Source organism: Lysobacter sp. CA196, assembly GCF_052078695.1.
In the GTDB taxonomy this organism is placed as follows: Bacteria; Pseudomonadota; Gammaproteobacteria; order Xanthomonadales; family Xanthomonadaceae; genus Lysobacter.
The window spans coordinates 56528-114198 of the sequence record NZ_JBQJIN010000005.1 but is presented as its reverse complement, the minus strand read 5'-3'; the positions used below and the strand labels follow the sequence as shown (position 1 = coordinate 114198).

The 57671-nt window shown below is 68.5% G+C and carries 47 protein-coding genes (2 of these 47 running past the window's edge); 22 read left to right on the top strand and 25 right to left on the bottom strand.

The genetic code is table 11. The features are described 5' to 3' along the window. Positions 1-222 carry the start of an RNA polymerase sigma factor RpoH gene (gene rpoH, locus ACTOWK_RS06900; RefSeq protein WP_441329442.1) on the bottom strand. The gene continues 657 nt to the left of window position 1, outside the view, so 222 of the gene's 879 nt are visible here — the first part of the coding sequence; the start codon lies at positions 220-222; its stop codon lies off the left edge, out of view. Between the two features lie 676 nt (positions 223-898). Beyond that, a complete protein-coding gene (locus ACTOWK_RS06895) occupies positions 899-3847 on the bottom strand; it encodes a winged helix-turn-helix domain-containing protein (protein ID WP_441329441.1) in 2949 nt (982 codons plus the stop codon). 334 nt (positions 3848-4181) lie between these two features. Between ACTOWK_RS06895 and ACTOWK_RS06890 the strand changes: the two genes are divergently transcribed. The 3 genes from ACTOWK_RS06890 to ACTOWK_RS06880 all read left to right on the top strand — a co-directional run bounded on the left by ACTOWK_RS06890 (position 4182) and on the right by ACTOWK_RS06880 (position 10724). Continuing rightward, positions 4182-6947, top strand: a complete 2766-nt coding sequence (locus tag ACTOWK_RS06890) for a M4 family metallopeptidase (RefSeq protein WP_441329440.1) — start codon at positions 4182-4184, stop codon at positions 6945-6947. A 664-nt stretch (positions 6948-7611) separates the two neighbouring features. Further along, positions 7612-9735, top strand: coding sequence for a M66 family metalloprotease (locus ACTOWK_RS06885; protein WP_441329439.1), 2124 nt, complete (start codon positions 7612-7614; stop codon positions 9733-9735). Positions 9736-10271: 536 nt separating this feature from the next. Beyond that, positions 10272-10724: a hypothetical protein gene (locus ACTOWK_RS06880; RefSeq protein WP_441329438.1), complete on the top strand. Its 453-nt coding sequence runs from the start codon at positions 10272-10274 to the stop codon at positions 10722-10724. Here ACTOWK_RS06880 and pdxR read toward each other — a convergent pair. After that, entirely contained in the window at positions 10696-12189 is a 1494-nt protein-coding gene (gene pdxR / locus ACTOWK_RS06875) for a MocR-like pyridoxine biosynthesis transcription factor PdxR (protein ID WP_441329437.1), read from the bottom strand. The two genes, ACTOWK_RS06880 and pdxR, sit on opposite strands and share 29 nt — an antisense overlap. Before the next feature lie 108 nt (positions 12190-12297). On the opposite strand from pdxR, the gene ACTOWK_RS06870 reads away from it, so the two are divergent. From ACTOWK_RS06870 to ACTOWK_RS06860, 3 genes are read left to right on the top strand one after another with little or no spacing between them, the layout of a single operon-like run. Beyond that, positions 12298-13002, top strand: coding sequence for a glutathione binding-like protein (locus tag ACTOWK_RS06870; RefSeq protein ID WP_441329436.1), 705 nt, complete (start codon positions 12298-12300; stop codon positions 13000-13002). A 41-nt stretch (positions 13003-13043) separates the two neighbouring features. Further along, positions 13044-13850, top strand: coding sequence for an MBL fold metallo-hydrolase (locus tag ACTOWK_RS06865; protein WP_441329435.1), 807 nt, complete (start codon positions 13044-13046; stop codon positions 13848-13850). Between the two features lie 35 nt (positions 13851-13885). Beyond that, complete coding sequence (locus ACTOWK_RS06860) at positions 13886-14359, top strand: cupin domain-containing protein (RefSeq protein WP_441329434.1); 474 nt, start codon at positions 13886-13888, stop codon at positions 14357-14359. A 55-nt stretch (positions 14360-14414) separates the two neighbouring features. On the opposite strand, the gene ACTOWK_RS06855 is transcribed toward ACTOWK_RS06860, so the two are convergent. The 3 genes from ACTOWK_RS06855 to ACTOWK_RS06845 all read right to left on the bottom strand — a co-directional run bounded on the left by ACTOWK_RS06855 (position 14415) and on the right by ACTOWK_RS06845 (position 16287). Next, positions 14415-14786, bottom strand: a complete 372-nt coding sequence (locus ACTOWK_RS06855; RefSeq protein ID WP_441329433.1) for an ArsR/SmtB family transcription factor — start codon at positions 14784-14786, stop codon at positions 14415-14417. Positions 14787-14826: 40 nt separating this feature from the next. After that, positions 14827-15282, bottom strand: a complete 456-nt coding sequence (locus ACTOWK_RS06850; protein WP_441329432.1) for an SRPBCC family protein — start codon at positions 15280-15282, stop codon at positions 14827-14829. Positions 15283-15393: 111 nt separating this feature from the next. Beyond that, a complete protein-coding gene (locus ACTOWK_RS06845; protein ID WP_441329431.1) occupies positions 15394-16287 on the bottom strand; it encodes a helix-turn-helix domain-containing protein in 894 nt (297 codons plus the stop codon). A 91-nt stretch (positions 16288-16378) separates the two neighbouring features. Here ACTOWK_RS06845 and ACTOWK_RS06840 point away from each other — a divergent pair, with 91 nt between their 5' ends. After that, a complete protein-coding gene (locus ACTOWK_RS06840) occupies positions 16379-17362 on the top strand; it encodes an alpha/beta fold hydrolase (RefSeq protein WP_441329430.1) in 984 nt (327 codons plus the stop codon). A gap of 131 nt (positions 17363-17493) precedes the next feature. Here the strand turns inward: ACTOWK_RS06840 and ACTOWK_RS06835 are convergent, their stop codons facing one another. Then, positions 17494-17652, bottom strand: coding sequence for a hypothetical protein (locus ACTOWK_RS06835; protein WP_441329429.1), 159 nt, complete (start codon positions 17650-17652; stop codon positions 17494-17496). A 261-nt stretch (positions 17653-17913) separates the two neighbouring features. Here ACTOWK_RS06835 and ACTOWK_RS06830 point away from each other — a divergent pair, with 261 nt between their 5' ends. From ACTOWK_RS06830 to ACTOWK_RS06820, 3 genes are all read left to right on the top strand, one after another. Next, positions 17914-18612: a response regulator gene (locus ACTOWK_RS06830; protein ID WP_057972445.1), complete on the top strand. Its 699-nt coding sequence runs from the start codon at positions 17914-17916 to the stop codon at positions 18610-18612. Then, positions 18613-19989 (top strand): ATP-binding protein, encoded by a 1377-nt coding sequence (locus tag ACTOWK_RS06825; protein ID WP_441329428.1) that lies wholly within the window; start codon positions 18613-18615, stop codon positions 19987-19989. 102 nt (positions 19990-20091) lie between these two features. After that, positions 20092-20535: a hypothetical protein gene (locus ACTOWK_RS06820; RefSeq protein WP_441329427.1), complete on the top strand. Its 444-nt coding sequence runs from the start codon at positions 20092-20094 to the stop codon at positions 20533-20535. 9 nt (positions 20536-20544) lie between these two features. On the opposite strand, the gene ACTOWK_RS06815 is transcribed toward ACTOWK_RS06820, so the two are convergent. Beyond that, entirely contained in the window at positions 20545-21177 is a 633-nt protein-coding gene (locus ACTOWK_RS06815) for a TetR/AcrR family transcriptional regulator (RefSeq protein WP_441329426.1), read from the bottom strand. Here ACTOWK_RS06815 and ACTOWK_RS06810 point away from each other — a divergent pair. From ACTOWK_RS06810 to ACTOWK_RS06795, 4 genes are all read left to right on the top strand, one after another. Beyond that, positions 21176-21547 (top strand): hypothetical protein, encoded by a 372-nt coding sequence (locus ACTOWK_RS06810; protein ID WP_441329425.1) that lies wholly within the window; start codon positions 21176-21178, stop codon positions 21545-21547. The genes ACTOWK_RS06815 and ACTOWK_RS06810 overlap by 2 nt on opposite strands. 461 nt (positions 21548-22008) lie before the next feature. Then, positions 22009-26031 carry an amino acid adenylation domain-containing protein gene (locus ACTOWK_RS06805; RefSeq protein ID WP_441329424.1) on the top strand — a complete coding sequence of 1341 codons (4023 nt, stop codon included), beginning with the start codon at positions 22009-22011 and terminating at the stop codon, positions 26029-26031. Positions 26032-26041: 10 nt separating this feature from the next. Beyond that, a complete protein-coding gene (locus ACTOWK_RS06800; protein WP_441329423.1) occupies positions 26042-27394 on the top strand; it encodes a glycosyltransferase in 1353 nt (450 codons plus the stop codon). A gap of 195 nt (positions 27395-27589) precedes the next feature. Beyond that, a complete protein-coding gene (locus ACTOWK_RS06795) occupies positions 27590-28858 on the top strand; it encodes a patatin-like phospholipase family protein (protein WP_441329422.1) in 1269 nt (422 codons plus the stop codon). Positions 28859-28894: 36 nt separating this feature from the next. Here ACTOWK_RS06795 and ACTOWK_RS06790 read toward each other — a convergent pair whose 3' ends face one another. Both ACTOWK_RS06790 and ACTOWK_RS06785 read right to left on the bottom strand, forming a co-directional pair. Then, a complete protein-coding gene (locus tag ACTOWK_RS06790; protein WP_441329421.1) occupies positions 28895-30568 on the bottom strand; it encodes a phosphoethanolamine transferase in 1674 nt (557 codons plus the stop codon). Then, positions 30565-31350 (bottom strand): phosphatase PAP2 family protein, encoded by a 786-nt coding sequence (locus ACTOWK_RS06785; protein ID WP_441329420.1) that lies wholly within the window; start codon positions 31348-31350, stop codon positions 30565-30567. The genes ACTOWK_RS06790 and ACTOWK_RS06785 overlap by 4 nt, the downstream gene beginning before the upstream one ends. Before the next feature lie 343 nt (positions 31351-31693). Here ACTOWK_RS06785 and ACTOWK_RS06780 point away from each other — a divergent pair, with 343 nt between their 5' ends. Both ACTOWK_RS06780 and ACTOWK_RS06775 read left to right on the top strand, forming a co-directional pair. Beyond that, positions 31694-32401: a response regulator transcription factor gene (locus tag ACTOWK_RS06780; RefSeq protein WP_441329419.1), complete on the top strand. Its 708-nt coding sequence runs from the start codon at positions 31694-31696 to the stop codon at positions 32399-32401. Next, positions 32385-33707, top strand: coding sequence for a sensor histidine kinase (locus tag ACTOWK_RS06775; protein ID WP_441329418.1), 1323 nt, complete (start codon positions 32385-32387; stop codon positions 33705-33707). Before ACTOWK_RS06780 ends, ACTOWK_RS06775 begins: the two co-directional genes overlap by 17 nt. 184 nt (positions 33708-33891) lie before the next feature. Here the strand turns inward: ACTOWK_RS06775 and ACTOWK_RS06770 are convergent, their stop codons facing one another. The 4 genes from ACTOWK_RS06770 to ACTOWK_RS06755 all read right to left on the bottom strand — a co-directional run bounded on the left by ACTOWK_RS06770 (position 33892) and on the right by ACTOWK_RS06755 (position 36891). After that, positions 33892-34797 (bottom strand): EcsC family protein, encoded by a 906-nt coding sequence (locus tag ACTOWK_RS06770; RefSeq protein ID WP_441329417.1) that lies wholly within the window; start codon positions 34795-34797, stop codon positions 33892-33894. A gap of 109 nt (positions 34798-34906) precedes the next feature. Continuing rightward, complete coding sequence (locus tag ACTOWK_RS06765; RefSeq protein ID WP_441329416.1) at positions 34907-35308, bottom strand: DUF3037 domain-containing protein; 402 nt, start codon at positions 35306-35308, stop codon at positions 34907-34909. Further along, entirely contained in the window at positions 35286-36062 is a 777-nt protein-coding gene (locus ACTOWK_RS06760) for a HipA family kinase (protein WP_441329549.1), read from the bottom strand. Before ACTOWK_RS06760 ends, ACTOWK_RS06765 begins: the two co-directional genes overlap by 23 nt. 139 nt (positions 36063-36201) lie before the next feature. Continuing rightward, positions 36202-36891 (bottom strand): FMN-dependent NADH-azoreductase, encoded by a 690-nt coding sequence (locus ACTOWK_RS06755; RefSeq protein WP_441329415.1) that lies wholly within the window; start codon positions 36889-36891, stop codon positions 36202-36204. Between the two features lie 138 nt (positions 36892-37029). Here ACTOWK_RS06755 and gcvA point away from each other — a divergent pair, with 138 nt between their 5' ends. Continuing rightward, positions 37030-37932 (top strand): transcriptional regulator GcvA, encoded by a 903-nt coding sequence (gene gcvA, locus ACTOWK_RS06750; protein ID WP_441329414.1) that lies wholly within the window; start codon positions 37030-37032, stop codon positions 37930-37932. A 37-nt stretch (positions 37933-37969) separates the two neighbouring features. Here the strand turns inward: gcvA and ACTOWK_RS06745 are convergent, their stop codons facing one another. Continuing rightward, complete coding sequence (locus tag ACTOWK_RS06745; protein ID WP_441329413.1) at positions 37970-38377, bottom strand: tautomerase family protein; 408 nt, start codon at positions 38375-38377, stop codon at positions 37970-37972. 146 nt (positions 38378-38523) lie between these two features. Here ACTOWK_RS06745 and ACTOWK_RS06740 point away from each other — a divergent pair, with 146 nt between their 5' ends. Continuing rightward, positions 38524-39387 carry a LysR family transcriptional regulator gene (locus ACTOWK_RS06740; RefSeq protein WP_441329412.1) on the top strand — a complete coding sequence of 288 codons (864 nt, stop codon included), beginning with the start codon at positions 38524-38526 and terminating at the stop codon, positions 39385-39387. Between the two features lie 156 nt (positions 39388-39543). On the opposite strand, the gene ung is transcribed toward ACTOWK_RS06740, so the two are convergent. The 4 genes from ung to ftsE all read right to left on the bottom strand — a co-directional run bounded on the left by ung (position 39544) and on the right by ftsE (position 42965). Next, positions 39544-40248, bottom strand: a complete 705-nt coding sequence (gene ung, locus ACTOWK_RS06735) for a uracil-DNA glycosylase (RefSeq protein WP_441329411.1) — start codon at positions 40246-40248, stop codon at positions 39544-39546. After that, positions 40245-41096 (bottom strand): response regulator, encoded by an 852-nt coding sequence (locus ACTOWK_RS06730; RefSeq protein WP_441329410.1) that lies wholly within the window; start codon positions 41094-41096, stop codon positions 40245-40247. The genes ung and ACTOWK_RS06730 overlap by 4 nt, the downstream gene beginning before the upstream one ends. A gap of 154 nt (positions 41097-41250) precedes the next feature. Then, positions 41251-42282, bottom strand: a complete 1032-nt coding sequence (gene ftsX / locus ACTOWK_RS06725; RefSeq protein ID WP_441329409.1) for a permease-like cell division protein FtsX — start codon at positions 42280-42282, stop codon at positions 41251-41253. Beyond that, a complete protein-coding gene (gene ftsE, locus ACTOWK_RS06720) occupies positions 42279-42965 on the bottom strand; it encodes a cell division ATP-binding protein FtsE (RefSeq protein ID WP_057916266.1) in 687 nt (228 codons plus the stop codon). Before ftsE ends, ftsX begins: the two co-directional genes overlap by 4 nt. Positions 42966-43253: 288 nt before the next feature. Between ftsE and ACTOWK_RS06715 the strand changes: the two genes are divergently transcribed. Beyond that, positions 43254-43688 carry a hypothetical protein gene (locus tag ACTOWK_RS06715; protein WP_441329408.1) on the top strand — a complete coding sequence of 145 codons (435 nt, stop codon included), beginning with the start codon at positions 43254-43256 and terminating at the stop codon, positions 43686-43688. A 101-nt stretch (positions 43689-43789) separates the two neighbouring features. Here ACTOWK_RS06715 and rhlB read toward each other — a convergent pair whose 3' ends face one another. Further along, the gene (gene rhlB, locus ACTOWK_RS06710) at positions 43790-45571 is read right to left on the bottom strand and encodes an ATP-dependent RNA helicase RhlB (RefSeq protein ID WP_441329407.1); all 1782 of its coding nucleotides are present in this window, start codon (positions 45569-45571) and stop codon (positions 43790-43792) included. Between the two features lie 256 nt (positions 45572-45827). Here rhlB and trxA point away from each other — a divergent pair, with 256 nt between their 5' ends. Both trxA and rho read left to right on the top strand, forming a co-directional pair. Beyond that, positions 45828-46160, top strand: a complete 333-nt coding sequence (gene trxA / locus ACTOWK_RS06705; protein ID WP_031373276.1) for a thioredoxin — start codon at positions 45828-45830, stop codon at positions 46158-46160. A gap of 239 nt (positions 46161-46399) precedes the next feature. Then, the gene (gene rho / locus ACTOWK_RS06700; protein WP_441329406.1) at positions 46400-48160 is read left to right on the top strand and encodes a transcription termination factor Rho; all 1761 of its coding nucleotides are present in this window, start codon (positions 46400-46402) and stop codon (positions 48158-48160) included. Between the two features lie 251 nt (positions 48161-48411). Here the strand turns inward: rho and ACTOWK_RS06695 are convergent, their stop codons facing one another. Both ACTOWK_RS06695 and ACTOWK_RS06690 read right to left on the bottom strand, forming a co-directional pair. Beyond that, positions 48412-50211, bottom strand: coding sequence for an XVIPCD domain-containing protein (locus ACTOWK_RS06695; protein ID WP_441329405.1), 1800 nt, complete (start codon positions 50209-50211; stop codon positions 48412-48414). Between the two features lie 251 nt (positions 50212-50462). Then, positions 50463-50603, bottom strand: coding sequence for a hypothetical protein (locus ACTOWK_RS06690; RefSeq protein WP_441329404.1), 141 nt, complete (start codon positions 50601-50603; stop codon positions 50463-50465). Between the two features lie 438 nt (positions 50604-51041). Here ACTOWK_RS06690 and ACTOWK_RS06685 point away from each other — a divergent pair, with 438 nt between their 5' ends. Beyond that, positions 51042-52874, top strand: coding sequence for a monovalent cation:proton antiporter-2 (CPA2) family protein (locus tag ACTOWK_RS06685; RefSeq protein WP_441329403.1), 1833 nt, complete (start codon positions 51042-51044; stop codon positions 52872-52874). Between the two features lie 445 nt (positions 52875-53319). On the opposite strand, the gene ACTOWK_RS06680 is transcribed toward ACTOWK_RS06685, so the two are convergent. The 3 genes from ACTOWK_RS06680 to cydB all read right to left on the bottom strand — a co-directional run. After that, entirely contained in the window at positions 53320-56661 is a 3342-nt protein-coding gene (locus tag ACTOWK_RS06680) for an ankyrin repeat domain-containing protein (RefSeq protein ID WP_441329402.1), read from the bottom strand. Next, complete coding sequence (locus ACTOWK_RS06675; protein ID WP_441329548.1) at positions 56654-56911, bottom strand: YcgL domain-containing protein; 258 nt, start codon at positions 56909-56911, stop codon at positions 56654-56656. Before ACTOWK_RS06675 ends, ACTOWK_RS06680 begins: the two co-directional genes overlap by 8 nt. A 207-nt stretch (positions 56912-57118) precedes the next feature. Further along, positions 57119-57671 carry the 3' portion of a cytochrome d ubiquinol oxidase subunit II gene (gene cydB / locus ACTOWK_RS06670; RefSeq protein ID WP_441329401.1) on the bottom strand. It continues 452 nt past the right edge of the window, so the window shows 553 of its 1005 coding nt (coding positions 453-1005); its start codon lies beyond the right edge, outside the window; it ends in the stop codon at positions 57119-57121.

Sequence of the window (57671 nt, the reverse complement as noted above, 5' to 3'; positions counted from 1 at the left end):
GCGGGCCACGTGGACGACGAAGCGCAGGTGCGAGTGAACGAGTTCACGGGCCGCGTCGAGGTCTTCCTCTTCACGGAAGCGGCGCGCCAGCGCCTGCTCGTTTTCCACGCTGAGCACCGGGATCTGGTGCACGGCGCCGATATACGCGTCCAGCGAACCGAGCGCGCTGGGCACAGGCAGGTTGTTGGCGACTAGAGCAGTGGATTGGGCGATAGAGGTCATGGGGGTCATCTTAGCAGTCGCGATATATGACTGCTAAAGGTGGGGAAAGTTCCACAGTGTTGCGGTACTGGAACGGGCATCCCGGCCTTGACCGGCCGGGCTGGCGGAGCGCCGGCCCGGTGACGGGGCGGCGTGGGCATCAACATACCCTTTGCAATTAATAACTTATTAAAGCGAAGCGCCCGTCAGCCCCATTCAGCCTGGAGCCGGGGCGCCCGAATGGCCGCTCGCGGCGCCGTCCGCCGCCTGAACCGGCGCGGCCAAACGCCACTATCGGCCAGATCCAGGCGCACATTCCATCAGGACCGGGATCCCAGATCACGACATCGGCGCGGGCCGGGGCGGGTCAGGCACGGGACCGAAGCCATTCTGGCCAGCGGCTGGGACGCGAGTTCGTGCCAATCGCAACCATCCGACCGGCCAGCGGATGCCTGTATTCAAGGACGGCGCTGGAGAGCCATCTTCGAATGGGATCACCGAGCCTAGGGCAGCGGTCGGCGCCTGGAGCGCGATTCGGACGGGCAGACGCAACCATGCCCGGCGCTTGAGCGGCAATGGGGAGCCGAAGCCAACGCCACGGCCAGGGCCAGGGCAAGACGATTGGCAGTCCTGCCCTCGCGCCACGCAGGTCGATATGGGCTTGCCGAGCGCCGGGAACCGCACTCTAACCCTGCCCCTAGCCCTCAGGTGCGACCGACGCCGGGACTCGCGATCGGCCGACCGGTTCCAACGCGACGGATTTGAGCCATTCCATCTTCGCGCCGCGCATGCCGGTGCGGGCGATCAATCGTTCGCGTTCGACCGCGCCGCCGACCTCTGCGAGGACATCGAGCGGCAACAGGCTGTGCAACTCCATCTGCGCGACCGCATCCCCCAGCGCGTGGGCCCGTGCGTGCAGCGGCGTCGCCAGGGCGACGGTACGTTCGCGATCGCCATGGCTCCAGGAATCGGCCACCTTGAGCATGTCCAGGCGATGGCTGAGCAGCCATTCGTTCGTGGGCAACATGCCGCGCGCCGCGGCGATGTGCGCGCGGCTGGAAACCCAGTCGCCACGTGCGGCGGCATTCTCGGCCAGGCCGGTTTCGGCGCCGGCGATCAGGGCGGCATAGCCGCTGCGCTGCAGCTTCGGCAGCAATTGCCGATACACGCGGTCCGATTCGTCGATGTCGCCGAGCCGGGTCAGTAGTTCGGTGGCCGTCAAGGTCAGGGCCCAGCGGTCGGAATCGTCTTCGGACTTCGCCAAGGCGGCGCGTGCGGCCGCCAATTGGGTATGGGCGGCGTCGCGGTCGCCCGCCAAGCGCGCGGTGCGGGCCTGCATCAGCAATGTGATATTCGCCCAATTGCTGTGTTTGCTCGTCTTGCACCGTTGCATATCGGTACGGGTGCCTTGAAGGTCGCCCATGGGAAGTCGGACCCACATGCGGGTGCACGCGAGCGTGATCTGCGCTTCGGTGATCCCGCTCTCATCGGGCCGTTGCCCGATCAAACGACGTTCGCTGCTATCCAGCACCGCCAAGGCCTGCGCATAGCGGCCGCGGACCATCGCCAGATCGGCCTCCAGCCGGGCCAGCAACAGAGCGGCATGGCCCTGCAAGCCTGCGCCGCGCAAACGTTCCACGCGGGCGTCGGCCCTGTCGTAACGGGCGAGCATCAGGTCCTGGTTGGTCACCACCATCTGCAGATGATTACGCCAGATCGCCGGAGCGGAGACTTCCGCGACGGCCAATGCCTGCACCAGGTACGCGCGGTACTGGTCTATGTCGCCACCGTCGCGATGCTGTTTGGCGATACGCATCAGTATTTCCAGTTCCAGCTTGCGGTAGCCGCCGGCGCGGGCCTTGGCGAGCAGCGCGTCGAAGCGCTCGCCGCTGCCGGCCGCGGGCGGGCGTGCGGCTTCGGCACGGAAACGGGCGTACAGGGCCGCGGTATGGTCGCCGCCTGCCTCGAACAAGGCGGCCGCTTCCTCGAACTGTGCGGGCGCTGGCTTTTCGTAGGTCGCGTCGTTGATCGTCGCAATGGTCAGCAAAGCCGCGGCTTGTTGCAGCTCCCAGCCAAGGCCGGCGTCTCGACTCAACCGCTGCGCTGCCTGCGCGCTCGACATGGCGCGCGCAGGATCCCCGGCGCTGCGGTAAGCGGACGAAAGCGCCAGCAGGCGCTCGATCCGCGTACCGATCGGCTCGCGCTCCCAATTGGGCGAAGCGAGGGTCTTCATCGCCTGCGCTTCCTCGCCCGAGGTTAGTTGCAGGCTGGCGTGCGTCAGGGCGATGGCGGCGTTGTGCGGGTAGCGCGCGGCCAGCCGGCCGTAGGCTCGGGTGGCTTTGAGCTGCTGCTGTGGCTCCGGATCGATGGCCAGGCGCTGCGCGTCGAGCAGTTCGCGCGCGCGCGCCGGCGCCGGCTGCAACAGCGCATAGGCTGCCTGCATGTTCTCTATCGCGGCCGGGGCCTGCGACAGGAAGGACTGCGCTTTCGCCAGTTGCCATCGGACCAGGCCGAAACGAGGAGCCCGCGCCGCCACGGCACTGGAAATCGCCGCCGTCGCCATCCAGTCGCGTCGCTCGTAGGCATCGATCGCGTCGGCGTAGCGGCGTGCGGTCGCTGCATCCAGGGCGAGAGCCGGCCAGTTCTCGGCGTCCGTGGGCACCAAGCGCGTCATCACCCGGCGCGACAGGGTGTCGACCATCGCCGGCACCTCGGCGTGGGTGCCGCGCACTTCGATGACCGGCCCGCCAGGGGCGCCCTGGAAGCGCGCGCGCAGCACGATCAGTCGGGCGTCGTTGGACACGCTGCTGGCGGAAATGAATACCGACGTCGGGCTGGTGGCACTGGCGTCGGCAGCCAATTCGGCTTCGTTGAGCACGGTCAGTTCGGGCAGGCTGGTCAATTTCCAGGTCAGCCACTGGCGCAACAGTTTGACCGGCCAACGATTGGCGGCGGCGGGGTCTTCCACTTCGATCACCGCGATGATCTGCGCTTGGCTTGTCGCGGCAACCGCCGGCAGCGCGCGCTCGCCCTTGAGCCGCCAACCGATCAAGACGATCGCGGCGAACGCTGCGGCGATGGACGCGCCTATCGCCCAGCCAGCCCAGCGGCGCCGCCGCTCGGAGGACGCGGGCGCGGCGGCGTAAGATGTCGAAGGCGCCAGGCTGCCAACCGCGTCGGCGCGCGAGGGGGCCGCGGTTAGGGCGAAAGTCGTTGCGTCCGGAGCAGTGTCGGGTATTAGCTCTGCAGGCTGCGCCGGGAGCGACGGTGTCGCGGCATCCGTCGTTGCGGCCGCACCCGGCGCGTGCAGGGTCGTCAACGCCTCGACCGGACCAGGCGGCTCGCAGATGTATCCGCCCTTGGACACGGTGCGGATCCAACTCTTGCGGTCGTCGCCCAACGCTTTGCGCAGCACCCAGATGCAGTGCGAGAGGTTGGCCTCCTCGACGACGACATTGGGCCACAGGCTCTCGAACAGCTGCGCGCGGCTGTGCAGCGTATGCGGTTCGGCCAGCAACACCATGAGCAGGTCGAAGACGCGCTGCTGCAGCTCGACATCCGCCCCGTCGATGGTGACGAGCCGGTTGCGCAGGTCGACGACCAGTTCGCCGGTGCGCAGATACCGGGTATCGGTAGGCCAAGGCATCGTCCGCATCTGTCCAGGAACCTCGGCTTCGGCTTGACCGCCAGGCGCGGCTACAGCGTCACATAAGGAATGAGTTTACGGCACGCCTTGCGCGGCCAAGGGCCCGTTCGAGCCACGTTGGGCACCGCATCCCTGGAACTAGGGGCCCGCTCCCGGATAGCAGCGATTCCACACGCAGGCGCACGGTTGCGTCGTTCGGCCGTGTCGCTCGTCGTGTCGCGAGGGGATCCGACTGTCAAGAAACGCCTGCCGCGCCGCGAATCCTTCGCTGCGATGCAACAAATTCGCGTTTGTCACCTGGCCAAAGCGGTCCGCCCGGCCACCGGTCGCGGCGGTGAACGACGGGTTTAGCCCGGAAAACCGTGATCTAAGTCTCATTCGATATTTAGCAGAGAAAAAAAGATCGCCGGTAAAGGCCTGTCATCCGACAGCCATCTATTTGTCTTTCGTCCCGAGGGAATGGGCCCGCCACCAGCGGGAGGACAGCACCGATACGGCCGCGACCGTGGCCGAATACAAAAGACTACGAGGGGATATCGAAGTGAATCGCATTTTGACCAAGGGCGTACTGGCTAGCGCCGCGACGCTCGTACTGTTCGCCGGTAACGCGGCCGCCGCCGAGCGCGTTGACCTCATGAAACTGAATCCCGCTACGCTCAAGCGGGCACAAAGCGCCATGGCCAACGCGGCCGGTACGGCCGGTACGGCCCCGATGACCCACGCCCGCCATGCCCAGATGATCGGGCTGGACAGCGAGTCGCACCTGGTCGCCAAGAGCCGCAGGACCAGCCTGGGCGCCCGCAACAGCCGCTACAAGCAGACCTTCCGCGGCGTCCCGATCTTCGGCGAGAGCGTCGTGGTCAGCGAAGATGCCGCCAGCGGCGAAGTGCGTGCGCTGTACGGCCGCAAGATCACCGGCCTGGCCGGCGAAATCCCCTCGATCAAACCCAAGCTGAGCAAGGCCGAGGCGCTCGCCGCCGGTAAGCGCGCCGCCCTGGGCGGCCGCACCCGCGTGCGGAGCGAAACTGCCGAGCTGAACATCTACGTCGACGACAGCGGCCGCGCCAGCCTGGTCTATCGAGTGCAGTTCTACGCCGACAGCCAGAAGGGCGGCAACCCCACTCTGCCGAACCTGCTGGTCGACGCCAACAACGGCCGCATCCTGAAGCAATGGGAGAACCTGCAGCACGCCAACGGCACCGGCCCGGGCGGCAACGACAAGACCGGCAAGTACGAGTACGGCACCGACTTCGGCTACCTCAACGTGACCCAGTCGGGCTCGAGCTGCACCCTGGAGAACGACCGCGTCAAGACCATCAACCTCAACCACCTGACCGATCTGGATGTCGACCTCAACGGCAAGACGGCGTACAGCTACAGCTGCCCGCGCAATACCGTCAAGCCCATCAATGGCGCGTACGCGCCGATGAACGACGCCCACTACTACGGCAACGTCGTCTTCGACATGTACCAGGCGTACATGGGCGAGGCGCCGATTCCCGGCAAGCTCATGCTGGGCGTGCATTACGCCAACCAGTATGAAAACGCCTCATACGACCGCAGCAACAACAGCATGGTCTTCGGCGACGGCAAGGACTTCTACTATCCGCTGGTCAGCCTGGACGTGATGTCGCACGAGGTCTCGCACGGCTATACCAACCACAACTCGGACCTGCTCTACGACATGTGGGACTCCGGCGCCCTGAACGAAGGGTTCTCGGACATGGCCGGCGAGGCCGCCGAATACTACATGCACGGCACCAACGACTTCATTGTCGGTCACGACATCGTCAAGGGTGAGGGCAAGGGAATTCGGTACATGGACGACCCGAAGAAGGACGGCGGCGTTTCGATCGACCATGTCCTCCAGTTCCACAAGGGTGGCATGAATAACCACCGCAGTTCGGGCGTCTACAACAAGGCGTTCTACCTCCTGGCCACCACGCCGGGCTGGAACACCAAGACCGCGTTCCAGATCTTCGCCCGCGCCAACCGCGACTACTGGACCGAAAACACCTCGTTCAACCAAGGTGCCTCCGGCGCGCTGCGCGCGGCTTGCGACATGGGCCTGAAGGGACAGGACGTGATCAAGGCCTTCAACGTCGTCGGCATCGACGCTGGCCAACTGTGGACGGGCTGCGGTGATTTGGCTGCCGGCAAGCGGGCGCCGGCGGCGAACTTCAGGATCGCTGCGCGTGGTCAGCATGCAGAACTGCAGGATACGTCCACGGACGCGGACGGCACGATAGTTTCGCGCAGCTGGGATTTCGGCGACGGCACTACATCCACCGAGCAGAACCCGACCAAGTACTTCCACAATGGGCCCGGCTTCTACAAGATCACGCTGACCGTGAAGGATAACGACGGCCTGAGCCATACCCGGTACGAGTACATCATCATCGCTGCCAGTCAGCTGACCCACAACGTGCCCTGGACCGATGTGTCCGGTGGACCGACCGGCGAGCAGTTCTTCAGGGTGGCCACCAAGCCCGAAACGAACAGGATCACCATCACCGCTTCCGGCGGTACCGGCGCTCGCGTGCTGTACGTGAAGCGCAACAGCACGACGGTCAGCACCACCAATTACGACTGCAAGTCCAGCAGTACCAGCAAGACCCTGACCGTAACCTGCTACTACCCCTACGATAAGGAAGCGACCGAGTACCGCGTATTGTTGAAAGGCAACTACTCTGGTGTGAAATTGCTCGCCACCTACGAATACCCCATCGGGTACGCCAAGTACTGCGATCAGGCCCAATGCTCGATCCCCGACGCCAGCGGCGGCGACTTCCTGAGTACGATCAACGTCCCCAACGGCAACAACAACGACCCGGGTGGCGCTTATATCAAGTACGGTGCTTGGGCTACGGTGCAATTCGTCCATCCCGCCAGTGGCGATCTGAAGGTCGATCTGATCTCGCCGACGGGCAAGGTGTACAACATCCACAACCGTACCGGCGCCAGCGCCGACAACCTCACCATCCTCAATATGCCGTTGAATCTGGTCGGCGAACCCAAGAACGGCAACTGGTCGCTGCGGGTGAACGACAACAAGCCGGGGGATGCCGGCTGGCTCAAGTATTGGGAGGTCAAGTACTGACCGCGGCACCCGTGTGAGCCATGGGCCCGGCCCCGGTTGATCCGGGGCCGGGCTTTTCATTGTCGACGATCTTGCACGCACGCATGCACCGCCCTGTGCATCCACGGCCTGGCTTCGGACGCAGGCCGCAAGCAGTTGCGCTCGCATTACAGCGAATCGAAAACCAAAGACAGCCGTCAAAAGCCGGCCGGTTGTACCCGAAGAGCATGTTGGCCGGGTGCAGCGACCCACGCTGAAAGTCGTACCAAATCCAAAATTCAAGCCGCAATCGCAGCGGCTAGCGGCACTGAAATTCGGCATGAATCGGATGCCGGAGGCAGACGTTCAAACAGTTGCACTGAGGAATTTCGAGATCGACCACTCCAGGGCGAAGCAGGGACTGGATAGATAACGGGCCGCGCCCGTCCAGCAACGCATTGAGTTCAACGTACTGTCCAAGACAGCGACGAACGCATCGACGAACACGGCTTCGTTGTCTTCCGCATGTTTCATCGCCCGCGCCAGATCGGCATGCCGAAGCGCTGATCGCAAAATTTACCGCCTTGCTTAACCCGTCACAGGAGTTAACGAAATGCATGCACTAATGCGCAGAACGCCGCTCATCGGCCGCACCGAGAATATGCGCGCGGCGCAGTACCGCGCTCTAATGAATTCAGGGGACTTCATGCGTACTCATCACCTCGCTGCCGCCTTGGCAGCTTCGCTGTGTCTTGTTGCCTGCGGTGGTAAGGGCGGCAAGGATTCCGGCATTCCGGGCGTTCCGACCGCTACACCACCGACCACGCCGACACCCACCGTGCCGCCACCGACCACGCCGCCGTCCGCATTCGCGCCACTGGAGATCGCGCAGCTGGAACTCGCGCAGACCCATGTCATGCCCGAAGGCGGCCTGCGCTGGACGCTGACCAACGCCAAGGAAGAGCTGCACGCGATCGGAGGCCGCGAAGCGCTGGCATTGATCAAGCTGGCCAAGGGCGACGCCGTCAATCCGCGGGTCGAAGGCTGGCGCGACGGCGTGCAGCTGGGCACGGCCGCATTGAGCGCCACGCTGCCGCCGACCGAAGCCGCGGGCCCCGCCTATGCGAACGGCGTCTACGCCGCCACGCTGCCCAAGGCCTGGCTCGCACCCGGCCTGAAGCTGCGCGTGCGCGCCGACAACTACAGCGTGGGCGCATTCCGCGAGCCGCTGGTCGGCGCAGACAGCCCGGCGTTGTTGCGCGTGCTGCCGTTCTATCTGTTCGGCGCCACCGACACCAATTCGATTCCGCTCGCCGACACCGCGGTACCCGACGCCGCCACGGTCGACGAGCTTTACGCCAAGTGGCCGGTCGCCAGCCTGGTCGCGCAGAACCATCCGGCCAAGCGCGTGGTCTGGCCGACCGTGGTGATCGGGCCGAAGGACGGCAAACCCGCTTACGTCATCCACAATACCAACGAAGAGCACGCCGGCTTCCAGATCATGAGCACGGTGCTGGGCACGATCGGTGGTCTGCTCCATGCCAACGGCGAAAGCTCCGGACCGGTGCAGTATTACGCGCCGCTGCTGATGTTCGACGCCGCCGGCGTCTACAAGTTTCCTGGCGGCGGCTTGGGCAGCCTCGGCGGCGACATCGGCGTCGGCGACCACACTTACACCGTCGCTTTTGTGCACGAGCAAGGTCACGCGATGGGTCTGCCGCATCAGGGCGAGGCCTACGATCAGGCCAAGTATCCCTATCCGCGCGGCAGCCTCAGTGGTTCGGCATGGGGCTACGACAGCATACGCAAGGAGTTTCAAGCGCCGTTCATGCCCCCGACGTCTGAGAACTATGCCAAATGCCGCACAAACGACAATCGCCTGATCGACGCCCATGATCGCTGTATCAAGCAGGATCCGATGCAGGGCGGCGCCGGTGACGGAGCCAAAAATTATCGTTTCTCGATTTTCTCCGACTACAGCGTAGGCATTATGCAGCGTCACTTCGAGGGCGTTACCCGGGTCGAGAATGGCGCGCGCGTGTACGGCGGTGGCAGCATCATCGCCGATGCGGCCTTCCCTGGCGGCTACAAGCGCTGGGACAGCCTCGACCGCCGCTGGGTCAACGTCGAAGCTACCACCAGTGACTACGGCCTGTACGGCATCGACGACAACCGTCCCACGAAGCGCGACGTCCCGGTGCACGCCATCGTGATCAGCTACAGCTTGGCCGGCACGCCCAACGTGTCGCAGATCTATCCGGTGCTGAGCTTCCGCGGCAATCTGGTGCGCACCATCGATCCCGCCGACGCGGCGCAGCGCGCCAGTATCGCTCCCAACGGAGCCTATAACTGGTACTGCCACGGCAGCGGCTGCGACTACAGCCTGCGCGTGACCTACACCAACGGCAACGTGCGCACCATCCTGCTGCAGGGCGGGTTCCGACCCTGGTTCGACCCGACCACGGCACCGAAGCCGGAAGCGACCGATCCCAACCACGAGAGGAGTTTTCGCACCTGGGTGATCAACGTGCCCGGCGAGGTCGCGATACAGAAGGTCGAACTGCTGGACACGCCGCGCGCCTGGGAAGGCCTGCCGGCCAATCCGGTGGTGCTGGCCGGCCGCCAGGGCATGGGCATGGCGGGCACGAAAGCCGCAGGCGTGGGCGCGGACGCGATCGAAGGCGAATGCGTCGAATTGGCGACGGTCGCCGCGCCGCGTTCGGCGATGCCGGCACCGCGTTGCCCCGGCAACCATCCGGGCGCCGCGAACGTTCCGCAAGCCGGCGCGTTCGATATGCGCGACACCCTGCAGCGCCTGCTGCGGAATTGACTTGGCCGCGTGCCGCGCTGCGGCGCGGCACGCACGCCGGTCGCTCTCGCGTTCGATCCCTGTGGATCGGGCGCGTTCGCCGTGCCCCGTGAACGGCCAGCTTAAGCCCGAGGCCAACCGCAACAGCAGGGAATCGCGCGCATCCGCGAGCCCGCGCCGGGGTCGGCGAGCGCGACGCGAATGCTGCGCCACCCGCCCGGCGCGCAGTCGGTCGGCGACTATGCGATCCGCTCCCGGAACGACCGGCGTCGAGCTTCGGTTACGGCGTCATCGATGCCGACGAAATCGCCGCGGCCTTACGGCGTTTCCGCCGCTCGCCGGAAGAACTCGGCGGCGCCTGTCCCGGGCTCGGGCCGAAGCATCGCAGCGCTTCGATTGGATTGATACGATTCAAGTGTCATCGCGATCGGCGCCGTATCGCACCGGACCGGGCACGCTGCGAATCGTTCAGCGCGAGCAGTTGGCGCTTGACGTCAAGGCCAGAATAATGAGGTTCTGTGTTGAATAGGCCCGAGGCGACGCCTCCCCCGACTGCCGTGATCCGAAGAACGACCCAACAAGACGCCACCGGCTGTGGCCTGGCCTGCGTGGCGATGCTCGGCGGCATCGGCTATGCGCAAGCGCGGATGTTGGCACGCCGGCTCGGCGTCGGCCCGCGCGACCGGGTCGTCGGCCACGGCGGCACGACGCGCACGATCCGCAACGCCTATTTCAGCGATGCCCACCAGTTGCGAGGCATGCTCAAACTGCTCGGCCTGCGTGCGGGAGCGCAACGCCGCCTGAGCCGATGGGACGCGCTCGACCGCAGTGGCATCGCCGGCATCAACTACAACCACCGCGAGGACAGCTGGCACTGGGTGGTTTATCTGCACAGCGATGACGGCGGCTGGGTGCTCGACCCCAACCCGCGGGTGCGCAGCGAACGCAGGACCGATTTCGGCCGGATGAAGCCGCACTGCTTCATTCCGGTGTCTGCGGCGCAGGCCTGACCTGGGCGCCGCCGAGTTCCTCCAGCGATCGGCGGAAACGCTTCAAGGCCGGAACGATCTCGTCGGCATCGATCACGCCATAACCGAAGGTCAGCGCCGGCCGCTCCAGCGCGCTCGTCGCGTAGTCGCCGGTCGATTGCGCGCCCGGCAGATGGCGCAGCATGCGCGTCAGGATCGCCGGTGCCAGCTCGGGGTCGCGGATGCGCGCGGCCAGGTGCAGGCCGGCCTCCGACGGAATCGGCTCCAGCCACGGATGCAGTTCGCGCCGCAGACCGTCGAGCAGGGTGTCGCGGCGCTCACCGTAGATCGTGCGCATGCGCCGCACGTGGCGGGCCAGGTGACCGTCGCGGATGAAGGCCGCGAGCACCGATTGGGTGATCGTGTCGCAGTGCGAATCGGCGCAGTGCTTGACCGTGATCAAGGCATCGCGCGCCCATGCCGGCGCCACCACGAAGCCCTTGCGCAGCGACGGGAACAGGCTCTTGGAGAAGGTGCCGACGTAGAACACCAGGGCGTCGCGATCCAGCGTCTGCAGCGCGTCGAGCGGGCGGCCGCCGAAACGGAATTCGCCGTCGTAGTCGTCTTCGATCACCACCGCATGATGCTGGCGGGCGAACTCGAGCAGCGCCTTGCGCCGGCGCAACGACAAAGCCACGCCGGTCGGCGATTGGTGCGACGGCGTCACGCTGATGACGCGCACGTCCTCGGGCAGGCGGTCGACGCACAGGCCTTCGTCGTCGACCGGCATCGGCACCAGGCGCGCGCCGGCCGCGGCGAAGGCCGCGCGCACCGGCGGATAGCCCGGCTCCTCGACCGCGACCTGGGTCGCGCCCGGCGTCACCAGCAGGCGCGCGAGCAGGTCGAAGGCCTGCTGCGCGCCGGAAGTGACGATGACATCGTCGGCCGCGCAAGCGACCGCGCGCGCGAACGCGACGTGCTGGGCGATCGCCTCGCGCAAGGCCGGGATGCCTTCCGACGGCGGATAGCTGAAACGCGTCCTGGACCACTCGCGCAGGCTCTGCGCGGACAACCGCCGCCAGACCTCGTGCGGGAAATGGCGATGCTCGGGAATACCGAGACGGAAGCACCGCTCCGGCAAGCTGCGCGGCGGCGAGGGCCGCATGAACGGCGTGCGCCACAGCGGGTTGAGGCGCGGGTCCTCCAGCCCCTGTTCCAGCAGCGACGGCGCGCGCCGTTCGCGGCGTCCGGCGATCTCGGCCACTACCGTTTTCGCGCCTTTGCGCGGCAATGCATAGCCTTCGGCGATCAACAGGTCGTAGGCGGTGACGACGGTATTGCGGGCAACGCCGAGCTCGCTGGCCACCTGGCGCGTCGCCGGCAGCGGCGCCCCCGCGGCGAGGCGGCCGTCGAGGATCGCCGAGCGCAGTTGCTGGTGCAGTTCCTGGGTCAGGGTGCCCTGGCCGCGGTCCGGCAGGGCCAGGGGAAACGGAAAAACTGGCCCCATGAAATCTCACCATTTTGGATCATCCAGGGCACCAGAGTACTCCTAAACTGGATCCATGGAAGCGGCACGACGCCGCCGCACCGCCCCTCCCCGACGAGCCTCCTCCCGATGATCGACCTCTACTACAGCCCGACCCCGAACGGCCTGAAGCTGCGCCTGTTCCTGGAAGAGTCCGGCCTGGCGCACCGGATCGTGCCGGTCAGCCTGTCGGCCGGCGAACAGTTCCGTCCCGAGTTCCTGGCGATCTCGCCGAGCAACAAGATCCCCGCCATCGTCGACCACGCCCCACGCGATGGCGGCGAGCCGGTGGCGGTGTTCGAGTCCGGCGCGATCTTGCTCTATCTCGCCGAGAAGACCGGCCTGCTGCTGCCCGAGGACGCCCGCGCCCGCCTCGAAGTCACCCAGTGGCTGTTCTGGCAGATGGCCGGGCTCGGCCCGATGGCCGGCCAGGCCGGGCACTTCCGCGTCTATGCGCCGGAGCCGCTGCCGTATGCGGTCGAGCGCTACACCCAGGAAGTGAAGCGTCTGTACGGCGTGCTCGACCGCCGCCTCGCCGACCGCGCTTATCTCGGCGGCGACCGCTATTCGATCGCCGACATCGCCTGCTACCCGTGGATCGTGCCGCACGCTGGGCTCGGCCAGGACCTCGCCGCGACCCCGCATCTGCAGCACTGGTTCGAGACCATCGCCGCACGTCCGGCCACCCAGCGCGTCTACGCCGGCATCGACGACCCGTACAGCAAGGCACCGGTGCTGTCGGACGAAGCGCGACAAGTCCTGTTCAACCACGGCGCGACGACCACCAAGTCCTGACTCGTCCCGCGTCTGCACCGCCCACCTCCGCGAGGCCCGCCATGTCCCTGCCGATCTGCGAAACCTGCGGCACCCAGTTCGCCCCTCACGCCGGCATGCCGGCGCACTGCCCGATCTGCGAAGACGAGCGCCAATACGTCGGCTGGCAGGGCCAGATCTGGACCACCCACGAAGCGCTGGCGCAACGTTACCGCCTGCGGCTGGAAGACGACGCCGGCGTGCTCGGCATCGGCCTGGCGCCGGCGTTCGCGATCGACCAACGCATGCTGTATCTGCAGACCGACGCCGGCAACATCCTGTGGGAATGCCTGGCGCTGGTCACCGACGAGGCCGTCGCCGAATTGCGCGCGCGCGGCGGCGTCGACCTGATCGCGATCTCGCACCCGCATTTCTACGCCTCGATGGTCGAGTGGAGCCAAGCGCTCGGCGGCGTGCCGATCCTGCTGCACGAGGCGGATCGCGAATGGGTGCAGCGGCCCTGCGAACACATCCGCTACTGGAGCGGCGACGAATACCAGCTCTCCGAAGGCGTGACCCTGATCCGTTGCGGCGGCCACTTCCCCGGCAGCACCGCGCTGCACTGGAAACACGGCCCTCGCGGCGGCGGCGCGTTGTTCCCGGGCGATGCGTTGCAGGTCGTGTTCGACCGCCGCCACGTCACCTTCATGTACAGCTATCCCAACTACATCCCGATGAAGCCGAGCGACGTGCGGGTGATGCGCGAACGCATCGCCGGCTACGCCTTCGAGGACGTCTACGGCTACACCTGGGGCCGCAACATCGTCGGCGGCGGCCGCGAAGCGGTCGACGAGTCTTTCGACCGCTTCCTCGCCGCAGTCGCCGGCTGAGCCGCTCCTGCCTCCCATCCCTCCGAGGAACCCTCATGTCCAGCGGACTCGATGCCCTGCGCGACTACCTGCCCGCACGTTTCAGCACCACTGCCGAGCTGCCTTGGATTCCGTCCTCGACCCCGGGCAAGGCCGCCAAGCCTTTGCGCTTCCTCGCCGACGACCGGGGCTTCGTCGAGCTGCTGCGCATGGACCCGGGCGTGGTCATGCCGCTGCACCACCACACCGGCGAGATCCACGCCTACAACCTCAGCGGCAGCCGGTTGCTGTGCAGCGGCGAGCTGATCGGCCCGGGCGACTACGTCTACGAGCCGCCGGGCAATACCGACTGGTGGAAGATCGTCGGCGACGAACCGATGATCGCCCTGGTCGTGGTCATGGGCGCGGTCGAATTCCTCGGCCCCGGCGGCGTGGTGCGGATGCGCGCCACCGCCGAGACCCAACGCGCCGAGTACGCGCAGTACTGCCGCGAGCACGGGCTGCCGTTGCGCGACCTGATGGAGCGATGATCCGTGCCGCCGTCGTTGCGCCGGCGACCATCGGCCGCGTCGGTGGTCGCCGCGGTCAGTCTTCGACGAAGGACTTGAGCCGCAGCAAGGCCTGGTCCCACTGCTGCGAGATCGCATCGAGCGAGCGCCGCGCTTCGTCCAGTTGTGCGGGTTCGAACTCCCACAGGCGTTCGCGCCCGGCCTTGAGGTCGCGCACCAGGCCGGCCTCGGCCAACACCTGCAGGTGCTTGGTCACCGCCTGGCGGCTGATGTCGGTGCCGCCGGTGAGTTGCGCGATCGACATCGCACCGCCCGCGCACAGAGCCACCACCAGGCGCAGCCGCGTCTCGTCGCTGAGCGCGGCGAACACCCGCGCCGACTTAAACAAGGCCGGCTTATGCGAGGCCGGCTTGTGCGAGGCCGGCTTGTGCAAGGCAGGTTTGCACAACGCCGGCGCCTTCAACGCGGGCCGGGCCGAAGACTCCGATCTAGCCGACATACCGCTCGATGTTGCTCATCTGCTCGTCCCAGCCGCCGCTGTTCATGCGGAAGGCTTCGTCGCGTCGCGAGGCCGGCACACGGTCGAAACCGGACTCGACCACCCGCAACAAAGTGCCGCCGTCGACTTCTTCGAGGGTGAACTCGACCAGGGTCGGCGCTTCCTGCGAGTAGTCGACCTCGGGATCGACCGCGTAGGGATGCCAATGGAAAGACAGCAGGCGTTCGGGTTCGACCCGCTGGACCTCGACCTGCATCAGCAAGTGCTCGTAGCCCGGATAGGTGATGCGGCCCTGGGTGGTCTGCCCGGGCACGAAACGCTGGCCTTCGAAGCGGACGCCAAACCATTCGCCGAACGACTCGGCGTCGGCCAAGGCCTGCCAGACCCGCGTGCGCGGCGCCTTGAGCAGGATCTGTTTCTCGATGCGATCGGTGGATGCGTTCATGGTCGTACCTCCGAAACGAAGGCTAATACCGCCCGCACCGAAATGCAACCATTTGGTTGCCTTACTGCATCGACGCCTCGCCATGCCCGCTCACCGGGGCCGCGCATCGGCTCAAGCCGCGAGCGAACCGTCCTGCAGCGCGCGGCACAGCTGCGCGGTGGCCTCGTCCATCGGGAAACAGCATTCCACGTGCAACTCGTCGATGGTCACGTCGCGCGGGGTGCCGAAGGTGGTGATGGTGGAGAAGAAACGCAGCTCGTGTTGCTCGCGGCGCAGGATCGTGGTCAGCAACGGCGACGGCGCCGCATCGAACTGGCGCCGGCGCCAATGGCACGGCACCCCGGGATAGGCCATGACCTCGTCGAGCAAGGCGCGCGCCGCGCTGTCGCCGGGCGTCGCGGCGACGGCAGTATGCAGGTGACGGATCAGTTCGCCGGCGACCTCTTCCCAGTTGGCGACCGCCGGGCGCAGGTCTTCGGGATCGAAGATCTGCCGGATCATATTGGCGTGGCGGTTCGGGCGGCCGTACATGACGAAGGCGTTGGTGCGCACCGCGGCCTCGTTGGCCATCAACACGTCCCAGTGCCGGTTCAACAGAAACGCCGGATACGGCTCCTGCTGCTTGAGGATGAACTCGATCGCGCGGCGGATCTGGGCGAACTCGGGCGTCGCCAGCGCCGTCTCGGGGTACTTCGGCGCGAAGCCCGCCGCGACCAGCAGCGCATTGCGTTCGCGCAGCGGCATGTCGAGGGCGTCGGCGAGCTTGACGATCATCTCGCGGCTCGGCTGCGACTTGCCGGTCTCCACATAGCTCAGGTGGCGGGCCGACACGCCCGCGTCCAGAGCGAGATCGAGCTGACTCCAGCGCCTGACCCCACGCCATTCGCGCAGCAATGCGCCGACGCAGTGGCCGCGCGGGCCGGTCTTCGGATTCGTAGCGAGGGCCATGTTCATGCGGCCATGATAGGAGCCGGCTTCGAGCAAAACCATGACCTCCGAGGTCATGCAGATTGCACCTGCGACGTCATTGCCGGCATGACCGCCGATGTCGATCATCGCCTCCCATCGAAACGCCCGTCCGGGCCTGGGAGACCGCATGAACCGCAGAACCTTCATCCAACTCGGCGTCGGCGCCGCCACCGTCGGACTGCTCGGCGGCTGCGCGACCGGCCTGGCCGGCGCGACCGCGAGCGCGGCCGATACCGCCCCCTGGAATGCCGCCGCGTTCCACGCTGCGCGCCGTTTCCTCGCGACTTCGTTCGGCGAGATCGCCTACGTCGAGCGCGGCCAGGGTCCGGCGGCGCTGTTCCTGCACGGCTTCCCGCTCAACAGCTTCCAGTGGCGCGGCGCGATGGCTTACCTGGCGCCGTACCGCCGCTGCATCGCCGCCGACTTCATGGGCCTGGGCTATACGCGGGTCGCCGCCGGCCAGAGCGTCGCGCCGGATGCGCAGGTCGACATGCTCGCGACCCTGCTCGACCGGCTCGGCATCGACAGCGTCGACCTGATCGCCAACGACAGCGGCGGCGCAGTCGCGCAATTGTTCCTGGTCAAGTATCCGCAGCGTGTGCGCAGCATGCTGCTGACCAACTGCGACGTCGAGAACGACAGCCCGCCGGCCGCAGTGGTGCCGGTGATCGAAGCCGCGCGTCGCGGCCGCTTCGCCCTGGAAACGTTTCCGCCGCAATTGGCCGACCATGCCTTCGCCCGTTCGGAAAAGGGCATCGGCGTACAGTGCTTCACCTATCCGGATCATCCGAGCGACGAAGCGATCGAGACCTACTTCACCCCGTTGGTCGGCACACCGCAACGCACGCAGCTCACCGACGCCTATGCCATGGGCCTGGACCCGAACCCGCTCGCCGGCATCGAAGCGGCGCTGAAGCGCTGCACGCAGCCGGTGCGGATCGTGTGGGGCACCGGCGATACGATCTTCTCGCCGGCCAGCCCGCATTACCTCGACCGTTTGTTGCCGAATTCGCGCGGCATCCGTTTCATCGAGGGCGCGAAACTGTTTTATCCGGAAGAGTTTCCGGAAGTGATCGCGCACGAAGCGCGCCAGCTTTGGGCGACGCTCTGAGCGCAGCCCGATCTGCGTTGCATCCGTATGACGTTTGTCATCAATCGCGGCCGCATTCGTATGCCGTTTCGACAACGATGAAGTTCGTGCCTGGCCATCGCCAGGCTCGTGTCTCGACCACGACGGCGGCGCTATGCCGCCGTCGCGCGTATCGCCGCGGCGATCGGCTCGACGATCTGCGCGCCGCTGGTACGCTGTTGCGATCCGTCCATCGGTTTCGCCTTGTCTCTGCGTACAGCAACCGCCATTACGCTGTCTGGCAACAACGCGATCGTCGCGTCGCCGCTCATGCCGCCGTCCGCGCATCGCGCTTGCAACCCTGCGTACGATCGCGGCATCACTGTCAGCAAGTCCACTCACTGCGCCGCCTTCGATGCCCTCACCGCTGCGTTTCCGAAACGACCGTCCATCGCCCGCCCCGGTTGCGGACGCACGCGCCAGTCCGCCGCCGCGGCGCCCGTGCCCGGCTTCGATACCAGGATGTGTTTATTTGTACGGTCCCGACGACCACCACCCGCCGGCGCTACCATGCCGGCTCGCATGAGGTGGCCATGAATAAAGTCCTGCTGATAGAGGACGACGCCCGTCTGGCCGGGCTGATATCCGAATACCTGCAACGCTACGACTTTCAAACCTCGGTGGTACTGCGCGGGGACCAGGCGCTGACCGCCATCGAGGACGATCCACCCGACGTGATCGTGCTCGACCTGATGCTGCCCGGCATGGACGGCTTCGACGTCTGCCGCCAGATCCGCAAGCAGTCCAGTCTGCCGATCGTGATGCTGACCGCGCGCGGCGATCTGTTCGATCAGGTCACCGGCCTGGAGGTCGGCGCCGACGACTACGTGCTCAAGCCGGTCGAGCCGCGGCTGCTGTTGGCGCGATTGCGCGCGATCCTGCGCCGCAGCCAGGCGCGGCCGCAGCCTAACGGCTCCTCGATGCTGTTGTACGGCGGCCTGCAGATCGACATGACCGCGCGCCAGGTGCGCTGGAAAGGCCAGGAGATCGACCTCAAGACCGCCGATTACAACCTGTTCGTGATCCTGGCCCAGGCCGCCGGCCGCGTGCTCAATCGCGACGAGCTGCTGCGGCGCTGGCGCGGGATCGGCTTCGATGGCGTCGACCGCACCGTCGATGTCAGCATCTCGCGCCTGCGCCGGCATTTCGGCGACGACGCCCACGAACCGCGCAAGATCAAGACCGTATGGGGCCGCGGTTACCTGTTCAGCCCGATCGCCTGGGAGGACTGAATGTTCGCGATGCTGGTGCGGCTGTATCTGACCGTGGCCGGCTTGCTGTTGTGCTCGATGCTGCTGGTGCAGCAAGCGTTTCCGTATCTGTTTCCCGACCAGTACTCGCAATCGGCGCGGCATGTGTTCAGCGGCGAGCTGGCGCTGCTGCGCGAGCACCTGCGCGGCGTCGGCATCGGCGAGTTGCCCGAGCGCATCGCTGCGCTCAACCGCAGCAACCCCGACCGCTACAGCGTACTGTCGCCGGCGATGACGCTGCGCCTGCCGGCGCGGGTGCTGGCCGAACTGGCCACCACCGGCACCGCCAGCGACCACGTCAGCACCGAGCACCATCACGTCTACGTCCGCCTCGACCACGGCGACGTGGTCCAGATCAGTTACGACGAAAGCGATTTCCCGATCCGCTACATCGCCTACGCCACCGTGTTCGCGATGGTGCTGGTCGGCCTGATGATCTGGCTGCAGCCGCACTGGCGCGATCTGGAACGGCTGCGCGACGCCGCCGCGCGCTTCGGCGACGGCGACCTCAACGCCCGCGCGCGGCTGCCGGGCGGCTCCTCGATCCGCCAGTTGTGCGTCTACTTCAACAACATGGCCGACCAGATCGGTTGTCTGATCCAGTCGCAGCGCGACATGGTCAACGCCGCTTCGCACGAGTTGCGCACGCCGATCACCCGGCTGGAGTTCGGCCTGGCCAACCTCGGCGACACCCTCGACGACCGGGTCGCCCGCGCCCGTGTGCACGCCCTGCGCTGCGACGTCGAAGAACTCGACCTGCTGGTCGGCGAACTGCTGACCCTGGGCATGCTGGAACGCAGCGGGCCGATGCCGGCGCTGGAGCGCATCGACCTGGCCGCGTTCCTACGCGCCTCGACCGGCGTCTCGGCCGAGGAACTGCGCGTGCGCGCCACCCATATCGAATGGGCGCTCGCGCCGGCGCTGAGCGAAGTCGTGGTCGAGCCGCGCAGCCTCGGCCGCGCCTTCTCCAACCTCATGCGCAACGCTCTGCGCTATGCCGACGGCACCATCCGGGTCGGCGCCGAGGCGGTCGAGCAGGGCTGGCAGCTGGTGGTCGAGGACGACGGCGTCGGCATCCCGCCGGAAGACCGCCTGCGCGTGTTCGAGCCGTTCTATCGCCTCGACCGCAGCCGCGACCGCGCCACCGGCGGCTTCGGGCTCGGCCTCAGCATCGTGCGCCAGGTCGTCGATCGGCATGGCGGCGAGATCCACATCGAGAGCTCGCCGCTCGGCGGCGCGCGCTTCGTCATGCGCATTCCCCGGCACCAGCCCGGCGAATGGCGCGGCCGCAACCAGGCCCTGCGCGAAGAGTCCGCAGCGGACGCGGACCATCTCGAGCATTCGTTTCATCTGCAATGATCGGCGCCGAAAGGATCGGCGCCGAACGGTGACCCCTTTTTCCGGCGCAGTGCGTTAGCCCATGCGCAGGCCGCCAATGACGGTGGCCGGGAAGGAGCCGAAATGCATATGGAAATGAATGCCCTCGACGACGTCGAGTCCCAGGTCCTCGATCTCGCCAACCAGGCCATCGGCCACCAGGCCGGAGGCGATTACCGCCAGGCCGTCGAGCATTGGGCGCAGGCCATCGTCCTCGCCGATGCGGGCATGCACGACGACGAGATCCGTTACTGGCTGCGCAGCGGCATCGCCAACGCGCACTATCAGCTCGGCCAGGACGCGGCCTGCATCGACGCCGCCCGCGAGGCGCGCGCCTGGTCGCGCCACCAGCAAGCGCCGCTGGCGGCCTTGCTGCTGGGTCAGGCGCTGTACCGCAGCGGACGCGTGCAGGCCGCGCTGGAAGCGCTGGAAGAGGCCCGCGGCATGATCGGTGCGGAGTTCTTCGACGCCCTCGACGACGCCCATCGCGACGCCATCGCCGAGCTCATGCTGGCCCGCGCCGCCTGAGCGCGGCGCTCAGAAGCGCGCCCACCACTGCACCGAACGTTCGAAGTAACCGATCAGCGTCTGCACCAGGCGCTGGCGGTCCTGCGGCTCGCCGCAGGCGATCACGCGGTCGACCGCGCTGTGCATCGCGGTGAAGAAGATCACCGCGGTCAGGCGCGGGTCCGGCGCGGCCCAGACCCGCGCGGCGATGCCGCCTTCGAGCAGCTCGACCAGCTGATCGACGACCGGGTTCTCCTGCATCGCATGGCGGTCGTGGGTACGCAGGTCGTGGAAGACCACGTCGTGCAGCGCGACTTGATCGAGGTAACCGTCGACCGCGCTCTGCACCCAGGCGCGCAGACGCGCCGGCCAATCGTTGGGACGGCAGCGGTCCATCGCCTCAAGCAGACGGACACGGAAGCCTTCGACGAAACGCTGCTGCAGCGCCAGCAGCAGATGCTCGCGGCTGGCGAACTGATCGCGCAGCATGCGCAGCTCCACGCCGGCGCCGGCGGCGATGTCGGCCAGGGCGACGCGTTCGGTACCGCGTTCGATGAACAGGCGCGCGGCGACATCGAGCAAGGCCTCGCGCGTCGGCAGGGCCACCGGCGCGGCGGCCGGCGATGAGCGACTCGACTCGGGCGGGGCGAACGACGGCGACATGGACGGCATCGGCCGACCTCAAATGAGAATGGCTCTCATCATAGCCCAAGCCATGGCGGCCTGGACCATCCGGGCGTTTTTCGGTATCGCCCTGCGTTCGCCCCGGCCTCCCGCTCCGGTCCGGTCCGGCCGCGCGTCGCAATTCGCCGGCCGTGCATCGACTTCGTCTTCGCGCATGCGCGCGGCCGATATTCGCCAACGACAAATCCGTTCGCGAAATCGAAAATCGCTCGCGCATGCGCATCGCACGCATCACAGGCCGATCGTGATTTCGAACCGGCTTGCGATACCGCGCGAATACCGGAAATCCGCGATGCAAACGCGATCGCGCGCCGTTGCGGGAATATTCGCCGCATTTTCCCCTCTGTAGATCCCGCCCTGTGCGGATCTGGTCCGCTGTAGAACTTGTCGGTTGTAGAAAAAGCTTCACATAGTCGACTTGTGATCCGGCTCTCAACGCCGGCTTCGTAAATATTCGACTTGTGATCCGGCTCTCACCGATCTCGATGGACAGCGCCGGAGCGCTCAGGGATATTGATTCCCAAGCGGCAACGAGGCGTGATGCGGATAGTCGCTGTCGCAGCCGACCACATAAGAACTCAAGCCCGCCATCTGCGTGATCTGCGCAGCCAGCAGTTACGGACAGGGCTCTGCCCCGGCGCCAAGCGCCGCGGCGACGACGTAATTTGATTTCGAAACGAAATGGAGAGGGGGCCACTCGTAACGACGAGTCGGCCGCGGGATCGCGCGCGAGAACAACGCGTCGTCGGGCATCGCGCCCGTCGGCCGCTGACGGCGTGCGGCCAACGGCCGCCTCAAAGGATGCGCGCCATGAATGAATCCCACTCCCCCGCCCTGCCCCTGACCACCGCCCAGCGCGGACTGTGGGTCGGGCAGAAGATCGCCTCGGCCGAAGCCTCGATGAACATCGCCGAAGCCGTGGAGATTTGCGGCCCGGTCGATGCCGAGCTGTTCCTGCGCGCACTGCGCCAATTCACCCGCGAAGCCGATGCGACCCGCGTGCGCATCGTCGAACACGGCGGCCTGCCGCGACAGATCGTGCGCGAGGAATACGAAAGCGACTTCCCCTATTTCGACCTGAGCCTGGAAGCCGACCCGCGCGCGGCGGCGGAAAGCTGGATGCAGGCCGAACTGGCCAAGCCGGTCGACTTCGTCCACGATCCGCTCTGGGTCGGCGCGCTGTTCAAGCTCGCCGACGACCGCTATTGCTGGTACCAGCGCGCCCATCACACCATCTACGACGGCTACAGCGGCGGCATGACCGTGCGCCGCATCAGCGAGTTGTACACCGCCTATGTCGAAGGCCGCGAGCCCGAAGCCTGCGGCTACGGTTCGCTGGCGGCGCTGGTCGAAAGCGAAGCCGCCTATCGCGGCTCCGAGCGCTTCCAGCGCGACCGCGCGTTCTGGCGCGAGCAACTGGCGGCCTTGCCCGAAGCGGTGACCTTGGCGCGGCGGCGCGTGCGCAACAACGGCGGCCTGCGCCGTGCGCGCGGCCTGCTCGACGACGCGGCGCGCACGCGCCTGGTCGAGATCGCACGCGACTGCGGGGTGAGTCTGCCGCAAGTGTTGATCGCGTTGATCGCGGCGTACTACCACCGCGCCACCGGCGCCCACGACCTGGTGTTCGGCATGCCGGTCACCGGCCGCGTCAATCACGCTCTTCGCAGCACCCCGGGCATGGTCGCCAACGTGGTCGCGATCCGTCTGGCGATGAGCCCGCAGACGACCATGCCGGAGCTGTTCGCGCAGGTCTCGCGGGTGGTCAAGCAGGCGCTGCGCCACCAGCAATATCGCTACGAAGACCTGCGCCGCGACCTCGGCCTGGTCAATCCCGACCAACACCTGGCCTGGCTCGGCATCAACATCGAGCCGTTCGACTACGGCAGCTTCGGCGGCCATCGCGCGACCGGCCATAACCTGCATAACGGCTCGGCCGAAGACCTGACCGTGTTCGTCTACGACCGCGACGACGGCGAAGGTCTGAGCTTCGACCTCGACGCCAACCCGACCCTGTACCCGGCCGCCGAACTCGACGAACACCGGCGCCGCCTGATGCGGTTGATCGAATCGGTGTCGGCCGATCCGTCGCTGCGCCTGGGCGCCATCGACGTGCTCGGCGAGGAAGAACGCGAGCGTCTGCTGCTGGGCTGGAACGACACCGACGCGCCGCTGCCGGACAGCACCGCGCTCGACCAGTTCGAGCAGCAGGCCGCGCGCACCCCGGATGCGGTGGCGGTGATCGCCGGCGACACCGTGCTGAGCTATCGCGAACTCGACGACAGCAGCACCCGCCTCGCCCATCGCTTGATCGCACATGGCGTGCGCCCCGGCGACATCGTCGCGATCGGCCTGCCTCGCGACGAGGTGTTGATCGCGGCCCTGCTCGCGGTGTGGAAGGCCGGCGCTGCCTATCTGCCGCTGGACCCTGAAGCGCCGGCCGAACGTATCGCCCTGACCCTCGACGATGCCGCGCCGAGCCTGCTGCTGACCACGCCGGACTTCGCCGAAGCCTTCTCCGGCCGCGCCCTGCCGCTGCTGTTCGCCCACGAGCAGGACGAGGCCTACGAGATCGACGTGGACGCGGCCTTGCCGCGCGCGCGCTTCGACGCCACCGCCTACCTGATCTATACCTCCGGTTCGACCGGACGGCCCAAGGGCGTGGAAGTGAGCCAGCGCAACCTCGGCAACTTCCTGCTCGCCACCCAGCGCCTGTTCGCGCCGACCGCGGCCGACCGTTTCCTCGCCCAGACCACGGTCGCCTTCGACATCGCCTGCTTCGAACTGTTCCTGCCGCTCAGCGTCGGCGCGCGCATCGTCGTGACCACCGCCGAGGTGGTGCGCAACCCGCTCGCCCTGGCCCGGCTGATCGCCGAGCACGGCCTCAACTTCGTCCAGGCCACGCCGTCGCTGTGGCGCATGCTGCTGGCCAATCCCGAGGTGCGCCTGGACCGCGTGCACGCGCTGTCGACCGGGGAAGCGCTGCCGCCCGAACTCGCCCAGCGTCTGGTCGCCGCGGCGGCGCGGGTGACCAATCTGTACGGCCCCACCGAAACCACGGTGTGGGCGAGCGCGATCGAAATCACCGCGGCCGACGTCGCCGACGGCGCGCCGCCGCCGATCGGCAAACCGCTGTTGAACACCCGCGCCTACGTCCTCGACAGCACCCTCAACCCGGTGCCGACCGGCAGCGTCGGCGAGCTCTACATCGGCGGCGCCTGCGTCGCCAAGGGCTATCTGGGCCGCGACGATCTGACCGCCGAGCGCTTCATCGCCGATCCGTTCGTCGACCGCTCCGTCGACCGCTCCGTCGATCGCCGGGCCGAGGCGCGCATGTACCGCACCGGCGACCTGGCGCGCTGGCGCGACGACGGCGTCATCGAATACCTCGGCCGCGCCGACCAGCAGGTCAAGATCCGCGGCCACCGGGTCGAACTGGGCGAAATCGAAACCCACCTCAGCGCCGATGCAACCGTGACCGAAGCCGCCGTCGCCCTGCACGGCGACGGCAACGGCCCGACCTTGCTCACCGCTTACCTGGTGCCGGCGACCGGCCTGAGCCTCGACAGCGACGGCCTGCGCCGCCGCCTCGCCGCCAGGCTGCCCGACCACATGGTGCCGAGCGCCTACGTCGAACTCGCCGCGTTGCCGCTGACCCCGAGCGGGAAACTCGACCGCAAGGCGCTGGCGCCGCCCGAGCGCAGCCGCCACGCCGCCTACGCCGCGCCGCGCAGCGAGATCGAACGCAAGCTGGTCGCGCTGTGGCAGCAGATCTTCGGCCTCGAACGCGTCGGCATCCACGACAACTTCTTCGAACTCGGCGGCGATTCGCTGACCGCCGCCGAACTGGTCGCCGCCTTCCCGCGGCATTTCGGCAGCGAGCTGTCGCTCGGCGCTCTATTCGAGGGTTCGACCATCGCCGGCCTGGCCGCGTACCTGGAACGCAGCGGCGGCGAGAACGATCCGCTCGGCGCGCTGCTGTCGCTGCGCTTGTCGGACCGCGAACGGCCGCTGTTCTGCATCCATCCGGTGACCGGCTTCAGCTGGTCCTACGCCGGCATGCTGCGCCACCTCGACGAGACCCTGCCGGTGTATGCCCTGCAGTCGCGCGGTCTGCGCGGCGGCGGCGCCCTGCCCGGCAGCATCGAGGAGATCGCCGCCGACTACATCGCGCAGATGCGGCGGATCCAGCCGCACGGCCCATACCGCTTGCTCGGCTGGTCGCTCGGCGGCCTGATCGGGCATGCGATCGCCGCGCAGCTGCAGCAGATCGGCGAACGCGTCGAGCTGCTGGCGATGATGGACTCGTATCCGTTCGTGGCCGACGCCCACGATGCGCAGAGCGAAGCGCAGCAAGCCGTGGCCGTGCTCAAGTTCCTCGGCTTCCATCACCGCATCCGCGACAACCCGCCGCAGGACATGCGCAGCCTGGCCGACCTGCTGTGCCGCGAGTACGAAGTGTTCTCGATTCCGCTGGTGCAGGAAATCATGAAGGCCGACGCGCGCCTGATCGAGAACGTCACCGCGGTCACCCGCAACAACCTGATGCTGGCGCGACGCTACCGGCCGGCGCCGATCGAGACCGACGTGGTGTTCTTCAACGCCGGGCTCAAGGAGCACGTCGACCTCGACGGCCTGCTGCACTACCACGCCGCCGCCTGGCAGCCCTTCATCGGCGGCCGCATCGAGATCCACGACGTCGACTGCCACCACCAGTCGATGCTGGAACCGCGCGCGGCGGCGCACATCGGCCGCGTGTTGCGCGAACGGCTGGAATCGCGGCCGCTGCCTTCGCCCCCACCGACGCCGGCCGCGCTCGCGGTCGCGTACTCGTAAGGAGACGCCCGTGTCCGCTGCCATCGTCATCTTCACCGTCGGCACCCAAGGCGACGCGCGCCCCTGCGTCGCCCTCGGCGTGGCCCTGCGCCAGGCCGGCCATCGGGTGCGCATCGTCACCAGCGACAACTTCGCCGGCATGGTGCGCGAGGCCGGGCTGGAGTTCTTCGCTCTCAGCGCCGACTTCAGCGACCTGCTGACCAACAACCCCGAGACCGTCGACAAGGCGCTCAATCCCTTGTTCCTGGTCAAGCACACGCGCGAGAAATTCGCCTCGATGGCCGCGACCTGGGTGCGCGAGACCCGCCCGGCCTGCGAAGGCGCCGCGTTGCTGATCGGCAACGGCATCGCCACCCAATTGGCGAAAGCGCTGGGCGAGGCCGAGGGCATCGCCTTCGTGCAGGCGCAGTTGCAACCGTTCACGCCCTCGCGCGAACTCTCCCCGCTGGCGTTCTGGTCGAAGGCGCGGTTCCCCGGTGCGGTCAACCTGGGCCTGTACCAGCTCATGAAGCTGCTGGCCTGGTACACGCTCAAGCCCGCGGTCAACGACGTGATCCGGCCGCAACTCGGCCTGCCGCGCTACCCCTGGTACGGCCCTTACTTCGAGCGCGATCGCTTGCGCAAACGCGTGCTGTACGGCTACAGCCGCCACATCCTGCCGCGCCCCAACGACTGGCCCGAGGAGGCGCGCGTCACCGGCGGCTGGTTCCTCGACCAGGCAGAAGAATGGCAGCCGCCGCAGGCCTTGCAGGACTTCCTCGACGAAGGCGAGAAACCGATCTACATCGGCTTCGGCAGCATGCTGGCGAACAACGCCGAGGCCTTCACCGAGACCGTGCTGGAAGCCGCTCGCCTGAGCGGCCGCCGCGCCGTGCTGGCGACCGGCTGGGGCGGCCTGCGCGGCGAACCCGGGCGCCGCGACGAGCGCACCTACGTGATCGACAACGCACCGCACGATTGGCTGTTCCCGCGCATGGCCCTGGCCATGCACCACGGCGGCGCCGGCACCACCGCGGCGGCGGCGCGCGCCGGCATCCCCTCGGTGTTCGTGCCGTTCTTCGGCGATCAACCGTTCTGGGCGCGGCGCATGCACGAGCTGGGCGCGGCGCCGCCGGCCCTGGACCGGGTGAGCGTGACCGCCGCGCAGATGGCGCAGGCGATCGGAGCAGGCCTGCAGGCGCCGATGCTGCAGGCGGCCTGCGAGCTCGGCCAACGCATCCGCGCCGAACGGGGCGGCGCGAGCGCGGTGCGCGCGCTGGCCGAGTGGGGGCTGCTGCCGACAGCATCGGAGCCGGCGGCGCAGTCCGCGTCGGCGCAGGAAACACCGGCGCGGCTGCGCGCGGTGGAGGCCTTGGAGGCCTGAGGCGCGGCGCGGCCGCATTGGCCCACGCCCTCATCCGGGCCTGCGGGCCGCCTTCTCCCGTGAACGGGAGAAGGCAAGCACCGTCGCCCCGACGGCGCCGACAACCCGTCCCAACCTGCAAGACGCGCATCGGCGAGAATGAGCGGCTGATCGCGCGATGTTCTCGTCGCGCCTCAAACCGCCGAGGCGTCTTTCATGAAAAGCACCGATGTCGAACTCGAACGCCTGCGCGTGCGCCGCGAAGCGCGCCGTGCCGCGCTCGCCGCCGATACCCGTATCGCAGTCGAACGCGAAGGCCGTGCCGTGTGCCTGTCCGGCGGCGGTCATCGCGCCGCGCTGTTTCATCTCGGCGCCTTGTTGCGCTTGCACGAGAGCGGCTTGCTGGCCGGGGTGACGATGTTCAGCTCGGTCTCCGGCGGCAGCATCGTCTCGGCCTGGCTGGCCTGCCGCTATCTCGACACCCGCCTCGACGGCGAAGCCTTCGCCGCCTGGAGCGACCGCATCGATTTCCGCATCGTCGTGGTCGAGCCGTTCCGCGACGTCGTCGCCCGCGACCTGCGCACCGTGCCGGTGCTCGCCACCGCCGCCCATAACTGGCTCTGGCCCTCGCACCGCATCGGCCTGCTCGAACGCCGCTATGCCGAGATCTTCGGTGAGCGCTGCCTCGACGACCTGCCGGCCTCGCCGGCCTTCGTGTTCTGCGCGACCGACCTGACCTTCGGGGTGAACTGGGAATTCTCGCGGCGCCGGGTCGGCGACTATCTGGCCGGCTATCTGCGCGATGGCGCGCGGCGCGTCCGGCTGGCCTGCGCGGTGGCGGCGTCCTCGTCGTTTCCGCCGGTGTTCGGCCCGGTCCGCTTCGACACCGAACCCGGCGACTACCAAGACGGTCACTACCGCGGCGACGACGGCGAGGAACTGCGCGCACGCATCGAACTCAGCGACGGCGGCGTCTACGACAACCTCGCCACCGAGCCGGCGATGCGGCGTTACCGCGAAGTGCTGGTGTCCGACGCCGGCGGGCCGTTCGCATTCGAAAGCCGGCGCTGGTGGCTGCAGCGGCTGCTGCGCTACACCCAGGTCGTCGGCAATCAGGCCGAGGCCCTGCGCAAACGATTGTTTTTCGGCCAGGCCGAAGGCGGCTCGCTGATCGGCGTGTACTGGGGCTTGAACGGCTCCCGCGACGAGGGCGCCGACGGCTACAGCCCGGGGCTGGTGCGCGAGGTGATCGGCCGGTTCCGCACCGACCTCGACCGCTTCCTCGATCCCGAGTTCGAGGTGCTGGTCAATCACGGCTATTTCACCGCCGTCGATGCGATGTGGCGGCAGGACGGTTGGCAGCCCGACAGCACCCAGAGCGCGGCCTGGCCGTATCCGCAACGCGCCGACGAGAACGAAGTCCGGCGCCTGTTGCGCTACAGCCACCGGCGCGTGCTGCACCGGCGTTGGTGGGGCGCCAGCTGAGCCGGGCCTGCGGCGCCGCTTCAACCCTGCATCGTTTCAGTCCGTCGCGGCTGCATTGCGTTCGCAAGGCGCGAACAAGTCCAGGCGTTCGCGATACACCGCGGTCTCGACCTGCATCAGGCCGAGCACCGAGTGGAACAGGTTGTCCTGGCTGGCCGGCCGGCGCGCTTGGTTGCGCAGGCACTGCAGGTCGAGGCCGCGCGAGGCGCCGAACCCCGGCGACATCCACATCGCCATCGGCACCCGGGTCTGGGTCTGCGGCGCGATCGCGTACGGCACGCCGTGCAGGTACAGGCCGTTCTCGCCGAGCGACTCGCCGTGATCGGACAGATAGATCAACGCCGTGTCGCGGTTGGCGTCGCCGGCCAGGTAGCGGATCGTGCGGGCGAGGAACTCGTCGGTGGCGAGCACCGCGTTGTCGTAGGCGTTGACGATCTCCTCGCGGCTGCAGCGACCGAGCTCGTTGGTGTCGCAGGTCGGGGTGTAGCGGCGCAGGCGCTCGGGATAGCGGCGGAAATAGCTCGGGCCGTGATTGCCGAGCTGGTGCAAAACCACCACCGCGTCGCCGCCGCGCACGTCGATGCGTTCGCGCAGGCCGCGCAGCATGACCTCGTCGAGACAGCGTTCGGCATCGCAGAAGGCCGGATCGCGGTCGTGCTCGAACGACTCGAACGCCAGGCCCTTGCAGACGTTCTTGCAGCCGGTCTGATTGTCGCGCCACAAGGTCTGGATGCCGGCGTATTCGAGCACGTTGAGCAACGACTCCGAGCCCTCGATGCGGCGCTTGTCGTAGTTTTCGCGTCCGTACGGCGAGAACATGCACGGCACCGAGACCTCGGTGCTGCTGCCGCAGGCGGTCATGTCGGGGAAATTGATCGGCTGGATCCGCGCCAGCTCGGGCGTGGTCTGACGCTGGTAACCGTTGAGGCCCCAGTTCTGCGCGCGCACGGTTTCGCCGACCACCAGCACCAGCAGACGCGGCTTGGCGCCGGGCGGACGCGCGGCGAGGCGCGCATCGGTGCCGATCGGCTCGCGACCGCGCACCCGCGAGGCCGAATCGTCGAGCGCGACCCGCGCCAGCGAGACCAGATAATTCGCCGGCGTCACCAGATGGCGGATCTCCTTGTGATTGCGCAGCAGCGCCGAGACATCCTGGAACGACAGCATCAACGCCAGCACGCTGACCGCAAGCGCGGCCGACAGCGTGCCCAGACGGACCAGCACGGCACGACCGAGCGGGCGCGGCTTCAGCTTCACCCGCCACAGCAACAGGCACGGCAGCACGCCGTACAGCAGCATCGGCAGGATCAGGCCGGCACTGAGCAGTTCGCTCGATTCCTTGCCGTCGGACTGCAACACGTTGCGGACCATGCCGGTGTCCAGGTACACGCCGTACTGACTCATGAAGTGCGAGGCGGCGGCGGTGACCAACAGCAGGACGGTCAGCAACGGCTTCACCGTCCAACGGTTCAACAACACCCCGAGCAGCAACAGGGTGATCGCGACGATCGCCACGAACATGCAGGCGGCGATCCACACGCCATCGCCAGCGCTCAATGCGCCGGCCGCCGAGGCCGCGCGCCAGAACGCGGCATTGGCGAACACCGCGAAGAACAGGCTCGCGGCCAGGGCGATGGTCTCGACGCTGGCTTCGGGTCGATAAGCGAACCAGGCCGGCCAGCGCAACCGGGAGCGGGCGATTACGTTCATCGGCCCGGCCTCGATGCCAACGGCAAGGCGACGGCGGCGGGCGCCGCGTTCTTGTGCGGCGCCATCGCCAGATACAGGGCCAGCGTCGCCGACCAGGCGATGCCGAGGGTCCACAGATCGTGCGAAAGGAAATGCGCGCCGCGCAGTTGTTGCGAGACACCGAACAGCAGGCCGAGGCCGAGCCCGATCGCCAGGCCGAGCCAGCGCAGATGCGGCTGTACGACCGGGAAAAAGAAGTACAGGGCGACCCAGGCATAACCCGCGCTGGCATGGCCGGCCGGAAAGCAGCGCCCGCGCGCCAGGCCCGGCGGTCGCGATGCGAACAGACCGAAGAACTCGTTCGCACCGCCGTAGCGGCTCAGGTCCCAGGGGCAATCCATGTCGGTGAGCGACTTCAGCGCCGAAACCAGCGCGATCGCCAGCACGGTCGAGAGCAACAGATACGCCAGCGGCCGCCGCCACTCGCTCAGGCCCGGGCGCAAGCGCGCGACGATCCACAGCGCGAGCACGCCGCACCAGGCTGCGGTGCTGGCGTCGCGGCCGAAACGATGGATCAGCTGCTCGGTCAGATACGCGTTCTGCAGCGCCCAACGCCCGCCTTGCCAGGCATAGAAGCGGTCGGCCAGCCAGACGTCGCCGCCCGCGCCCATCGCCCACACCGTCAAGGCGAACCAGACCAGCGACGGCGCGACCAGGTGAGCGCGCAGGAAACGCTGCGACGCGACGTGGCGCAGAGGCCCGGCCGGTCGCGGTCGGGCGAGGAAATTCGAAGAGTCGTTCATCGACGGCGGCGGGCTCGCATGGCGGCGAAGGCAGTCCCGCAGCGGGATCGGCCGGACCGCGGCGATGATCGAAGCGCCGCTGTCGGAGCGCGGTCGGAGCCAGGTTGGCGCTTCGTTAAAGCGCCCCGGATGGCGCACGGCGCGCCGATGGCGTTCAGCTGGCGGCGCGGATCCAGGTGCCTTGCGGCGACGCTCCGACATCGCTCCGACGCGACCTCGGCGAGTCTGGCGGTTTGGCCCGATGCTGATGCGGGCGAGTGCGGCCGGTCGCTATCACGGGCCGTGCAGACTCGATTCGGGCACTATCGCAACGAGCCGCGAGCGGCGGCGGGAGACTCGGCGCATGCGCCTGTTGGTGGTGGAAGACAATCGCAGCCTGGTGGCCAACCTCTTCGATTATTTCGAGGCGCGCGGCTACACCCTGGATGCCGCGCCCGACGGCCCGACCGGCCTGCACCTGGCGGTGACCCAACACTACGATGCGATCGTGCTGGACTGGATGCTGCCGCGCCTGGACGGGCGCGAGGTGTTGCGCTGCCTGCGCGAGGAAGCCGGCTCCGACGTGCCGGTATTGATGCTGACCGCACGCGACGAGCTGCCCGACAAGATCGCCGGTTTCCGCGCCGGTGCCGACGACTACCTGACCAAACCCTTCGCCCTGCCCGAACTCGAAGTACGCCTGGAAGCGCTGGCGGCGCGCGCCGCCGGCCGCGGGCGCAGCCGGGTCCTGCAACTGGCCGACCTCAAGCTCGACCTGACCACCCTGGAAGTCAGCCGCGACGGTCGCGCGCTGCACCTGTATCCGGCCTGCCGCAAATTGCTCGAAGTGCTGATGCAGTCGAGCCCGGCCGCGGTCACCCGCGAACGCCTCGAACACGCGCTGTGGGGCGACAGCCCGCCGGACGGCGACATGCTGCGCTCGCATATCTACGAATTGCGCCGCGCCGTCGACGGGCCTTACCCGGTCAAGTTGATCCAGACCCTGCCGCGCGTCGGTTATCGCATCGCCGTGCCGGCCGCGGAGCGCGGCAGCGATGTCGACGCCGGCTGATTCCGGCGCGCGGTCCGGCAGCGACAGCGCAGGTGGGCGCAGCGGGTTCCGCTCGAGCCTGCAGCGCCGCATCCTGCTCGGCGTGCTCGGCTACACCGCGCTGCTGTCGATCGCGGTGGTGGTGCAGGGCTTCATCGTCAACGAACACGCCGAGCACCTGGTGTGGACCTCGCTGATGGATTCCGAGCTCGATCATTTCGTCGAGCGCCGCCGGGTCGAACCCGATTACCGCTGGATCGACACCGAATCGCTGAAGCTCTACGACAGCCGCGGCGCGCAGCCGATCCCGGCCAGCCTGCAGGCGCTCGGCCCCGGCGTGCACGACGACGTCCTGGTCGACGGCGCCGAACGCGTGGTGATGGTGCGCGACGTCGACGGCGGCCGTCTGACCTTGTCGCTCGACATCACCGACATGGAGCACAGCGAATTCGACATGGCGCTGACCATCGCCGGCGCGGCGATCACGACCTTGTTGCTGCTCGCGGTGATGATCGCCTGGGGCGTGCACCGCCTGGTCCGTCCGCTCAGCAACATGGCCCGCCGCATCGGCGGACTGCAGCCCGATCGCGCCGGCCAGCGCATCGACGTGCCGGAAGCGGCGAGTTCGGAACTGGTGGTGATCGCCGATGCGGTCAACGACTACCTCGAACGCAACGACCGCTTCGTCGAACGCGAACGCGCCTTCATCGACAGCGCCAGCCACGAACTGCGCACGCCCATCGCGGTGATCGCCGGATCGACCGAACTCGCGCTCGGACAGCGCGACCTGCCGCCGGGCGCGCAGTTGCAACTCGAACGGATCCGCCGCACCGCCCGCGACGTCGAGCAATTGATTTCCCTGCTGCTGACCCTGGCCAAGGACCCGCAGCGCCTGGCCGCGAGCGCCGACCGCGTCGCCCTGGACCAGTTGCTGCCGGAGATCGTCGAAGACCATCGGCACCTGACCCGCGACAAGGACCTGAGCCTGGCGCTGGCGCCGATGCCGCATTGCGAGATCGTCGCGCCGCTGCCGATCGTGCAGGCGGCGATCGGCAACCTGCTGCGCAACGCCATCGAGAACAGCGACCGCGGCGAAATCGCGATCCGTCTGTCCGCGGACGCGACCGTGATCATCGAAGATCCGGGACACGGCATGACGCCCGAGGAAATCAGCGCGATCTATGCGCGGGTCGCACGCGGCGGCCGCGAAGGCGGCGGCATCGGTCTGGACCTGATCTCGCGCCTGTGCGAACACCTGGGCTGGAGCCTGCGTTTCGACGCCGCCGAACGCGGTACACGCACTACCTTGAGCTTGCGGCCGGGATGAATGCCCGAGGCCGCTCGGCCGATGGCTGCCCGCTGTTCGTTACTCGTTACCCGTTACTCACTTACTGGTCACTCGCGGCTCTGCCGCGCCGGCAAGTACGCGGTCGCGGCTCGCGCCGCTCCTACCCTCGAGCTGCTGAGGCGATACAACGACCGATTCCGCTGAGACGATACCGCCAGCCGATTCAATCGCCCGCAGCATCGTCCGCCGGCGGCGCCGGCAAAGCCCGCGTCGGCGCCGGCGCCGACAGCGACGCCGGGGCGATACGCTGGCGTTCGTAGGCCCGCTCGACTTCGGCGTCGCCGTACTTGCGTTCCAGGCGCTTGACGATGAAATGCCCGCGCGCCATGTCCTGGTAGTGATTGGTGAACAGCATGTTCATCGTCGCCGCGGTCGCCGCGCCGATCACCGGCACCAGCTGCGCCGCGGTCTTTTCGCCGACCACCACGCCGAAACGGGTGGCGACCACGTCGACCAGCTTGCTCATCCAGGCCGAGGCCTGTTTTTTAGCGTAGGCATGGGTGGCGTGCTGGGCGCCGCGGCGGCTGGCCAGCCCGGCCAGTTCCTGCCGGCCGACTTCGGCCAGCGCGGCGCGCACGGCGTAATAGCCGGATGCGGCGGCATCGTCCTCGTCGCTGCCGCCGCCGAACGCGAACACTTCCACGCAGGCGGCCTGCACTTCGGGGTCGGACAGCGCGAAACCTTCGCTGCGCGCGACGTCGGCCACCGCGCGCATCATCACCACGGTCGACACCGGCAGCTCCGCGGCCAAGCCGGCGGCGCCGAAGAAACCGCCGACCGCACCGACCGCGCCGGCGACCAGCTTGTGGCTCTTGGTCGAGGAAGCCTTGCTCGGCTCGTCCTTGACCGTCCACAGCGCCGCGGCGGCCGCCTTGTGCAGGGCGCCATGCACGATGCTCTGGATCTTGCGGTTGACGAAGCCGGGCAGCTTGGACAGGCCGAATTCGATCGGCGCGCCGGCCAGCGCGGTCATGCGCGAGGTCAGCGACGGCGTTTCCAACAGCGCCACCGCACGCTTGAGATCGGCGGCGTCGCCGGCGTCGTCGAAGATGTCCTGGCCCTGCTCCATTCGCTCTCGCTCCGTTGCGGCTTGCCGCGCATTGCCGCGATCGGGCGATCGCGGTCAGGCGAACATAGGGGCACCGGCGCCGCGCAACAAGCCCGCGCCGGCGCGGGACTCAGTCGCGCGCCGGGATCGGCCGCACCATGCGTTCGAGCAGGTGCTCGACGATCCGCTCGGGTTCCAGGCAGCGGCCGGTGTGCACCGGCGACATCTGGATGATCGAGCTGCGCTTGGCGGTGAGCCAATGGAAGCGCGCCCGCGCCGGCAATTGGCCGATCGGGCCGGCATCGCCGCCGCCGCGGCAGATGCGTTCGATCGCCTGCAGGTGCAGGCCTACCGCCTCGATGTCGACGCCGGGGTCGAGCGCGCGCAACCGCGCCGCGTCGAGCTCGATCCCGGCGACCAGCAGGCTCGAACCCGGGCACGAGACCAGCACGCCGACGTTGACGAACTCTTCGCGTTCGACCCGCGGTACCACGCGGATCACCGCATAGTCATAGGGAGAGCGAACGGGCATGGATCGCCTCCTCCACGAATGCGCGCGGCGCCTGCACGCGGCGGTTCAGATAATCGGCATAGGCCTGCCGATGCGCGGCGGCATCGGCGAAACCGGGTTCGTCCTCCAGCCAGCTGTCGGGCACCAGCTCGACGACGGATTGCACCAGTTCGGGGGTGACCGACGCGGCCATCGCCGCGTCGACCTGCGCGATGGCGCTGGCGAACGGCAGCAGCACGTGGTCCTTGACCGGCGCGAAGCGGCTGCCCGCGGCATTGCCGGCGTTGGCCCAGTCGTGATGGAAGTACAGCGCGGCGCCGTGGTCGATCAAGGTCAGGCGGCGATGCCACAGCAGCATGTTGGTGTTGCGCGCGGTGCGGTCGACGTTGGTGACGAAGGCGTCGAACCAGGCGATGCGCGAGGCCAGCTCGTCGCTCGGGCGGTCGACCAGCGGATCGTAGTTGACCGACCCGGGCAGGTAGTCGAGCGCGAGGTTGAGACCGGCGCTGGCGCGGATCAGGTGCTGGATCTCCGGATCGGGCTCGGTGCGGGCCATGTCGGCATCGAGCTCGATCAACACGATTTCCGGCACCGGCAGTTCGAGCCGGCGCGCGAGTTCGCCCGCGACGATCTCGGCGACCAAGGCCTTGCGGCCCTGACCGGCGCCGCGGAACTTCATCACGTACAGGCCGTCGTCGTCGGCTTCGACGACGGCCGGCAGCGAGCCGCCCTCGCGCAGCGGCGTGACGTAGCGGGTGGCGAAGACGGTCCTCAACACGGACGTTCCATTGCGGTCGGCTCGGCGGTGACGGGCGATCGCGACGATGCGCGATCAGGCCGCCCACCTTAGGTCGAGCGACGCCAAAAGCAAAATCCGCGGCCTGGATTCGCCAGCGAAGTCCACCGCCGCCATCTCAGGCCGCCTTGCGCGCTTCGCCCTGCGACAGGCGCTCGACCAGCGCATCGACCTCGGCTTCGGCGCTTTCGATCGAACGGCGCAGGGCGTCGCCGCCGAACTCGTCGTATTCGATGGCGGCGCCGTAGGCGTCGGTGATGCCGATATAGCCCATCGGCGTCAGCACCGAGGGTTCGACGTGGTTGATCGACTCCAGGCGTTCGCCTTTGCCGTAACCGTAATCGCCGCGCGAGCTGAGCAGGACCAGGCGCTTGCCGGCGTCGGCGAGCATCGGCCAATACGGTTCGCCTGCGCGCGAACGGTCGAAGCCGAAGGTGCGGCCGACCCGCACCACGTTGTCGATCCAGGCCTTCAACGGGGCCGGCACGCCGAAGTTGTACATCGGCACGCCGATCACGATCAGGTCGGCGGCGATCAGCTCGTCGATCAAGCCATCGCTTTCGGCCAGCACCTCGTGCATCCAGTCCTCGCGCTGCGCGAGCGGGGTGAAGGCGGCATGGATCCAGCGGCCGCTGACCGGGGCCGGGGGAGCCACGCCGACATCGCGCTGGACGATGGGGTCGTCGGGATGGCGCTCGCGCCAGCGGCGCACGAAGCGGGCGCTGAGGCGGCGGCTGTGCGAGCCGTGGGCCTCGCGGTCCGAGGCATGCGGGCGGGCGCTGGAATCGATGTGCAGGAGTCGGGTCATGGCGGTTCTCGTGGCGGGCCCATGGATGAGCCCTGATCATGTTCAGGCCGGAATGGCGCTGGATGCCGCCATGTTGATCCGGCCTTTCAAACCCGACAAACTCCGATTACTCAGCCGATAAGAGAATTTTTCTCACCCATGTCCGGACGCCGCCTGCCCCCGCTCGGCTCCCTGCGCGCCTTCGAGGCGGCGGCACGCCTGCACAGCTTCAAGCGCGCCGCCGAAGAGCTGTCGGTCACTCCGACCGCGATCAGCCACCAGATCCGCGCGCTCGAAGCGCAGATCGGCGTGCGTCTGTTCGAGCGCCAGACCCGGCGGGTGGCGATGACCGCCGAGGCGGCCCTGCTGTATCCGGTGCTGCGCGACGGCTTCGACGCCTTCGCCGAGGCCATCGCCGCGATTACCGCGCGACGGCAACGCCGCGCCCTGACCTTGTCGGCGACCCTGTCGTTCACCGCCAAATGGCTGGTGCCACGGGTGGCTTCGTTCCGCGCTGCCTACCCCGACCTCGACTTGCGCCTGCATGCCTCCGACGACCCGGTCGACCTGCACGGCGGCATCGCCGATGCGGCGATCCGTTACGGCCGCGGCCCCTATCCGGGGCTGGTCGCCGAACGCCTGATCGAGAACCGCTTCGCTCCGCTATGCAGCCCGCGCCTGGGCCTGCGGCGCCCCGAAGACCTGCGCGCGCAGTCGTTGTTGCATTCGGAATGGCGGCATCCGACCGAAGACACGCCGACCTGGCAGGCCTGGTGCGCACGCGCCGGCCTGGCCGGGCTCGATGTCGAGGCCGGCCTGCGCTTCACCGACGAAAGCCATGCGATCCAGGCGGCGATCGCCGGCCACGGCGTGGCCCTGCTGAGCCTGGCGCTGGTCGCCGACGATCTCGCCGCCGGCACGCTGGTGCAGCCCTTCGGCCCGGCGCTCGACGGTTATCCGCATTGGTTCGTGCGGCCGGATACGCCGCCGAGCACGGAGGTGCTGGCGCTGCGCGATTGGCTGCGCAGCGAGGCGGCGGTCGAAGGCGCATCCGCGGGTTGAGACTGCAGCCGGCGCATCGGAACGCGCCCGGTCGAGTTCAGGCAGCCGCGACCCGCGCCGCCTGATAACGCTGCTCCTGAGTCAGGCCGCCGTAGCCGTAGGCAGCCGCGCGCGCATCGATGACGTGGATGTAGGAGGTCTCGTGCACCTCGCCGATCAGCGCCGTCAGCTCCGCATGCATCCGTTGCAGATAACGCGCCTTTTCGGCCTTGGTGTTGGTCTCGTCGGTGATGCTGATGTCGAGATGGAAAGCGTTGCGCCCCCACTGCGCCAGCGAACGGCCGTCGATGAACCAGTGCGGACGGTCGACGTAGTGGATCGCGACCGCGACCAGCTCGCGCGGTTTGCCGAGGACCTCGACGGTGAGGTCGGCGACCACCGCCGCGGCGCGGCGGCTGAGATCGGCATCGGGGGTTCCGGAGAGCTGCAGGTTGATGTGCGGCATGGTTGCGTTCCTGTAAGGGCCGAGACGGTTCGGCGTGATTCGATGGATACAGCCTAGGCTTGCGCCATCCATCGGAATAGCGGGAAGATCTGGCTCTATCCATCGGATCGGCCGATGGCGGAAGAATCGCTCTAAGAGGGGCCGCCATGAGTACGCTCGACCTCGAACAGCTGAAGGCCTTCGTCGCGGTCGCCGAGGCCGGCAGCATTTCCGGCGGCGCCGAACGCGTGTTCCGTTCGCAATCGGCGGTCAGCGAGCAGATCCAGAAACTCGAACGCGCGGCCGATACCGCCTTGTTGCTGCGCTCGCGCCATGGCGTCGTCCCGACCCCGGCCGGCGAACGCCTGATCGGTCACGCACGGCAGATGCTCGCCCTCGGCGAACTGGCCCTGCACGACGTGCGCCGCGAACTGCGCCGCACCGAGGTGCGCCTGGCGATCAGCGATTATTTCCGTCCCGACGAGATCGCCGGCCTGTTGCGCCACCTCGCCCGCCACTGCCCGCAGTTGCAGCTGCAGGTGACGATGGGCCAGAGCGCGGCGATCGCCCAGGGCCATGCCGAGGGCACGTTCGACCTGGCGCTGACGATGGAAGTCGAATCAACCGCGCGTCCGCGCCGCCGCACGGCGCACGGCGAATTGCGGCGCGAGCCGCTGGCCTGGGCGGCGGCGGCGGGGCTGGACCTGCGCAATGAAACGACCTTGCCGCTGGTGCTGTTGCCGCCGAGCTGCAGCCTGCACCAGACCGCTTTACGTGCGCTGCAACGACAGCGCGTCGGCCATCGCATCGCCCACCTCGGCAGCGGCGTGGCCGGTGTGCAGGCGGCCTTGCGCGCCGGCCTCGGCCTGGGCTGCCTCAATGCCTCGGCGATCGGCGAAGGCCTGATGATCGCGCGTTCGAGCCGGCTGCCGGCCCTGCCGTCCTGCATCTTCCGCCTGTTGCCGGCTCCGGCCGATGCGAACCCGGCCCTGCGCGAAACCGGCGAGGCCTTGCAGGCGTACTTCGCCTGAGCGAAGCCTTCAGGGTAGGAGCGGCGCAAGCCGCGACCGCGAAGCGACCAATCGCGGCGGCACCCTCGCGGAGCGCAACGCGTGCAGACATCGTTGCTACGCAATACGCCGAATATGGCGGTCGCGGCTTGCGCCGCTCCTACCCCTCAAGCCAGGTCAAAGCGCATCGCGCGGCGGCAAGGTCCAGTCGATCGGGCCCTTGCCATAGCGCGTCAGGTACTCGTTGGCGGCGGAGAAATGGCCGCAGCCCATGAAGCCCCGGTGCGCGGACAAGGGCGAGGGATGCGGCGCCTTCAGCACGCGATGGCGGCCGGCGTCGATGACCTTGCCCTTGGCCTGCGCGTAGCTGCCCCAGAGCAGGAACACCAGGCCTTCGCGTTCGCGATTGAGGGTGTCGACGACGTGGTCGGTGAAGCCTTCCCAGCCCTTGCCCTGATGCGCGCCGGCGCGGCCTTCCTCGACCGTCAGCACCGCGTTGAGCAGCAGCACGCCGCGCTGCGCCCATGGCAGCAGGCAGCCGTGATCGGGCCGGGCGATGCCGAGGTCGCGCTGGATTTCCTTGAAGATGTTGTCGAGCGACGGCGGCACCGGCACGCCGGGCTGGACCGAGAAGCACAGCCCGTGCGCCTGGCCGTAGCCGTGGTACGGGTCCTGGCCGAGGATGACGACCTTGACCTGCTCGAACGCGGTGGCGTCGAAGGCCGAGAAAATCTGCGGGCCGGGCGGAAAAATGCGCGCGCCGGCAGCCTTGCGTTCGCGCAGGAAGCGCGACAGCGACTGCATGTCCTCGCGCGCGAACCAGTCGCCGACGCGGGCTTTCCAGGAGGGTTCGAGCTTGGGCTCGCGGTCGGCGTCGTTCATGCCGACAGCGCCGTCGGCTCGAGCCGCGACAGGCGCAACTGGAACAGGGTCTTGGTCACCAGCAGGCGCTCCTCGATCGGCTTGAGCACCAGGTCGTTGGCGCCGGCGCGCAACAACTCGCTCTGGTTGTCGCGGTTGGCGTCGCCGGTCATCACCAATACCGGCAGGCGGCGCTTGCCGTAGCCGAAATCGCCGCGCAGGCGCGCGAGCAGATCCTTGCCGCCCAGTTCGCCCTTCAGATACACGTCGGTCAGCACCAGGTCGGCGCCGGCATCGCCGCCGGCCGTGCCGCTGGCGCGATGGGCTTCCAGATGCTCCAGCGCTTCCTCGACGCCGATGAAGTGCAAGACCTGCAGGGCGTGGCGCTCGAGCATGCGCTTGGTCGCCACCGCGACCACCCGGCTGTCTTCGACGTAGAGCACGCGCGCGCCGGGAATCGGCTGCGGCTGCACATAGCCGCGGATGAACTCGGCCAGGGCGTTCGGACCGAGCGCCTTGTCGAAATAATCGGTGACGTCTTCGGTGAAGCGGCGCGCTTCCAGATGCGCCTGGGCATCGCCGGAGACCACGATCACCGGCACGTAGGCCTGGGCCGCGGCTTCGCGCACGGCGCGCGCCAGGGCGATGCCGTCGCCGTCGGGCAGGACCAGGGCGGTGGTGACGAGATCGACCTCGCCGTGGTCGAGGGCGACGCGCGCCTCGATGATGCTGCCGCATTGGACGATGCGGGTGTTCGGCAGCTCGCGCATCAGGACATCGGCGATGAGCTTGCGCACCAGCTTGGAGCCGTCGACCACCATCACCCGCGGTGCGGTGTTTTCGAAGTGACGAAGATTCTGGCTTTGCATATCAGGAACGGTACCGTGTCGGCGACGCAGGGCCGACGCCCGAGGGCATCGACGCCAAGCGCACAGGCGGGGGAACCCGATTCTAGGCGGAAGCGGCCGCCGAATCCGAGTCTCAAGCGACATCCTGACAACCGCGCGACAAGGCGCGGACCGCTCAGGCTTGGCCGGAGCGGTTCTGGCGCAGGTAATGGCCGGTCACGAAACCGGCGCCGAGCCAGCCCAGCGCGGCCGCGCCGGCCAGGATCGCCAGGGCCTGCGGCAAGTCGAAGCCCCGCAGCTCGAAATGGCTGCCGTAACTGGTGGCCAGGGCGGTCAGCGGTTCGCGCAGGGTGCGGTCGGCCGCAGTCAGCAAGGCCAAGGCGACCGCGCCGGCGGCCAGGCCGTAGCAGGCGCCCAGGTACAGAAAGGGCCGGCGGATGAAGCCGTCGGTAGCGCCCAGCAATTGCAGCACCCCGATCTCGTCGCGCCGCGACTGGATGTCCAGGCGCACGGTGTTGCCGACCACCAGCAAGGCGCCCAGGCCCAGCATCGCCGCGAGCAGCCAGGCCAGGCGGATGCCGAACCGCAGCCAGCCGTCGAGGCGCTGGCGCCAACCGGCGTCGTGCTGGACCACGTCGGTCTCGGCCAGGGTGCCGAGCGATTCGGCCAGGGCCAGTTCGTCGCCCTTCGGCGTCACCAGCAACAGGCTCGGCAGCGGATTGCCTTCGATCGCGCTGAGGCTGTCGCCGAGGCCGCTCTTCTCGCGCAGATCGGCCAGGCCCTGCTCGGGCGTGCGCAGTTCGATGGCGCCGATCTCCGGCCGCGCGCGCAACTCCCCGGCCAGGGCGCGGGCGCGTTCGAGCTTGATCTCGGGCTTGAGGAACAGGCTGATCTGGCGCGACTGCTGCACTTCGCCGGCGAAGCGTTCGATGTTGCTGAGCGCTGCCCACAGGCCGAGCGGCAGGGCCAGGGCCACCGCCATCACCCCGATCGTCAGCAACGCCGCCCACGGCTTGCTCAACAATCGACCGACGCTGGCGACCAGGCTGTAGAGGTGATGGTCGAACCACACCCCGAGCCGCGACTGCACCGCCGACTCGACCGCGAGGTCGTCGTCGCGCGACGCAGGGGGTTCGATGCCGGAAGGCGGCTCGCTGCGGGAAGGCGCCTCGCTATCGGAAAGCTGTTGGGTCGGAAAAGAACTCATTCGGCCAGGTCCTCGGGCGCGATGTCGTCGACCAGGCGGCCCTGATTGAGCACCAGCACGCGCTTCTTCATGCGCTTGACCAGGGCCAGGTCGTGGCTGGCGACGAGCACGCTGGTGCCGCGCTCGGGCAAGGACTGGAACAGGGTCATGATTTCCGCCGACAGGGTCGGGTCGAGGTTGCCGGTGGGTTCGTCGGCAACCAGCAGCCGCGGTTCGCCGATGATCGCCCGCGCGATGCCGACGCGTTGTTGTTCGCCGGCCGACAGCTCGCCCGGCAGGGCCGCCGCGCGCGCGCCCAGGCCGACCTTCTCCAGGGTCATGCGCACGCGCCGGCCGATGTCGGGACGGCGCAGGCCGCGCAGCAACAGCGGCAGGGCGACGTTGTCGGCGACGCTGCGGTCGGCGAGCAGGCGGTGATCCTGGAACACCACGCCGATCTCGCGCCGATGCAGAGCGATGCGGCGGCCGCCGACCTTGAGCAGGTTGCGCTCGCCGAACAGCACCGCGCCGCGGCTCGGGCGTTCGCTGAGATGAATGAGCTTGAGCAGGGTGCTTTTGCCCGCGCCGGAGTGGCCGGTGACGAACAGCATCTCGCCCGGAGCCACCTCGAAGCTGACTTCGCTGAGGGCCTCGTGCCCGCTGCTGTAGCGTTTGCTGACGTTGTCGAAGCGCAATACGGTCATGGCCGGAAGTATCGCAGAGCGAATCGCCGGAGACATCACGTTTCGGCCCGGGCGTTTGGCCTATGTTCGCGCTGCGGTCGTCGCGCGGCTTCGACGACGCATCGACGGGCACCGACCGGCCTCGCAGGCCGGCCGGCGCAGCACGACCGCAACGGGCCCGCTCTCGGCACAGCCGTCCAAGCCGCCCACGCAACGTCTTGCAGCACCTTGATCGTCCGACAACAGGAAGCACCGTCGCCGGCCCCATGGCCGGCGCGGACCGTCGTCGACTCTTCAAGGAGCACCACCATGCACACGACCAAGGCCCATCTGGCGCTCGCGCTGCTCGCTCTCGGCCTGTACGCCGATCACGCCCGCGCCGAGCAATACGACCCGCCGCTCAACGTCGCCACCCTGGCCTGTCCGGCCGGGTCCACCGGCTACGGCAACGCCCGTTTCATCGTGTTTCCCTCGTTCGGCAGCGCGCCGCCGAACTGGCGGTTGACGATCTGGTGCAGCGCCGGCGGCAGCGGCCGCCGCGGCCATTTCGAGCCCGGCAGCAGCGGCGTGTACACCACCTGGCCGTATGCCGGCGGCGCCTTCGGGATCGGCTGGCCGGCCTCGCCGAACTACAGCAATCAGCTGCAGTTGCTCGACATCGACGTCGACGGCGATCTCGACGTGTTCCAACTCGTCGAGACCTCGGCCAATACCTGGTCGGTGTTCGTCAGCAGGACCTTGTGACGAAAGACCGTAGCGAACCTCGTCGAAGCGACGGGGTTCGCTTACAGGGTCGGCGGCAGGCCGCAAGCCTGCCGTCGACGGATCGCGCGTGGCTCAGGCGATCAGTGCTGCGAACGCGGCGGACGCGCGACCAGCGACTTGAGCTTGCGACCGATGCGGCCCAGCAGCGAGGGCTTGGCCTCGCCGGCCGATGCCGGAGCGGCCGGCTTGTGCGCAGGCTTGGCAGCCGCCTTCGGCGCCGGCTTGGCCACCGAGGCCTCGCCCGTGCTCGCGGTCTGGGTGCCGTCGACGGTCTCGGCGCCTTCGATGCGGCGGCCGCCGCGACGACGACGGCGCTTGCGCGGTGCGCGCTCGCCTTCAGCCGCCGGCACGCCGGTGGTGGCGGTCACCTCGCCTTCCGGCTTGGGCTTGCGCGGCGGGCGCGGGGCGGCTTCGGCCGCGGCAGCGACGCCGGCTTCGGCCGGCTTGGCCGCACCGGCCTCGACCGGCGGGCGTTCGCGGCGCGGTGCGCCATCGCGACGGCCTTCGCTGCGCGGGCCGCGGCTCGGGCCGGAACCGCTGCGGCTGCCGCTGCGGCCGCCGGGGCCGCCGCCACGGCGCTGTTCGTCGGCGGCGCGCTGCTCGCGCGCTTCCTTGAAGATCGAACCGATGCTCTCGTTCTCTTCGCCTTCCTCGGCCGCCGGAATCTCGCGCGGCGTGCGCGGCAGGGCGATCAACAGTTCGGCGTCGACCGGCACGGTCGGCAGCTTCTGTTCGATGTAGGCCTCGATATCGGGCAGGCTCATCGCATAGCGTTCGCAGGCGAAGCTGATCGCGTCGCCCTCGGCGCCCAGGCGCGCGGTGCGGCCGATGCGGTGGACGTAGTCCTCGGCATCGAACGGCAGGTCGTAGTTATAGACGTGACTGACGCCGTCGATGTGCAGGCCGCGCGCGGCGACGTCGGTGGCGACCAGGATTTCGAGCTGGCCCTTCTGGAACTTGTTGAGCAGCGACTCGCGCTTCTTCTGCGGCACGTCGCCCGACAGCACGCCGACCCGGTAGCCGCCGCGCTCGAGCGAACGCGCGACGCGCTCGACCCAGGCCTTGGTGTTGACGAACACCATCGTCCGCGCGCCTTCGCTGCGCGACAACAGGCCCAGCAACAGCGGCACCTTTTCTTCGTCGGCCGGGAAGTAGACCTTCTGGCGGACCTTGGCGGCGGTGATGAACTCGGTCTCGACCACCACCTTCTCGGGCTCGTTCATATGCTCGTAGGCCAGCTCGAGCACGCGATGGCTCAAGGTCGCCGAGAACAGCAGGGTCTGGCGTTCGGTGCGGATCGGCATGCGCCGCAGCAGGAAGCGGATGTCCTTGATGAAGCCCAGATCGAACATGCGGTCGGCTTCGTCGAGCACGCAGATCTCGCAGGCGTGCAGCGACACGACCTTGTGCTGCTTGACGTAGTCGATCAGGCGGCCGGGCGTGGCGATGATGACGTCGGCGCCCTTCTGCAGCAGCTCGCGCTGCTTGTCGTAGTCGACGCCGCCGTAGACCAGGGCGAACTTCAGGCCCAGGTCGGAGCCGAACTTGACCGCGTCCTTGTGGATCTGGATGGCCAGCTCGCGGGTCGGCGCCAGGATCAGCGCGCGCGGATCTTCGGGCTTGCGCTCGGCCAGCGCCGGGCGGGTCAGCAGGCGGTTGATCACCGCGACCAGGAAGGCGAGCGTCTTGCCAGTGCCGGTCTGGGCCTGGCCGGCGACATCGCGCCCGGTCAGCGCCAACGGCAGGGTCAACGCCTGGATCGGCGTGCAGCGCGAAAACCCGGCGGCCTCGAGGCCGGCCAACAGGCTCGGGTGCAGGTCGAACGAAGAAAAGGTGATATCGGTTAAAGGCTTGTCGCTCATGCTTCTCAGAGATCCGCGCGCACTGGGCGCAGTAGGTGGTCGCTTGCGTGGGTGGCGTCGGCGAAGCAGACTGCCGGGGCCGAGCCGGCGCCCGAGTTGAACTCTGAAGGCAGGCTCGATGAGGCCGTGGCGCAGCCCTTGAAGGTGCCGCGTAACGCCCCAGTTTAGCGTAAGCCCCCGCCCGGCATGGCCCGCCCGGGGTTCCGTTCAAGAATAGCCCGTTCCGTACGGGCGAGTACCCCCGCAGGAGACCCCCGTGAGCGAAAAAGTTCTGCATGCTGGCGATTCCGACTTCGACGCCACCGTGCTGCAGTCGTCCGAACCCGTCCTCGTCGATTTCTGGGCCCCCTGGTGCGGCCCGTGCAAGGCCATCGGCCCGATCGTCGAACAGCTGGCCGACCAGTACGAAGGCAAGGCCAAGGTGGTCAAGGTCGACGTCCAGGAATTCCCCGCGCTGGGCGTTCGCTATAACGTGCGCAGCATCCCCATGTTGTTGATGTTCAAGGACGGCCAGGTCCATTCGAGCCAGCTCGGCGCGCCGCCGAACATCAAGTCGCTGTTGACCCAGATGATCGACAAGGCCATCTGAGCTCCCCTCGCTTACGCCCGCCCCGCGCGGGCGCAAGCGCTCCGGGCCTTGCCCGGTAACGTGAACGGCCCGGCTCGGGAAGCTTGCCGCCACGCAGCAGCAGTGCTAGTTTCGCAACACCCGGCGTCGGACCTCGCGTCCCACCCGCCGCACCCCGTCTGATACCCATCTATCAACCCACGTCCCTGACGTCCCGCTCGCCCGATGCGAGCGCTCGCCGCTTAGCGAGGAACCTCCGCTTGTCCGATAAGACCCCCGACGCTGGCGATACCGCCGAAAAGCGCGTGCGCAAGCCGCGCGTCAGCAAAGCCGCCGAGTCCGCTCCGGCCGCTGCCAGCGATGCCAGCCCCCTGATTCCTGCCGCTCGACCTGCCGCGCCGCCCGTCGCGCCGCCTCCTGCAGCGCCGGCCCCGGCCGCCGCCGCGCCCCGCACTCCCGCACCTGCTCCGGCCGCCAGCGCCAGCGAGTCCGCCCCGGCCGCCTCCGGCGCCGAGAGCGCCGCACCGCAAGGCCAGGGCCAAGGCAACGACCGCGGCAATCCGCAGTCGCAGCAAGGCCAGCAGCGCGACGCCGGTTTCGACAACCGCGGCGGCAACCGCCGCGACCGCTTCCGCAACCGCCGCGACCGCGACCGCAACAACCGCCCGCAGCAACGCGACGAAGACGGCTCGTTCGAGAACGGCAACGGCGAGAACTTCGTCCCGCGCCCGCACCCGCAGGTGCCCGAGGGCTTCCCGCAGTACTCGCTGGGCGACCTCAAGCGCATGCCGGCGCCGAAGCTGCTCGACCTGGCCGACCAGCTCAGCATCCAGGAAGGCGTGGCCCGCGCCCGCAAGCAGGACGTCATCTTCGCCCTGCTCAAGGTCCTGACCCGCCACGGCGAAGGCGTCGCCGCCGACGGCGTGCTGGAAATCCTGCCCGACGGCTTCGGCTTCCTGCGCGCGGCCGAGGCCTCCTACCTGGCCGGCCCGGACGATACCTACATCTCGCCGAGCCAGATCCGCCGCTTCAACCTGCGCACCGGCGACCACCTGTCCGGCCGCATCCGCTTCCCGAAGGACGGCGAGCGTTACTTCGCCCTGTCGGTCGTCGACAGCATCAACGGCGAGCCGCTGGAAGCGTCGAAGAACAAGGTCCTGTTCGAGAACCTGACCCCGCTGTTCCCGCGCCGCAAGTTCAAGCTCGAGCGCGGCGACGGTTCGACCGAGGACATCACCGGCCGCATCCTCGACCTGATGGCGCCGCAGGGCAAAGGCCAGCGCGCCCTGATCGTCTCGCCGCCCAAGGCCGGCAAGACGATGATGATGCAGCAGGTCGCCACCGCGATCACCCACAACCATCCCGACGTGCACCTGATCGTGCTGCTGGTCGACGAGCGTCCGGAAGAAGTGACCGAAATGCAGCGCACCGTGCGCGGCGAAGTGGTCTCCTCGACCTTCGACGAACCGGCCGCGCGCCACGTCCAGGTCGCCGAAATGGTGATCGAGCGCGCCAAGCGCCTGGTCGAACACAAGAAGGACGTGGTGATCCTGCTCGACTCGATCACCCGCCTGGCCCGCGCCTACAACAACGTCGTGCCGAGTTCGGGCAAGGTGCTGTCGGGCGGCGTCGACGCCAACGCCCTGCACCGTCCGAAGCGCTTCTTCGGCGCCGCGCGTAATGTCGAAGAAGGCGGCTCGCTGACGATCATCGCCACTGCGCTGATCGACACCGGCAGCAAGATGGACGAGGTGATCTACGAAGAGTTCAAGGGCACCGGCAACTCGGAAGTCCATTTGAACCGCCGCATCGCCGAAAAGCGCGTGTACCCGGCCATCGACATCAACCGCTCCGGCACCCGCCGCGAGGATTTGCTGATCGAACCGGAGCTGCTGCAGAAGATCTGGATTCTGCGCAAGCTGCTGCACGGCATGGACGAAATCGGCGCGATGGAATTCCTGCTCGACAAGATGAAGACCACCAAGTCGAACGACGAGTTCTTCAGTTCGATGAAGCGCTGAGTTTCACCGGCGCAGTAACGAAAACGCCCCGCGATGCGGGGCGTTTTCGTTGGTGGGCCGGGATGGTGCAGGTTGGATGGAGCAACGCCGTGGTTTGCGGATTCGTGGTCGCGGCTCGCGCCGCTCCTACCCCAAAGCGACCGCTCCTCGGGTAGGAGCGGCGCGAGCCGCGACCGCGCAACCTGCAAATCGCGGCGAACCTGGCGCAGGCATCGCATGCACGCATGCGACAACTGCGCCCGAGCGGACGCTCAGAACCCGCGCCCGCCGCCCTGGTTGACCTGCACCGTCGGCGCCTCGGCCGTGGCCATCGCGCGCGCGGCGAGCTGGCTGCTGGCTTCCACGCTCTGCTGCGAGGCCGCGGCGACGTCGAGGGTGACCATGCGCCGGGTCGGCGACTGCGGATCGCCCTGCACCGCGAACAGCTTGCTGCCGTCCTTGCTCGCCAGCAGATGATCGACCTGGGTCAGGCCGCCGTCGCGCATGGCCGGCACCAGCGCCGCGGCGAGGTTCTTCTGTTGCTGTTCGTTGAGCTTGCCCTGGCCCAGCTCGCTGCCCTGGACCTTGCCCAGCATCTCCTTGTACATGCCGTTGAGAGCGTTGGCGCCGCTGCTCAGGATCGCCGCCACCCGCAGGCCGTCCTCGACCGTGCCGCCGACGCGGTTGTTGTTGCGATTGGCGACGTCGCGCAGTTCCGGCGGCAACAGATAAGTGCCGCGCTCGCGCTCCCCGTCGCGATCGCGGACGTAGCGCTTCACGTCCTGCAGCTCCAGGTCCATGAACTCCTTCGCCGAGCCCTTGGCCGCCTGCGCCAACTGCATCGCCTGCTGCGAATTCAAACGGTCCAGGTTGCCGGCGCCGAGCGCGTCGACCAGCGACTCGGGCTGCACCTTCTGCTTGAGGAAGGCGAGGAAGCGCTCGCGGGTTTCCGGATTCTCGCCGAGCCCGTCGAGGATGCGCGTCGCCGTCGACAAGGCGTTGCCGGCGTCGACCGGCATGCCGGCGATCTGCCGCAGCACGCCGTTCATGGCGCGCTTGGGCTCCATGCCTTCGGCGAACGGGAAGCGCTCGCGGAACTCGTCCCAACGCGGCGCCAGCAAGGCTTCGCGCGCACGCTTGATCAACTCGAACGCGCCTGCGGCGAAGGCGACGATGGCCGCGCCCATCGGCGCGATGCCGATCAGACTGCCGACCAGGCCGGCATTGCGCGCGCCCATCATCAGGGCGACGTTGCCGATGCCGCCAGCGAGCTTGAAGCCGCCGTCGAGCAAGTCGAAGGCGGCATCGACGCGATCGTCGGTGCGCAGCGCCTTGCCGGTGACCGGGTCGCGGCCGTTGAACACGCGGCCGGCGTTCTGGCCGAGGGTCTTCACGCCAGCGGTCACGTCCTTGATCGCGCTGTAGCGTTCCAACAGTTTCGCCGCTTCACGCTCGTGGCCGCTGCGGGTCGCGAATTCCAGCACCGCGCTCATCGCCACCGCATCGAGCGGGCGGCCGGCCTGGCTGGCCGCGCTGCCGGCCTTGATCGCCGCGTCGATGGCTTCCAGGGTTTGTTCGATGTCGCGGTGACCGCCGCTGCGGGCGAGGGTCTGCAACTGCATCACCGCGCCGTCGATCGGCGCCGGCGGCGCCGCATCGCGCTGCGCCGACCAGGTCTTGGCGTAGCCGACCAGCGAGGTCTGCAGCTCGGCCGGTACCTCGACCGCATAGCCATGGAACGGCGGCGACACGCGGCCGTCGGCGCGGGTTTCGCCCGGATGCAACTTCCAGCTCAGCGCGGTCTGCGCCAGCGCGCCGCCGGGCGCACCGACCGCGGCCACGGTGGCCTCGAGGGTGTCCTCGTCGACCACCTCGCCGTTGCGCTGCAAGGCGTCGGCGACGATCGCCCGCAATACGGTGTCGCGCGACCACTCGTCGTCGGCGGGCAGCAACGCGGTATAGCCCGAGGCCCCGTCCTGCGCGGCCGGCTGCCCGGCGTACCAGCGTGGTGCGTGGGAAGTGCCGGTCGGCGTAACACCGCCGCCGGGATTCGAATCGACTGCTGCATTCATATGCACTGCTCCTTGTCGGTGACCCGGGTCCCCTAGAACCCGGTCGCCCGCGGCCAGGCCGCCGGCGGACCCGCATCATGCCTCTCGTTCAGCTTCCAGGGCAATTCGGTGCCGAATGGAGGGGCGGCCAGCTTATCCAGGCCAGGGCTGGGCCTTGCCCCGACCCGCGCTGTTGCCGGCTGGCGACGCATCCCGGCCCGGCCGTGGGCCGGGATGCCCCTGTCGCGAAGCGAAGCACCCGCTCCGTCGCACTATCTGAGCCGGTGCGCGGGCTCGCTGCCGATCGACCGATCCTGCGCGGCGAACGCGACCGCGCCGCGCGATTGCTCTTCCCAACCCGGCTGACAACCGCTCAGCCACAACACCGTCAACAGCACCAGCAACGCTCGCATGATGAACCTCCCTGTTCGAAGACGGACTGCACTCCTGCGCATCGCCGCACGCCCCCAAGCGTCCGGCGGCTCGCCCGTCATTGTCCTTGCAAGCCCTCGCAGGGACTGCGATTGAGAACGGCGCGCGGGTCGGACGGTTGCGTTCCGGCAGCCGCGTCAGCGCGAAAACCCCCTTGAAACCAGGCTCCGATCGAAGCCCCGGGAAGATCGAGCTGCCGAGCCGGCAACGGGCACGTCGGCGACGGTGCGTATCGACACGATCGGCGGCGACGACGTTTCAAGCCGCATTCGCGCCACAGCGATTGAAATCCGGCCAGCGAGCAACCATTGCAAAGACCCGACGTCATCCTCCTTCGCTACGCAGCGTTGCGTAATGCAGCGCAGGTCCGATCGTCGCAGCCCCGGCGTATCGCGCCATAATCCCAGCCGGAGGTGCTCATGCACGGTGGCGGTCTCGAACTCGCGTTGTTGTTCCTGCTGGCCGCGGTCATCGCCGTGCCGGTGTTCCGTCGTTTCGGCCTGGGCGCGGTGCTCGGCTATCTGACCGCGGGCGTGGTGCTGGGCCCCTACGGGGTCAAGGTGATCCGCGACGCCGAGCCGGTGCTGGCGGCCTCGGAAATCGGCGTGGTGATGATGCTGTTCGTGATCGGCCTGGAACTGTCGCCGGCGCGCTTGCGGGTGATGCGCAAGCCGGTGTTCGGCGCCGGCGGTCTGCAGGTGCTGCTGAGCGGCCTGGCGCTGGGCGCGCTGGCGATGTTCGGCGGCCACATGGGCTGGAAGGCGGCGACCGTGGTCGGCCTCGGCCTGGCCCTGTCCTCGACCGCGGTCTGCCTGCAGCTGTTGTCCGAGCGCAAAGGCCTGGCCAGCGATTACGGCCGCCTCGCCTTCGCCATCCTGCTGTTCCAGGATCTCGCGGCGATTCCCTTGCTCGCCGCGATTCCGCTGCTCGGCAAGGCCGCCGCGGTCGAAGGCCTGAACTGGATGGCCGTGGCCAAGGCGGTCGGCGCGATCGCCGCGGTGGTGTTCGGCGGCCGCGTGCTGCTGCGCCAGGTGTTCCGTGTGGTGGCTCGCACGCAGATGCCCGAGGTCTTCACCGGCGCGGCCCTGCTGACCGTGCTCGGTTCGGCCTGGATCATGCAGATCGCCGGCCTCTCGGCCGGCCTCGGCGCCTTCCTCGCCGGCGTGCTGCTGGCCGATTCGGAATTCCGCCACGAGCTCGAATCGCAGATCGAGCCGTTCAAGGGCCTGCTGCTCGGCCTGTTCTTCATGGCCGTGGGCATGAGCATCGACCTGCAGCGGGTGCTGGCCGAGCCGGGCACCATCGCCAGCATCGTGCTGGTGCTGCTGTCGGTGAAGTTCATCCTGTTGTTCGGGGTCGGCCTCAGCGCCGGCGGGCTGGAGAAACGCGGGGCGTTCCAACTGGCGACGGTGATGTCGCTGGGCGGCGAGTTCGCCTTCATCGTCTTCAACGAAGCGGTCAAGGCCAACCTGCTCGACGACCCGACCCGCGACCGCCTGATCGCTGCGGTCGGCGTGTCGATGGCGCTGACCCCGCTGCTGATGATCGGCGCCCAGCGCATGCTCGACGCGGCACCGGCCGAGAAACCCAAACGGCCTTACGATGAAATTCCCGACCATCACCCACAAGTGTTGATCGCCGGCATGGGCCGTTTCGGCCAGATCGTCGCGCGCCTGCTGGTCGCGCACCGCACGCCGTTCATCGCCATCGAGAACAGCGCCGAGCAAGTCGATTTCATGCGCCGCTTCGGCAACATGATCTATTACGGCGACCCGGCCCGGCCCGAGTTGTTGCGCTCGGCCGGCGCGGCGCAGGTGAAGATCTTCGTGATCGCCATCGACGACCGCGACAGCGGCATCCGCACCGTGCGCACGATCCGTCGCCTGTACCCGAAAGCGAAAGTGTTCGCGCGCGCGCGCGATCGCCGCCACGCCTGGGAGCTGATGGACCTCGGCGCCGAACCGATGCGCGAGACCTTCCATTCCAGCCTCAAGCTCGGCGAAGACGTGCTGGTCGAACTCGGCGTCGCCCCGGAAACCGCACGCGACCACGTCGAACGCTTCCGCGAACTCGACGAGCGCATGCTCAATGCCCAGTACCTGGTCCACGACGACGAAGACGCGCTGATCCAGAGCGCCCGCGATGCGCGCAAGGAACTGGAAGAACTGTTCGACGCCGACCGCGGCCAAGGCCTGCTCGCCGACATGGTCGAGAAGCAAGGCCCGATGCCGGAGCATGTGACGCGGCATTGAGGGGCGTCGGTGTTGGCGGAATGATGCGGAGAACGCTCGCCCTTGCAGGAGCGACGTGAGCTGCGACATCGAGTTACTTTTGCCGTTGCCGTAATGAGCTCGGCGCAGTTCCGGACTTGCGATGTAACCGTAGACCCGGAGGGCGGCGCACAGGACGTGCGCCGTTTTCCGATAAGACAAGGATGTCTTATCGGAAAATCCCCGCGACAGCTGCGAACTCGCAGGGGAGCTTCGTCAAGGAAAGCCCTTTTCTTTGGTTACCTTTCTTTTGGGCTTAGCAAAAGAAAGTAACCCGGCCGCATCAGCGGACGGAAGCTTTAGACCTTGCTGTTGCTTCACCGCTCTGCGGCAAGCAACGCGGCGACGGTAAGCGGCGCGGTCGCGGCTCGCGCCGCTCCTACCCTTAGCAGCCGCAACCTCGGCCAGGTGCGAGGCGAGTCCGAACTCAGCCGCCCGGGCCGCGCAGGAAGCGCGCCATCGACACGTTGCCGCCGTTGCCCGGCGCCGGCGGGGTGAACTCGGCGGCGATGTCGATGAAGCCGCGCATCACCGCGATCTCGCGCGGGGTGCGGTTGAGCGCATCGCGCATGTCCGGGTTGGCGCCGTGGCGCATCAAACGCTGCACCACCCGCAACAGGCCGTGCAGCGCTGCCAGATGCAGCGGTCCGAAGCCGCGCGGGTCCTGGACCTCGAGCGAGGCATCGTGGTCGAGCAGCAGTTCCAGGCCGGCGATCAGCACGTCTTCGTCGGCCGCAGTGCCGGGTTCGGCGCGCGCGCCCAACAACAACAGCAACGGCGTCGCGCCGGCGGCGGATTGGTCGGCGTCGACGCCGGCCAGCAACAAGGTGTCGAACAAGGCCACCAGGCGGCTGCGCTCGCGCGCGGTGAAGCCGAACATCGCCGCGCAATGCAGGGCCATGCGGCCTTGCGCGTCGCGGGCATGGACGTCGGCACCGGCGGTCAGCAGGCGTGCGGCCAGGTCGGTCAGACCGAGCGCGCAGGCGACCATCAGCACGGTCAGGTCGCCGGGCAGGCGCTGCTCCAGCGAGGCGCCGGCGGCGACCAGGCGGTCGACGATCTCGGCATGGCGCATGCTGACCGCGGCCGACAGCGGAGTCGCGCCGGAATGCGCGGCGAGCTGCGGGTCGGCGCCGCGCGCGAGCAGCAGGTCGACGACGGCGCGATGACCGCCACCGGCGGCGCGCAGCAGCGCGGTGCAGCCCTGGCTGTCGAGCGCATCGACCGGCAGGCCGAGATCGAGCAGGCGGCGCACCGCGTCGGCGTCGCCGACGATGGCCGCGGCCGGGACGTCCTGGGCGTGCAAGGGGCGACGCGGCAGGGCCCAGCCGCGCCAGTCCAGCCAGTCGGCCAGGTCGCGGCGGCCCGAGGACAAGGCCACGCCGAGCGGGGTCTGGCCGTCGGCGGCGAGCAGGTCCGGCGCCGCGCCGTTGGCGACCAGGCGCTTGAGCATGCTCTCGCGGCCGAGCGCGGCGGCCAGGTGCAGGGCGCTCATGCCGTGGCTGTCGCGGGTGTTGAGGTCGACGCCGGCGGCGAGCAGACGTTCGAGCAGGCGCGGCCAACCCAGGCGCACCGCGATCGCCAGCGGCGGATCGCCGGCCGGGGTCGGCGAGAACACGTCGGCGCCGCGCTCGATCAGGTCGAGGGCGAACTGTTCCAGGCCACGCGTGGCCTGATCGCCGGCCGAACAGGTCGCCAGGAACCGGCCGAGGCCGCCGCGACCGGCCGGCGAGACACCGTGGCGCAGCAGAGCGTGCAAGGCCGGCAGCGCGGCCGGGGTGCGATCGAGCAAGGCGAACACCACGGTGTCGCCGTTCGTGTCGCGCACGTTGACGTCGGCGCCCTGGCCGAGCAGCCAGTCGATGCGCTCGGCCGAGGGGATCTGGCCGTCTTCTTCGTGCAGTTGCGCGCCGAGCTCGCTCGGGCTGAGCAGCTTGGCCAGGCCGGTCAACTCGGCGGCGCGGCCTTCGCGCAGGCCGTCGCGCAGCAGCGCGGCCGGCATGCGGTCGACGATCACGCGCTCGCCTTCACCGTCCTCGCTGTCGCCTTCGCCGCTGACCGCGGCCGGCAACGGATAGGCACGATCGAGCGCCGCCACCAGCGACCAGCGACCGGCCTCGGCGGCGCGGTCGACCGCGCGCTTGCCATGGCGGTCGCGCAGTTCCGGGTCGATGCCGAGGTCGAGCAGACGCACCACCAGCGGCGGCGAGGCGGTCTCGGCCTGGCAGGCCAGGATCAGCGCGCTGGCGCCGTCGGCGTCGAGCGCCGCGGCTTCGGCGACGCCGCCCTGCGGCAGGTGTTCGAGCAAACGTTCCAGCACCGCCGGGCGCGCGCCGCGCGCGGCCTCGAGCAACGGCGTGCGCTGTTGGGTGTCGATCGCGCCGGCGTCGGCGCCGGCGGCCAGCAAAGCCGTGACGATGTCGAGGTGGCCGGCGAACGCGGCCACGTGCAGGGCGCTGCGGCGCTGGCCGTCGCGGGCGTCGATGCGCGCCTTGTGCTTGAGCAGCAGTTGCACGCCGGCCGGGTCGTCTTCGTCGCCGCCGGCCGCGGCCAGCAGCGCCGGTGCACCGCCGGGCTGTTCGGTCTTGGCGCCGCGTTCGAGCAGGAACTTGGCCAGACGCCAGTTGCCGCTGGCGCAAGCCACGCCGAGCGGGGAGAAACCGTCGTAGTTGACCGGGTCGAGTTCGGCCTGGGCATCGCGCAACAAGGCGGCGACGCCGGGGTCGGAACTGCGCGAGGCATGGTGCAGCGGGGTGTTGCCTTCGTGATCGGCCAGGCGCGGGTCGGCGCCGTTGGCGAGCAGGGTCATGACCGCGTCGGGGCGGCCGTGCCAGCTGTCGCGGGTAGCGGCCAGCAGCGGGGTCATGCCGGCGGTGGCGGCGTTCAGATCGACGCCGGCGCCGATCAGGGCGCGCAGCAGGCGCAGGTCGGGCAGCACCGCGGCCAGCACCGGCAGGCTACGGCGGTCGCGGTCCTCGGCGGCCGGCAGCACGTTGACGTCGGCGCCGAGCTCGATCAGCTCCAGCGCACGCTCGACCTTGCCGGAGCGCGCGGCCGCGTACAGGGCCGGCTCCAGCGCTTCGTCGTCGCCGAGTTCGTCGACCTGGGTGACGGTGTCGAGTTCGGGGTCGAAATCGACGCCGGGCAGGTAGTCGGCCGGCGCGATCCGCTGCAGCAGCACGTGCAGGGCCGGCGAAGCCAGGGCGAACACCACCGCCAGGGTCCAGCGCAGGCCGTCGCTCAACAGGCCCGGCCAGGCCAGCACCAGGATCAGCCCGACCAGGCCGGCGACGATCGCCGCCACGCCGAGGCCGCGCCAGGCGCCGAGATCGAGATCGGGCAGCCGCGCCCATTGCGGCGCCAACGCCGCGCCTTCGCGCTCGGCTTCCTGCCACAGCGGCCACAGCCGCCACAGCGCCAACAGCACCAAGCCGGCGACCACGCTCAGGCCGAGCACCGCCAACAGCGAACCGCTTTGCAACAACGCGCTCAACGGCCAGGCCACCAACGCGGCGGTGGCGGCGGTCGCGCCGCCCCACAGCGTCGCCAGCACCGGCAATTCGCTGCGCCATTGCGGCGCGGCATCGCGCCGCTGCCACAGGCGCGCGGCGATCGCGAACGCCGGCTGCGCCAGGGCGCCGCCGATCAGCGCCGCCAACGCACCGCCGACGCTGCCGCCGAAACCGGTCGCCAGCGCCAGCACCAGGCCGGCGGCGAGCGCGAGGGCTAAATCGCGGGACGGGGCGCGCGGGGTCTGGGCCTCAGGCATCGGGTGTCCGCGCCTCCTCGAGGGCCGGCGGGAACTGGAGATGGAAACCGCGCAGGCGCAGATTCTCCCGGACCGCCGAGGCATCGGCGCGGGCGAGTTTGCGGTCCGCAGTCAGCGCGGTTTCGAGCACGAACTGCAGGGTGCCGAGTTGATCGCGGACAGCATCGGGCAAACGGGCGAAATCGTCGCGCTCGCTCAAAAATACATAGGTGTCTGCCTTGCGGAGACTTTTGTAAACGTAGGCTTGCATTGGGCGGGCGGTACGGCCGGGGGACGGGTTTTTCTGCGCCGCAGATGTGATGTACAGCATACCCGCCCGTCCGGGTGGCGCGAACCTGGGCGTTCAGCGCCAGGCGCAAGCCGAAGTGTTAGGACCGGCCCGCTTCGACGATCCCGTCGTGCGGACAGCGGCCCCGATGGGCGGCGTCCCGGTCCTACCTGCGAACGCCGGGCCGTATCAATGATACCCGGCGTCGGCGGCGATCTTGCCGCGGAACACGCGATACGACCAATACGTGTAGCCCAGGATCGCCGGCAGCAGCAGCACCAGCCCGGCCAGCACGAAACCCTGCGACGACGGCGGCGAGGCCGCGTCCCAGATCGACAGCCCCGGCACGATGTTCGGCCAGATCCCCAGCACCAGGCCGAGGAAGCCGAGCACGAAGAACAGCAGGGCGTAGACGAAGGGCTGGGCGTCGCTGCCTTCGCGCATCACCGCGCGCCACAGCGCGTAGGCGTTGCCGATCACCAGCAGCGGCACCGGGAACAGCCACAGGAAATTACCGCCCTCGAACCAGCGCGCCATGATCCGCGAGTCCAGGAACGGCAGCCAGGCGCTGACCAGGCCGATGAACGCCGCCACCACCAGCACCAGCGGCCGCGCCAGGGTGCGGGCGATCTGCTGCATGCGGCCGTCGGTCTTGAGGATCAGCCAGGTCGAGCCGAGCAGCGCATAACCGAACACCACCGCCACGCCGGTCAACATCGAGAACGGGCTGAACCAGTCGAAC

Coding starts and splice junctions, on each gene's coding strand:
- ACTOWK_RS06860 (WP_441329434.1), top strand. CDS start 13,886: ATGTCCAGCGGACTCGATGCCCTGCGCGACTACCTGCCCGCACGTTTC.
- ACTOWK_RS06740 (WP_441329412.1), top strand. CDS start 38,524: ATGAGTACGCTCGACCTCGAACAGCTGAAGGCCTTCGTCGCGGTCGCC.
- ACTOWK_RS06835 (WP_441329429.1), bottom strand. CDS start 17,652: ATGAGCGGCGACGCGACGATCGCGTTGTTGCCAGACAGCGTAATGGCG.
- ACTOWK_RS06715 (WP_441329408.1), top strand. CDS start 43,254: ATGCACACGACCAAGGCCCATCTGGCGCTCGCGCTGCTCGCTCTCGGC.
- pdxR (WP_441329437.1), bottom strand. CDS start 12,189: ATGGGGCCAGTTTTTCCGTTTCCCCTGGCCCTGCCGGACCGCGGCCAG.
- ACTOWK_RS06815 (WP_441329426.1), bottom strand. CDS start 21,177: ATGTCGCCGTCGTTCGCCCCGCCCGAGTCGAGTCGCTCATCGCCGGCC.
- ACTOWK_RS06730 (WP_441329410.1), bottom strand. CDS start 41,096: ATGCAAAGCCAGAATCTTCGTCACTTCGAAAACACCGCACCGCGGGTG.
- rhlB (WP_441329407.1), bottom strand. CDS start 45,571: ATGAGCGACAAGCCTTTAACCGATATCACCTTTTCTTCGTTCGACCTG.
- ACTOWK_RS06780 (WP_441329419.1), top strand. CDS start 31,694: ATGCGCCTGTTGGTGGTGGAAGACAATCGCAGCCTGGTGGCCAACCTC.
- ACTOWK_RS06790 (WP_441329421.1), bottom strand. CDS start 30,568: ATGAACGTAATCGCCCGCTCCCGGTTGCGCTGGCCGGCCTGGTTCGCT.
- ACTOWK_RS06805 (WP_441329424.1), top strand. CDS start 22,009: ATGAATGAATCCCACTCCCCCGCCCTGCCCCTGACCACCGCCCAGCGC.
- ACTOWK_RS06690 (WP_441329404.1), bottom strand. CDS start 50,603: ATGCGAGCGTTGCTGGTGCTGTTGACGGTGTTGTGGCTGAGCGGTTGT.
- ACTOWK_RS06770 (WP_441329417.1), bottom strand. CDS start 34,797: ATGGAGCAGGGCCAGGACATCTTCGACGACGCCGGCGACGCCGCCGAT.
- ACTOWK_RS06765 (WP_441329416.1), bottom strand. CDS start 35,308: ATGCCCGTTCGCTCTCCCTATGACTATGCGGTGATCCGCGTGGTACCG.
- ACTOWK_RS06810 (WP_441329425.1), top strand. CDS start 21,176: ATGGACGGCATCGGCCGACCTCAAATGAGAATGGCTCTCATCATAGCC.
- ACTOWK_RS06675 (WP_441329548.1), bottom strand. CDS start 56,911: ATGCAAGCCTACGTTTACAAAAGTCTCCGCAAGGCAGACACCTATGTA.
- ACTOWK_RS06845 (WP_441329431.1), bottom strand. CDS start 16,287: ATGACCTCGGAGGTCATGGTTTTGCTCGAAGCCGGCTCCTATCATGGC.
- ACTOWK_RS06745 (WP_441329413.1), bottom strand. CDS start 38,377: ATGCCGCACATCAACCTGCAGCTCTCCGGAACCCCCGATGCCGATCTC.
- ACTOWK_RS06885 (WP_441329439.1), top strand. CDS start 7,612: ATGCGTACTCATCACCTCGCTGCCGCCTTGGCAGCTTCGCTGTGTCTT.
- ACTOWK_RS06830 (WP_057972445.1), top strand. CDS start 17,914: ATGAATAAAGTCCTGCTGATAGAGGACGACGCCCGTCTGGCCGGGCTG.
- ACTOWK_RS06785 (WP_441329420.1), bottom strand. CDS start 31,350: ATGAACGACTCTTCGAATTTCCTCGCCCGACCGCGACCGGCCGGGCCT.
- ftsX (WP_441329409.1), bottom strand. CDS start 42,282: ATGAGTTCTTTTCCGACCCAACAGCTTTCCGATAGCGAGGCGCCTTCC.
- ACTOWK_RS06680 (WP_441329402.1), bottom strand. CDS start 56,661: ATGCCTGAGGCCCAGACCCCGCGCGCCCCGTCCCGCGATTTAGCCCTC.
- ACTOWK_RS06820 (WP_441329427.1), top strand. CDS start 20,092: ATGCATATGGAAATGAATGCCCTCGACGACGTCGAGTCCCAGGTCCTC.
- ACTOWK_RS06825 (WP_441329428.1), top strand. CDS start 18,613: ATGTTCGCGATGCTGGTGCGGCTGTATCTGACCGTGGCCGGCTTGCTG.
- ACTOWK_RS06850 (WP_441329432.1), bottom strand. CDS start 15,282: ATGAACGCATCCACCGATCGCATCGAGAAACAGATCCTGCTCAAGGCG.
- ung (WP_441329411.1), bottom strand. CDS start 40,248: ATGAACGACGCCGACCGCGAGCCCAAGCTCGAACCCTCCTGGAAAGCC.
- ACTOWK_RS06870 (WP_441329436.1), top strand. CDS start 12,298: ATGATCGACCTCTACTACAGCCCGACCCCGAACGGCCTGAAGCTGCGC.
- ACTOWK_RS06695 (WP_441329405.1), bottom strand. CDS start 50,211: ATGAATGCAGCAGTCGATTCGAATCCCGGCGGCGGTGTTACGCCGACC.
- ACTOWK_RS06755 (WP_441329415.1), bottom strand. CDS start 36,891: ATGACCCGACTCCTGCACATCGATTCCAGCGCCCGCCCGCATGCCTCG.
- ACTOWK_RS06795 (WP_441329422.1), top strand. CDS start 27,590: ATGAAAAGCACCGATGTCGAACTCGAACGCCTGCGCGTGCGCCGCGAA.
- ACTOWK_RS06895 (WP_441329441.1), bottom strand. CDS start 3,847: ATGCCTTGGCCTACCGATACCCGGTATCTGCGCACCGGCGAACTGGTC.
- gcvA (WP_441329414.1), top strand. CDS start 37,030: ATGTCCGGACGCCGCCTGCCCCCGCTCGGCTCCCTGCGCGCCTTCGAG.
- ftsE (WP_057916266.1), bottom strand. CDS start 42,965: ATGACCGTATTGCGCTTCGACAACGTCAGCAAACGCTACAGCAGCGGG.
- ACTOWK_RS06840 (WP_441329430.1), top strand. CDS start 16,379: ATGAACCGCAGAACCTTCATCCAACTCGGCGTCGGCGCCGCCACCGTC.
- ACTOWK_RS06775 (WP_441329418.1), top strand. CDS start 32,385: ATGTCGACGCCGGCTGATTCCGGCGCGCGGTCCGGCAGCGACAGCGCA.
- ACTOWK_RS06865 (WP_441329435.1), top strand. CDS start 13,044: ATGTCCCTGCCGATCTGCGAAACCTGCGGCACCCAGTTCGCCCCTCAC.
- ACTOWK_RS06685 (WP_441329403.1), top strand. CDS start 51,042: ATGCACGGTGGCGGTCTCGAACTCGCGTTGTTGTTCCTGCTGGCCGCG.